Below are 57,671 nucleotides of genomic sequence, written 5' to 3' on the forward strand. Positions count from 1 at the left end.
AAGAGCGCACGCCAATCGGGCCATCCTGGGCGGAGGCAGAAAAAGCGGCAGCACAAAAAGTGAAGAGGAGGAGTAATTTTTTCATAAAACAGAACAAGTGAATCGAAGGGGTAAAAAGCGCTAGTTGGGTTGTAGACAGAACAGGTTAGAAGGCGTTAGCTTGGTTTTACACTTGCAGATTACGCGCTGGCGCAGCGGAGGTTGAAAAAATTTGTTGCCAAAGCAGGTAGCATCAATAGTTTGGGCGTGTATATTTGACTCTTTCCGGCCGCCGCCAGTTGGCTTTGGGGTATTAGCTCAGTTGGTTCAGAGCACTACCTCGACAAGGTAGGGGTCACTGGTTCGAGCCCAGTATGCCCCACTTAAAGCCGAGCCCCGCTACGTGTAGCGGGGCTTTTTTTGTGCTCAAGTGCTAACAAAGGTTACGGAATTGCATTGCTAAGTGGCAGGCTAGGCCGTCATGCCGAGCGGAGCATCTTGCGTGCTGATGCGATGGTAATAATCTTGCTACCGCGACCGTCATGCGGCGCGGCGCGCAGCATGACGGTCGAGTTTCATACTAATAACCTATTGCATGCTTTCAATTGCCTGGGCGCCGCTTTATGCCCACCCGCTGCCCGCTGGCCACCGTTTTCCCATGCTGAAGTACGAGCTGCTGCCTGAGCAACTTCTGCGCGAGGGCACAATCACGGAAGCCAACATATTCGCCCCCCAGCCGCCTGTCGCAGTCGAAATTCTGCGCACCCATACTGCTGATTATTATCGGCGTCTGCGGCTTGGGCAGCTTACGCGTCAGGAAGAGCGGGCCACGGGTTTTCCGTGGTCGGAGCAATTGATGGAGCGGGAAGTCACGATTTTGGGCGGCACAATTGAGTGCGCACGCCGCGCTTTGCAACACGGCGTAGCCGCGAACATAGCGGGCGGCACGCACCACGCCTTTGCCGACCGGGGAGAGGGTTTCTGCTTGCTCAATGACCAAGCCGCCGCCGCTAACTACTTGTTAGCTTACGAACTTGCTATTCAGAAAATCCTGATCGTGGACCTTGATGTGCACCAGGGCAACGGTACAGCGGCTATTTTCCAGCACGAGCCGCGGGTATTCACTTTCAGCATGCACGGGGCCCGCAACTACCCGCACCGTAAAGAGCAATCGGACTTTGACCTGCCCCTGGCCGACCAAACCGATGATGCTACGTACCTGAAACTGCTGGCCGATACGCTGCCGCGCTTACTGGATGAGGTGCAGCCCGACTTTGTGTTTTATCTAGCTGGCGTTGATGTGCTGGCTACCGATAAGCTCGGCCATCTGGGCCTCACCCGCGAAGGCTGCCGTCAGCGCGACCAATTTGTGCTCAATCTCTGCCACCGCCACCAACTACCGGTAGTGGTGTGCATGGGTGGCGGCTACTCCGAGCGCATCGCCGACATTGTAGAGGCCCACGCCAATACCTTTCGGCTAATGCAGGAAGTGTATTTCTAAATAACTACTTGCCACCGAAAGGCCCAGCGCCAATTCAGCTCGTAGCTCTCGATGTTGGCCTGCTGCAGAATGCGCTGCCAGTCGGCTTTGGTAAAGGCTCGCGCCACCGACAATGGCGCATCATTCCGCACTAGGTAGGAACCTCGAAACAACCGAGTCAGCCACTTGATGCTGTGGTAGGCTACCGGGTGCCGGTGCAGATCATTAATAATCACCGCTAAACCAGCTTGTTGGTGTAGTTGGCTGAGCAGACTAACCAATTCAGGATCGGTGAAATGATGACAGAACAAGCTGCAAGTAATCACGTCAAAATGCTGGGCGCGAAATTCCGGCGCGAAAATGTCCTGTTGCAGGAAGCTTATTTCCGGGTAAGCCTGACTTTTTTCGGTGGCGTAATCCAGCATAAACGGGTTAGCATCAATGCCAACCAGCTCCACGGGTATATGGTGGCGCTTGGCCCAGCGAGCGATGTAGCGCAGGGTGTCGCCGCCGCCGCTGCCCAGGTCGGCGAGGCGCAGCGGCCGATTGGGGGGCATTTTAGCGCGCAGCCGGGCCAGCGCATCCGTCACGACTCCGTAGCCACCCAAGCGGGTATTAATGATTTCCAACTCATCCAGATTTTGCCGCAACGCCTCAGAGGCCAGAGTCAGGTCGTCCATGAGTTCGGGCTCGGTGGCCCGCTGGCGGAGGTTCATGCGACTGGGGGCTTTTTTGATGAATGGATGCGGGTGAAGCAAACAGAAAGCTTTCCTCGAAATTAATTGTCGCCAAAAGCCACTTTCAACAGCATAGCCTCCAGCGTCAGGCCCGGCCCGAAGGCGAAGCTTAGCACCGGCGCTTCCTTATCCGCTGCCGTCAGCGACTGAAGCAACTCGTGCAGCACAAACAGCACCGTCGCCGACGACATATTGCCGTAGTCACGCAGCACCTGGTAAGCAAAGCGATTGTCGTGCGTTGTCAGCCCCAATTCCTGCTCGATGGTTTCCAGAATTTTGCGTCCGCCGGGATGAATAGCGAAGTGCTGAATGTCAGTTAGTTGAATCGGCAGGTTTTCGAGCAATCCATCCGTCAGCTCCCGAATGCCTTTCTGAATGAGGCGCGGCACGTACGAAGAAAGCGTCATCTCGAAGCCAAAGTCGTTGATGTGCCAGGCCATATCAGCGTGCCCGTTAGGCTCGATGCCACAATGAAAGGCCGCTAACTCCAAGCTAGCACCCGCCGCTGGCACGGCCCGCACCAGTGCCGCCGCCGATCCATCCCCAAACAAGGCGTTAGACACCAAGTGGTCTTCCTCTCGGTTTTTCTGAAAATGAATGGTACAGAGCTCCGTGCTTACGATGAGCACATTGGCGCCCGCATCGGCTTTGCAAAAAGCGTCGGCTAGTTTCAACGCGTTGAAGGCCGCGTAGCAACCCATAAAATTGACGCAGGTGCGCTGCACATTGGGCCGTAAGCCCAGCTTCTGGACCAACTCCAAATCTAGACCCGGGGCGTACATGCCCGTGCAACTCACGGTAATCAAGTGCGTGATGCTAGCCAGCGTCACTTCGGGTACCTGCTGCAGACAGTCCTGCGCCGCTCGCACCGACAAGGGCAGCGCGCATTCCCGATACACCGCCATGCGCTGCCCTACCGACGGAAACGGCTCTAAATCAGGAGTGTTGGGAAAGAATTCGAAATCGCCGTTGGAGCGGCTATAATCAGCTAAAACCGAGTATCGCTGGCCAATGCCCGTGACGCGGTACAGCGCGCGCAGCTTGCGTGCCTCGTTGTCGTCGAGTTGCAGGGCCTCGGCCATAAAGGTGGCAATTTGGGGCTGCGGAATAACATGGGTAGGGTTGGCTGTGCCGATGGCACACAGGTAGCTGCTCATTAAGCGAAGTATACGCAAATTACCGCCCCGGTGCCGGTGCAAGTTTTTGCCAGATTGAATGCTCTATTAAAGAGCTTGGGTATGCTTACGTAGGAGACGGAGAATCAGGTTTTTCAAGGTTGGCTCTACTTGATTTACGGTGGAAATATTCACCTCAAAATACCTCTCCGTGCGTTTGCCGCATGAGGGCGCGCACGGCTCGTGGCCAGTAGCGCAAGCCAACCACTGCCGCTTCGCTCAAAATAGGCCTGCCGAAAAGGCCCTGCACGGCCCGCCCCACCCGCAAACGCCCCCCAAAGTGCGCTTGCCACTCCCGTCGATACGTTGCTTCTAGCGCTGGCCTGGTAAGCTGCCCCGTCAGAAACGCATGAACGTGTGCACTGGCTATTTGGGCGCCGTGAATGGCCATGGCCATGCCGTTGCCGCAAAGTGGCGTAATCAGGCCCGCCGCGTCGCCGCACAGTAGAATATGGTTTTCCACGCAGTTTTTGGGGGCAAAGGATATTTCATTGATAACCTCCGGCTGCGGATACAGAAACTCCGCATCCCGTAAAATGCCCCCCAACTGCGGATTACGGGCCAGCACGTGCTCTTCCATTGCCGGAATAGTGCCGTGAGTCTTCAAGTTCTGACGCGTAGTGAGGTAGCAGAAGCAGTATTTATCGTCTTCAATAGCCGAGATGCCCGCGTAGCCATCGGCGAAGTTGTGCAAGGCAATCAGGTTGCGCGGAAAGTCGAGGCGTAAGTGGTATTTCACGCCCAGATAAGGCGAGCGTTGGGTGAAAAACGGCCGCTGTAACTGGCGGTCAAGGTTGGCTCGCTTGCCGTACGCGCCCAGCACAATGCGGGCCTGTAAAACCCGGCCATCGGCCAGGGTTACGTGGTGCTGGTCAGCCTCGAAGGTGACATCCGTTACGGTAGCGCCCTGATGAAACTCCACACCGCGCGCCTCGGCCTGCTGATACAGGAAATAATCCAGCGTGTAGCGGCTCACGCCAAACCCGCCCAGATCGAGCGGAACGGTAAGCGTGCGGCCCGCTGGCGAGCTGAGCAAAAACTGCGTGATGGTGGCTGGCTTTAGTATCGCTGGGTCTACGCCAAGCCGCCGCAGATAAGGCAGCACTTCATTAGATACATACTCGCCGCACACCTTGTGAAATGGGTAGCGCTTGCGCTCCACCACCGCCACGTGGTGCCCCGACCAACTAAGTCCAAAGCGGCCGTAAGCCCCCCCAACCCTCCACCGATAATGAGAACATCCAAATTTTTTTTGACTATAAAATGGTGAAAAACAGGGCCGAGACCTTTATTTATAGAAGATAAGTTATATTTTATGTATCTTGTTAAAATTGATGAGCTACCTTTGCAAACCAAATTGAGCGTCTACCGTTAAGAAAATTAACCGCCGCGCCAATCGCCTAACGGTCTGATATGATGAAAACTCTACGCTTATTATTGTGTTTTTGCGCCTTGGTGCTTGGGCCGCTGGGTACCAGCGCGCCGACTGCCAATGCGCAGCCCGCCAGTCCTACTACTGCTAGTCGCCCGACTGCTGATGAAAAAAACGTGTTGGTGTACCCCAACCCCAGCACCGGCATTGTTCATATTGATATCAACGGCTTTAATGGTCGTAAAACTGAGCTGCGTATTCTGAACGTCATCGGCTCCGTAATTTACCGCGAATCATTGACCGAATTGAATGGTCGCTTCACCAAAACGCTTGATCTGAGCAAGTTCGCCAGCGGTCTTTACTATGTAAAGCTCGAATCTGACAATGCCAGTGAAATGCGAAAGCTAGTCATTCGATGACCCAATAAATTTGTCGCTCATAAAAAAAGCAGCCTCGTCATATCAGAGGCTGCTTTTTTTATGAGCGACAAACAAAAAAACGGTCCTTATAAGGAAATAAGGACCGTTTTTACAACTTTGCAATCAAGCGTTGCCTAGCGATTTGGAATCCGAATCGGCTGGGGCTTGAGCATAGCCTTAAGGTTATCCAGAGTGTTGAGGGCGATGAGGGCAGTAGCTATCATCAACCCTACAAAAAGAAGGAAAGACATACGAGTGGGAGTTTAGGGCGAGAGAGGAATAAAACCGGGGTCGACACGCCAACGCAACAGGACCGGTTAGTAAATGTACTCTCTTGAACCACAGAACTGAGCATCAGGTTTCAGCATAATTATGTGCTTTTTGATCTTTTCCATTATCGAAGTCACTGGTAGTTGCTACCTAACCACTTGTTGCTTTGGCTACGCTTTGAGCAATTGCTCTACCACATAACTTGCGTCACGGCCGACACCGCCCATCAGGGCTGAGCCTCGGCTGTTGAGCCACGGCAAGCCGAGGAAGGCCAGGCCCGGTGTGGCGGTGAGGCCACGGTAATGTTTGGGGTAACCATCAGCATCAAAAATGGGGGCTTCAATCCAGCTAAAATCAGGTCCGTAGCCCGTGGCCCATACCACTGCTTCCAGCGCAGGCGTATTGGCGTGGCGACCGCGCAAAATGCCCCCCGGCTCTACGCCCAGCGCCCGCCCGATGAACAGAGCATTGGAAAAAGTGCGCAGTCGGGCCAGGTCGCCACTTACAACGGGTTCGGGCTGCTGTATCATCTGTCCGCCCACCAAGGAGTGCCGCGATGCCCGGAGCAATCTGGTAGCGGTGAGCATCGCCCACATCAGCATGTTGTTGGGCATAGCCGGGGTGCGTTCGTCGAAGGCAGCGTACACGGGGCGGCCGGTTGTGGCCAAATCAGCTGCAATCTGGAGGGCTGAGTTGCCACTGCCTACTATTGCCACTGGCCCGGTGCCGGCTATCTGCTGCGGGCGTTGGTAGTCGCTACTGTGGAGCTGAGCAACATTAGAAGCAAGCTGGGGGGCAAATTCGGGCCGGCGTGGGGCATTATAAGCTCCCGTGCATATCACTACCCGCTGCGCCTGATAACGCCCACCGGCCACAGTACTGATCGCGTAGCCGTTTGCGTTTGGCGTTACTTTGCTGACGCGCTGGGAAAGATGAATGGGGAAATGAAAGTGTTCCGCGTAGCTGGCCAGGTAAGCAGCCGCTTCGTCTTTGGTTGGGTAGCGAAATTTGCCCCCCGGCCACTCCAAGCCGGGCAAGCTGCTGGCCCAGGCTGGTGAGAACAAGCGCAATGCCTCAAAGCGAGAAGCCCAGACGTCACCCACGGCGGCTCGCTCATCCACAATCACGAACGATACGCCCCAGCGCTGTAGATAATATGCCGCCGCTAGTCCGGCTTGGCCTGCCCCGATAATAAGCGTGTCAACCGAAAAAACGTCAGGAGCAGCCATGGGGAAGTGTTGCGGAGAGTTGAAAAGCGTACCAAATGTATTTATTGTAGCGGGTCACAAATCGAAATGCCTTAAAGTGGAACTTACGCCTGCGCTTAATTTCTATGGGCAAGCCGTTACGTCCTCTAAAAAGCCCCCCAAAGCAATTCGAGATAGCACTTATATATAGTTCACACCTTCACACGTTTAGACCTACAACACCGGCAGCAATATGTTGGCTTCACAGGTTGCACCTTTGCTAGTGAATTAGCGTCCGTTTCTTGTTCTGGCCTACCCTCCCTATTTCCTATGAAGCACACTTTCTTTCGATGGCTGAGCATGAGCCTGCTCAGCATTTTTGCCCTTTCCTGCTCCGACGATTCCGTTGCACCTGCCGAAGTCCGCGACAATCCCCTGGCGATGGGCAATCCCAGCGGCGCGGTTACGGATCCCGCTTCCTACACCAATTACCTGCTGGAAAAGCCTCAGTATGCCCTTTCATATCACCGCGACAGGGGCACCCCCAACTGGGTAAGCTGGCACTTGAGTAAAGCATGGCTTGGGGAAGCCTCGCGTCAGGATAATTTTTTGGTCGACAACACGCTGCCCACCGGCTGGTTTCGGGCTACCAGCGCCAGCTACACTGGCTCAGGTTTCGACCGCGGCCACAACTGCCCCTCCGCCGACCGCACCGGTTCCGTAGCCGATAATTCAGCTACCTTCTTGATGACCAATATTATACCGCAGGCGCCTACCAACAACCAGCGCACGTGGGCCGACCTTGAAAACTACTGTCGTACCCTCGCAGATTCGGGCAATGAGCTATACATCATTTGTGGAAGCTACGGCAGGGGCGGCACTGGCTCCGATGGCGCAGCAAATACTATAGCGGAGGGTAAAATAACGGTCCCCAACCGCATATGGAAGGTAATTGTAGTGCTTCCGGCTGGCGGCAACGATGTGAGCCGCGTCACGGCTGACACGCGCGTTATTGCTGTCAATACTCCTAATACCAACAACCTGAACTCAGAATGGGGCGCGTATCGCACCTCCGTGGATGCCATTGAAAAAGCAACGGGCTACGACCTGCTGTCGGCTGTATCAACCTCAGTGCAAAGCGCAATAGAAACCCGGGTGGATGATGGTCCGGTAAACTAAAGCACTGCCTCTAGTAGCTACCAAGAGAAGTATACAATGCTGACTGTAGGAGTAAAGACGGAGCAAATAAATATTAAAATAATTATAAATAAATTAAGGCATTACTTTTGTATTCATTATTTCGAGTGAATATGGAAGGGAATAGAAAGTCGCGCTGCAACGCGGCTTTCTGCTTTTTATAGCCTTGCTATAATGCGCATATAGCGGGAAATTCAATAACTAATAGAATTGCTCAATCCAGCTGTAATCTAAATCCGGTTGGTAGGAGCATTTTGATTACCTGCACTCGCTCTTCCTGCGGCACTATAGAGTGTGTTATCCTTGTAGCAGTTATGCGCTTATCCTAACTACCAAGTCCCTGGGTTAGTAATGGGGGGCTTTTTCAGGCCTTTGGCAGCAGTTCGGCTGGCTATTCTTCACCATCAGGAGGTAAGCCTACTTCTCCGTCTTTTACTACAGGCTGGCTGTTCATGTAAGACCGAAAGGCCGACGCCACATCGCTGGCAATGGCATTGGCCTGAGCCGTTACACGCCGGTCGTTGCGCGTACGTGCATTGGCACGGTCCTGACCAAGTTGCTTTACGTACTCCTCCAGAAGCACCATAACGGTGGGCTCTTTTTCCTCCGGTACCACCCGAAAAGTGCCTACACTATAGCTATAGCCCTGCTCAGTTGCCCGAAACTGGAAGTTGAAGTGCAATACGCGCTCCTGATCAGGTCCCGAGGCTTTGGCCGCCGCCATCTTAATTTTACTCGTCCCAGTCAAGCTGATTTCCTTCGTTTCCGGATTGACCTGTATATCGGTTTTAGGCTTGTACGGAAATTTTTCCTGGGTCCACGATAGCGCGTGATTATAGAGAGTAACAGCGCTGCCATCTTCCACATGCACCTTCTCGCTGTACTCAATGGAAGTGGATGGGGCGGTGCTCTGAGCTTGAGTTGGTGAGGCAAACAGACTTAAGCTACCTGCCAGCAAAGCCACAATCATTTTTTTCATACGTAAAGAATAAAGCGAGGAAAGGCTCAGCAATCAGAGCGCAAATATAGGTCCTAACCTATTGTACATTGCTGAGAGTAGTAGCAATATGTAATGATGCATGTTCCGCGTTTTACACTGCGCAATTGGATGAATAACAGTTCAGGTCAGGGGTAAAAGCTCCGCATCTGACGCTTGATACTATATAAGTACTACAGCAGAACAGCTCCCCAATTTAATAAATTGTATTATAATAATAATGTGCCTGTTGCCGCTTTTCAATGTTTTATTGACGCACAGGAATAAAGAGCTACCTATAGCAGGCGCGTGGTACGGTTGAAAGTAAATGATGCGTTGATGTAAAAATTTATTTTTCAGGTAGTTGGCCGCTGTTGCAAACAAATTTGGCATATGTTTTACTAAGCATATAAATTAAGGTTGGTAACACTGCGGTGACATGAAATTAATTTATCTTCTCTTGGAGGTATGGAAAGTATTAGTACTTTTGCGTCGTGCTCCACTCTAAGACTAACATATAATGAAGCGCAGAACGCCCCATAGCGCCGTTCTGCGAGAAGACCGGAAGGTCTTTTCCCTCGTTGGTTTTTCTGTTTTTCCTATTTTTCCCCTGTTCACCGCTCCGGTTTCCGAAGCGGTTTTTTTATGTCCGGCTGAGTCGGCCTCCAGCAGGAATGTTTTGTGTTCAACCCTGCACTCATAGACACTTCAATCTTCAGGTCAACATGCAAGACAACCTCGCCTCTCAAGCCGCTGCCTTCGCTGCCACCTGCAACGTAACCCTACGCACGGAACCTAAGCGCATGGCCATCATCGAAGTATGGGATGCCATGTTCCGGGGTGTCCGTAAGTATGTGGAGGCGGAAGGGGGCATGGTCATGCACAATATGCCCCATATCGTGGGTGTAACCGATGCTTGCGAAAGCACCGACACGCTGTCGGCCTTCAACTTTCATAAAGAGCACGACGTGAAGCTACACTCCGGTGCTGGTGTCGGCATGGCCCGCGTGGCCCGGTTCATCATCGGCCAAAAAGACATACGCGACTGCGTTCCATTCCAGATCGACAGCGAAAACGTAATCTAGCTAGCTGACCAACAAAGCGCCCGGTGATGAACCGGGCGCTTTGCTTTTAGGGTTATTTTAGTTGAGGCTTCGATAAGAGCCAATAGTTTAAAGTAAAATAAATCATGCAGTTAGGCGCAGTTACACTTCAAAATCCTATCTGCCTGGCCGCGGCCTCTTGGCATCTGGACGGGCCGGGCTATGAGCGACTGGGGGCCATTTTTACCCGCACCGTGACCATGGAGCCCAAACCGGGGCTGTATGAGCAGGGCATCTGGCAAGTAGCCGATCAGACTCTGCTCAACGCCACCAATATGCGCACCGAAAACGCGGAGATTCTGGTGCACGAGCATCTGCCGAATCTGTTGCGCTACGGCGTGCCGGTGCTGGTAAGCATTACGGCGCCGGGTATTCCGGGCTTCCGCAAAATCGCCCGCTTCCTCAAGCGCGAGGCTGGGGGGCAAATTGCGGGCGTCGAGGTCTATATCACCTGCACCGATACCGCTAAAGGCGCCGAGATTACGCCCAAATTTGCGCGCGACGCTACCGAGGCGGTGCGCAATGAGCTGGGGCCCGAGGCCATTATCGTAGTGAAGCTGCCCCCGTGGCCCGACTTTATTCGCGGTCTGGCGCTGGGCGCGCAGGAAGGTGGCGCATCGGCCATAGCCGCGTGCAATACGCTTAAAGGCCTTCACTTACCCGATGACGCTACCACTGAGCCGCTTATCGGAGGGTTATCAGGCGAGGCGTTGCGGCCAGTGGCTTTGCGCTGCGTGTACGAATTGGCCCACGATGAGCGGATCACGCTGCCGATTTTTGGTACGGGGGGCATTTTTACCAGCAACCACGTTACCGATTACTTGCGCGTAGGTGCTAATGCTGTGCAAATTGCCAGCGGCGAGTGGCTGGACCCGGGCCTGACCGCCCGCCTGGCCGAAGAATGCGCAAACGACTCTCAAAGCGACGAGCAGGATATGTCCCGCTCCAATCTGGTCAGTCGCTGATAGTAAGCAAGCAACCTTTCCACCCACTGTAACAACCTAATAATAGGCCTCATGAACAAACTCACCACCCGCGTTCAGCAAGCCAATTCCTTACTCTGCGTCGGCCTCGACCCCACGGGTGACGACGCCTTCGTGGCCGCGCGCCTGCGCGAAGTCATCGCGCAGACCGCTGAGTTTGCTGCGGCCTTCAAACCGAATCTGGCTTTCTTTCTCTCCCGCGAAAACGGCGTAGCTCTCCTGCGCGAAACCGTGGCGCTGATTCCTAAGGATATTCCCGTCATCCTCGATGGCAAGTTTGGCGATATCGCCAACACTGCCGAGCACTACGCCCAATTCGCCTACGACCGCATTGGCGCCGACGCCGTGACGGTGAACCCCTACATGGGCGACGACGCCATTGTGCCCTTCGCTCGCCCCGATAAAATGGTGTTTGTGTTGGCTAAAACTTCCAACAAACCCACGCACTCCCTACAAGATGTTGCCCTAACGCGTGGTGGCTACGTGAGCGACTTGGCCGCTCGCGTATCATGCGAGCTAGACGAGCATCACCATAATATTGGCCTAGTAGTCGGCGCCACTGATGCCGCAGCCGTTGCCCGCGTGCGCGAAAGCTGCCCGACGCAGTGGTTCCTAGTGCCAGGCATCGGTGCCCAGGGCGGCGACTTAGCTGCCACGCTCCACGCCGGCTTGCGCGCCGATGGGCTTGGACTACTCATCAACACCTCCCGCGCCATCTGGCAAGCTGCCGATGCTGGTGCCGCCGCCCGTGAATTAATGCAACAAATAAATGACCTCCGTCCCGTTACCGCTCATGCCTGATTCTGCTGCTGAAATGACTTCTGAAACTCGTTTTGACGCCCCGCTTCTTGAGCAGCAACTGATGCAGGAAGATGCCTTGCTCAGGGGGCATTTCCGCCTTTCCTCGGGCTTGCACTCCGATACCTACGTGCAGTGTGCCCGCTTTCTGCGCCGCCCCGAGCTGGCTGCTCCGGCTATGGCCGAGCTAGCTCAGCGCATCCGCGAAGCCGGTTTGCAGCCCGATGTAGTCGTTGGTCCGGCTATGGGCGGCGTGGTGGTGAGCTACGAGCTGGGCCGGCAGTTGGGCGTGCCCGCCATCTTTACGGAGCGCGACGATACCGGCCAAATGACCTTGCGCCGCGGCTTCACCTTGCAGCCCGGCGAGCGAATTATTATCGCCGAGGATGTGGTGACTACGGGCAAGAGTACCAAAGAAGTAGCGCGGATTTTGGAAGGGCTGGGGGGCAAAATTTTGGGTGTCGCGAGTTTAATTGACCGCACGGGTGGCAAAGCAGAGCTTTCTTTTCCGACCTTTGCACTGCTGCCGGTCACGGCGGCTACCCACGCACCCGATGATTGCCCGCTGTGTCGGGCAGGTATTCCGGTAGTAAAACCTGGCAGTCGGCCGGAGAAAGCGTTTTCTTAAACCTACCTGCTGGCTTCGGCCCGCAGGCAAGGCATTTTCGGCGTCCCGATTGTCGGGGCGCTTTTCCGCGGCCGGTGGTCGGCCGTGGGAAGTCGAAAAATAGCAAACCTTACCTGTTCCTTTTGGAAAATCATCTTCATTCCATTCAGCTGCTCCTCAAGCCCGGCATTCACGACGGCGACGGACAGCGCGTAGCGGAAGCGGCGCAGCGCCACCTCGGCCTGCGCACGGGCCGGGTGCAAAGCACGGCCGTTTACACGGTGCGCTACCCGCTCACCGCCCAGCAACTTCGCGATTTCGCCGAGCAGTGCCTCCAGGACCCGGTATTACATGAGGTGGCCCTAAACGAGTTTCGCCGCGACCCCCAATTCCAGTCGTATATATTGGTGGCCAAAGGCCCCGGCGTAACTGACGACGAAGGTACCTCGGCCCAAAATGCGCTCGGCGACTTCCTCAACCAGCCCCTCGACACGCGCACTCAGCATATTTTCAGCAAGCGTTTGTATCTGCTAGAGGAAAATTTGCCCCCCGCCGACCTGCGCCGCCTAGCCGAAGAGCTGCTTGGTAACAAGCTCATCAACCGCTTCGAAGTAGGTCCCGCCGACCAGATCCGCGACTTCACGCCCCGCCCCGGCACCTCTGTCGATAACACCACCCACACCATCGACCTGAATGTGTCGGATGAGGCGTTGGTACAGTTATCCAAGGACAATCTTTACGCCCTGAATCTGGCCGAAATGCAGGCCGTGCGGGCGTACTATCAGTTGCCCGAAACCCAGCAAGAGCGCCAAGCAACCGGCTTACCCGCCGAGCCCACCGACTGTGAACTGGAAATCATCGCCCAAACTTGGTCGGAGCACTGCAAACACAAGGAATTCAGTGCCTTAATCAACTACCGCGACGCCGAAACGGGCGAGGATTACCAAGTTGATTCCCTGTTCAAAACTTATATCAAAGATGCCACCGCCGAGGTAGACCGCCAGTTGCGCGCCAACGGCAACGACTGGCTCATTAAGGTGTTCTCCGACAACGCCGGCGCTGTGCGCATCAACGACGAGTCGCTGTTTGTCTGGAAGGTGGAAACCCACAATTCACCCTCGGCTATTGACCCCTACGGCGGGGCCATTACTGGCATTTTGGGCAACAACCGCGACCCGCTGGCTACTGGCATTGGCGGGGCTCGTTTGTTGTTCAATACCAACGTCTTATGCTTCGGCAATCCTGATTACGATGGCCCGCTGCTGACCAACCAACTGCACCCGCGCCGCATCTTCGAAGGTGTGCGCAAAGGCATTGAGGACGGCGGGAATAAGTCGGGCGTACCAACGGTAAACGGCAGCATCATTTTCGACGACCGCTACGCCGGCAAGCCGTTGGTTTACTGCGGCACCGGCGCTGTGATGCCCATGCAACTCGCTGGCCTTGATTCCTGGGAAAAGAAGATAGACGACGGTGACCGTATCATTATGGCGGGCGGCCGCGTGGGCAAAGATGGTATTCACGGCGCCACCTTCAGCAGCATCGAGCTGGACGAATCGTCGCCTGCCACGGCCGTGCAGATTGGCTCGCCCATCACGCAGAAGCTGGCCATGGATTTCCTCATCCTCGCCACTCGCCGCGGCCTCATCAAGTGTAGCACCGACAACGGCGCCGGGGGGCTTTCTTCCTCCGTGGGCGAGCTGGCTGGCATCAGCGGCGGCGCCGTGGTGGACCTGGAAAAAGTGCCGTTGAAGTACCCTGGCTTGCGGCCTTGGGAGATTTTCGTGAGCGAATCACAGGAGCGGTTTACGCTGGTCGTGGAGCCCGGCAAGCTGGCTGAAGTGCTGGCTTTAGGTCAGGAAATGGAAGTGGAGCTAACTGACATCGGTTATTTTACCGCCGATGGATACCTGGATGTACGTTTCGCTAACTCCCCAGTGGCTCGGCTAAACATGCATTTCTTGCACGAAGGCGTACCGCGCAAACTCATGGAAGCCGAGTGGCAGAAGCCCGAGGCTCAGGAGCCAGTTTTACCCCCCAGCCTCGACTACACCGACGTCTTGCACCAACTGCTCGGCTCGCTCAATATCTGCTCCCGCGAGTCCGTCATTCGCCAGTACGACCACGAGGTGAAGGGTCGCACCATCATCAAGCCGCTGATGGGCGCCACCGGCCAAGCGCCGCAGGATGCCGCCGTAGTTCGCTTCAATTTTGAAAGCTGGGAAGGCGTAGCCGTGAGCAACGGCATCCTGCCCCGCTTTGGTGATTTGGACGCCTACCATATGTCGGCCGGCGCTTTTGACGAGGCCGTACGCCAGATCATCGCCGTGGGGGGCAAATTGCCCAACCTCACGCCCGGTGATAATATCTTCTGGTCGGTAAACGACAACTTCTGCGTTCCTGACTCCGATTTTCACCCCGTCACGAACCCCGACGGTAAGCAGAAGCTGGCTAAACTCGTGCACATGTGCCAGGCCCTGCGCGACGCCACCGCTGCCTACTGCATCCCGCTCACCAGCGGCAAGGACAGCATGAAAAACGACTTCAAGGCCGATGGCGTGAAGATTTCGGTGCCACCCACGGTCCTGTATTCGATGACAGCTAAAATCGAAGATGTGCGCCGCACCGTCACTAGCGACTTCAAGCAAGCCGGCGACGTGGTGTATCTGCTGGGCCGCACCTACGATGAGCTTGGCGGCTCCGAGTTTTACCAACTATATCAGGAGTTGGGCGCCAATGTGCCGCAAGTGCGCTTCGCGGAGGCCAAGGAGCTGTACACCCTCATGGGCCAAGCCAACGACCAGCAGCTCATCCAATCCTGCCACGACCTTTCCGACGGTGGCCTGGCCGTTGCGCTGGCCGAAGCAACCTTCGGGGACGGGCTGGGGGCCAAAATTGAGCTAAACGGCGAGTTGCCGCTGCCCGCCCAGCTCTTCTCCGAGTCGCACTCCCGCTTCGTAGCCACCGTGGCGCCAGAAGACGTGGTAGCATTTGAGCAGCTGCTCGGAGAAAAAGCCACCCGCTTGGGTGTGGTTACCAACGACAACTTCTTGCTGGTAAGTCACCAAGGCCAACTCGTGATAGAAGCCGACACGGAAGAGCTGCGCCAGACCTGGACCAACGGCCCAGTGAATCAAACAATCGGTTTTGGCGAACACGTAATGGGGGAGGGGAAATGAACGAGAACATGAATCAACCCGCTGCTGTCCAAGCGCTTATCCTGACGGGGTTCGGAATTAATTGCGAGGAGGAAATGGCCGCCGCCTACCGCCTAGCCGGCGCCGAAGCCACCATCGTACACCTCAATCAGGTGCTCCACGGCCAGGTCAGCATCCACGACTACGACATCGTGAACTTTCCGGGGGCTTTTCCTTCGGCGACGATCTGGGCTCGGGTGTGGTGTTGGCAAAAAAGCTGCGCTACCGCCAAACGCCCGGCGGCTTCACTTTGCTCGACGACTTGCGTGAATTTATCGCCCGCGGCAAGTTCGTGTTGGGTATCTGCAACGGCTTTCAAGTGTTGGTAAAGCTGGGCCTGCTGCCCAATCTGGGGGGCAATTTTCAGCCCGAGGTAACCCTGACGCACAACGCCTCCGGCCGTTACGAAGACCGCTGGGTGCGGCTAAAAGTAAACGCGAATAATCGCAGCCCTTTCCTCAAAGGCCTTGACTCCTTTGAAGTGCCCGTGCGCCACGGCGAAGGCCGCCTGCTCATCCCCGATGCAGCTACGCGCCAGCACATTCTCGACCAAAACCTGAACTGCCTAACCTACTGCGACGCCACCGGCTGCGAGGTAACGCAGTACCCCCACAACCCCAACGGCGCCGATCTAAACTGCGCCGGCCTGACCGATACCACTGGGCAGGTGTTTGGCTTGATGCCGCACCCGGAAGCTTTCTTGTCGCTCTATAATCATCCCGATTGGGCGCGCCGCAAGCGCGTGAATAAGGAGTTGAGCGAGGAAGGTGATGGTCTGAAGCTCTTCCAAAATATCGTGGAGCATGTGGCCTCGTTGCCGCAGCGCTCAGCTTCCGCACCTTCACTGCAATCAATAGAGACGCCCCTTCATTAAACCGCCCTTTCCACACCAAGACACAAACCGCTCACTGTCGTCAGGCTTCCTATTCGAAAAAGCCCCCCAGATGAAATAACTCGCAAAGCGACCTACTAACCCCGCAGATGAACACCCTCAACCACTTCGATACTCCCCAACTCGAGCTTCTTCACCGCGGCAAAGTCCGCGACTCGTACCGCGCCCCTTCCGGCGAGCGGCTCATCGTGGTTACCGACCGTCTGTCGGCGTTCGATTCGGTGTTGGAGACGCCCGTGGCCCACAAAGGCGCGGTGCTGAACGGGTTGGCGGCTTTCTGGTTTGAGAAAACCCAGCACATCATTCCTAACCACGTCATTGCCCTGCTCGACCCCAACGTGACGCTGGCTAAGGAAGCCGAACCGATTCGGGTGGAGATGGTGGTGCGCAACTACCTCACCGGTTCGATGCTGCGCGGCTATCAGAAAGGCCAGCGTACCTTCTCGGGCGTGACGGTGCCCGATGGCCTGACCAAGCACCAGAAATTTCCCGAGCCCATCGTGACGCCGACCACTAAGGAAGAGTCGGACCGCGAAATCACGCCGGAGAATCTGGTGTCGGAAGGCTGGGTATCGGCTGAGCTGTACGAGCGGATGCGGGTGAAGGCGTTGGAGCTGTTCAATTTTGCCTCTCAGTGGATGGCTGAGCGCGGCATCATCCTAGTAGATACCAAGTATGAGTTTGGCTTGCTGAATGGCGAGCTGATTCTGATTGACGAAATCCACACGCCCGATTCGTCGCGCTTCTGGAGCGCCGAGGATTACGCCCGCAACCCCGAAACGGCGGAGCAGATGGACAAGGAGTACGTGCGTCAGTGGCTCATCGCCAACAAAGTAGATGGCCAATACCCCCGCGCCCTCACCCCCGAAGTTTCCGCCGAAGCTACCCGTCGCTACCTCGATATCTACGAGCGCATCACCGGCAGCCCGCTACCCACTGGCAACGAAACCACTCCCGGCGGCGACGTGCAAGCCCGCCTCGTGGGCAACTTAGTGCGCGCTGGCATCATGAAAGAAGCTTAGGAACCTGCTATGCTTGCGCAAGCAACTCCTCAAGGAAATCAATAATAGTAAAGTCACCGACACTGAGTCGCGGTATAGTCAAACCAATGGAAGCCTCTGATTCTAAACAACTCGTTCAAGCTTACATCGAAGCATACAACCGCTTCGATGTAGACGGGATGGTGCGCCATCTGCACGAGGAGGTGGAGTTCAGAAACATTGCCAACGGCGAGGTTAATTTGACTACAACTGGCAAAGAAAGTTTCCGCCAGCAAGCAGAGAAGGCCAAGCAGTATTTCTCCCAGCGGGAACAGCGCGTCACGGATTGGCAGATAGCTGATAACCGCGTAGAAGTGCTGATTGACTATACCGCAGTGGCCGCCATGGAATTCCCCAATGGTTTGAAGCAGGGCGACACATTGCAACTAAAGGGTAAGTCAGTGTTTCAGTTTGCCGGCGGTCAGATTACTTCCATTGACGATATCAGCTAATCGATATGAACAATTGGAAAAATACGTTGCGTATTGAGGATGGTGAACTGATGGCAGATATAGAAATTAGTTTGCTTCAAAAGCATAATACTATACCTCTCCGTTTTGCAGATGCAGATGAGTTGACACTTGAAGCAGAAGCAGCTATAGAAGCTTTATTGCGGCGACTACCAAGTTTAGAGAATACTATTGAAGAAGCCGCCTACCAATTTTATACTGAACTTTCAGAGTATCGTCTCAAGCACAATTATCAGGTAGATATGCCTTTCGCGTCTGATAATAAGGCTTTATTACCCTTCTATCATCTTCTGAAAATTTTCTTGCCAGATGAAATAGAGGAAGGGCGATTCGGCCTTGCATTTTCTTGTGATTGGGAAGAGGAACACGGATTCGGGCTGCAATTTCGTGATTGGCAAATAGTTGAAGTTGGTGGATACGCTCAGGCATTTGAATTTGACTAGCGCAGCTTATTTCTCCATACCTACATCAAACAATACCAACCTTGAGCACCAACTCCAAACATATCGTTCTCCTCGGCGGCGGGGCCCGTGAACACGCCATGGCGTGGAAGCTGACCCTCGACGGTGCTACCGTGCACGTGCTGCCCGGTAACGGCGGCATCCCGAATAGCCTCCCCGAAATTAGCCCCCTAGACTTCCCGGCGGTAGAAAATTTCTGCCGAGAACACGACATCAAGCTTATCGTAGTAGGTCCTGAAGCTCCGCTGGCCGCTGGCGTTACAGACTACTTTGCCAAGACGGATATTCGGGTGTTTGGGCCAACGCGGCAGGGAGCATTGTTGGAAAGCTCCAAGGTGTGGAGCAAGAAATTCATGCGCCGCCACGGCGTAGCAACGGGCATGTCCTGGACCTTTCGTAGCGACGAAATGCAAGCTGCCCGCGCCAAAGCGGCTGAGCTGGGGGGCAATTTGGTGATCAAATACGACGGCCTAGCCGCTGGCAAAGGGGTGTACGTGTGCAGCTCCGTGGACGAGGCCAATGAGGCCCTGACCGAGCTACAAGACCAGCACCCCGAGTGGTTTTCGTTTCTGTTGGAAGAAAAGCTGAGCGGCCCCGAAATCAGTATCATCGGCATCACCGATGGCAACCGCATTCGGCTGCTGTCACCCTCCCAGGATCATAAGCAGCTGCTGGCCGGCGACAAAGGCCCGAACACCGGCGGCATGGGTGCTTATTGCCCCGTACCCTTCGCCGATGACAACGTGCTGGCCGCCATCCGCCGCGACATCGTGGACCCCACCATGCGCGGCCTGCAAGCCGAACCATTTGACTTCAAAGGCTTTATCTACTTCGGCATCATGCTCACTCCGCAAGGTCCGAAGCTGCTGGAATACAATGCCCGCCTCGGCGACCCCGAAGCGCAGGTATTGTTGCCGGCGCTGAGAAGCAGCTTGCTAGAACTGATAGAAGCCACGCTCAACGGCAACTTGGCTCAAACGACGGTATGGCAGCGCAACGGCACTTTTATCGGTGTGGTGTTAGCCTCTGGCGGTTATCCAGCCGTAAGTTTCCCAACCGGCTTTCTTATCAGCGGCCTAGAAAACGAAGCCAATTTTGCCCCCCAGACCTTGGTTTTCCACGGCGCGACTCGCCGTCAAGCTGATGGGCAGCTCACCACAAGCGGCGGCCGGGTTCTGACGGTGGTTTCGCGGGGTAATGACCTGGAAGATGCTGTGCAGCAAGTGTATGCCGAGTGCAAAAAGGTTACCTTTGAGGGTGTTTACTACCGCTCCGATATCGGCCAACGCCCCATGCCGGAACTGACGGCTGCTAAGTTTTAGTCCTATCTAAGATGAGCCAGACTCCTTCTCCCAGCGAAAATCGGCCTACGCCCTTCCTTCCCGAAGGAACGCGCTCTGAGCAGACGCGAGGACTAGAGAGGGAAGGGGAGCAGCCCAGCGCTCCGCGCAAGCAGCGCTTGGCCATTTTGCTGTCCGGTCGAGGTTCCAATATGGTGGCGCTGGTCGATTCTGTACAAATGGGCGCCCTGCGCGAACTTGCAGAGGTGGCCGTGGTGTTCAGCAACAATCCTGACGCGCCGGGCTTAGCTACGGCCGCTGCCCTGGGCTGTCAAACGGCTAGCTTGGCCCCCGCCGGCCGCAAACGAGCCGATTATGATGCGGCGGTGGTGCAAATACTGCGAGAGTATGAGCTTGATTATCTGGTATTAGCCGGCTATATGCGCATTCTCTCCCCGGTGCTAGTGCGAGCTTACGCCGGGCGCATTCTGAATATTCACCCCGCTGATACGCATCAGCACCAAGGCCTGCACGCCTACGAGTGGGCCTTTGAAAACAAGCTTCCCGAAACAAAAATCACCGTCCACCTCGTGGATGAAGGCCTCGACACCGGCCCCGTGTTAGCCCAGCGCCCCGTTGATCTGCGGGGGGCAAATACGCTGTCTGAAGTCGAGCGTCGCGGCCTGCTCGTAGAGCACGAGCTGTACGCTGATACGCTGGTGCGCTTGTTCCGAGGCCAGATTTCCCCTTCCACCCCCGCCAGCTGCCCGGCCGCCCCGCCTGACAACCGGCAACTGACAACAGAGAATTGATATGTGCGGAATAGTTGGTTTTTACGGTCCTGAGCCAGTAGCCGCGGACATTGTAGTTGGCTTAACGGCCCTGCAACACCGCGGCCAGGATGCGGCCGGTATTGTCACCTTCGACGATAATTTCCACCTCTGCAAAGGCAACGGGCTCGTCAATGACGTGTTCAAGCCCAAGCATATAAAGAAGCTCAAAGGCAACATTGGCATCGGCCATGTGCGCTACACTACCCAAGGCTCCAATGATTCGGAGCTGGCCCAGCCTTTTACCACCAGCTACCCCTTCGGCCTGGGCATGGTACACAACGGCAACGTGATCAACTTCCGCGAAGTAGCTCAGCGCCTGCATGATAAGTACCACGTGCTGCCCAAAACCAGCAACGACCTGGAGCTCATCATGTATACCTTCGCCTCGGAGCTGCGCATCAAAGACCTCGACCACCTCTCGGTAATCGACATCTTCGATGCCGTTGAGACCACGCAGGAACTGGTAAAAGGGGCTTACGCGACCATCACCGTTATTGCCGGCCACGGCCTACTGGCCTTCAACGACCCGCTGGGAATCCGTCCGCTGGTGCTCGGCTGCCGCCAAACGCCCGACGGGCCAGTATACGCCTTCGCCTCGGAGAGCACCTGCTTTGATTACCTGGGCTTTGACTTCGTGAAAAACGTAGGACCTGGTCAGGCCATCTTCATTGATAAAGACCTCAAAGTCCACTACAAGAACCCCTACAATGTGCCCAAAGCGTTCTGCGTATTTGAGCACATTTACTTTGCCCGCGAAGACTCCGTTATTCATGGCCGCCTAGTAGCGCGTGAGCGTGTTCGGTTGGGTAAAATACTGGCCCGCAAGGTGAAAGCTGCCGGAATTGAACCTGATATGGTAATTGACGTGCCATCGTCGGGCTACTTCGCGGCTTCTGGTTTGGCCGAAGCCATCGGCGTGCCCTACCGGCGCGGACTGGTGAAAAACAACCACATGGGTCGCAGCTTCATTGTCAGCAGTCAGGCCGGCCGTGAGGATGTGGTCAAGAAAAAGCTCAACCCTATTCGCGAGTTTGTGGAGGGCAAAAAAGTAGCTGTGGTCGACGACAGTATCGTGCGCGGCACTACCTCGCGGCGCATCGTGCGCATCCTGCGCGATGCCGGTGCGTTGGAAGTATACTTCATCTCTTCCGCGCCGCCCATCGTGAGCCCCTGCATCTACGGCATCGATATGGCCATGAGCACCGAGCTGATTGCCGCCAACTACACGGAGGAAGAAATCTGCCGCTACATCGAGGCTGATAAGGTTATCTATCAGGACTTGAGTGACTTACAAGATTTATTTGCCGAAGAGCGCGGCCACGGCGGTTGCTTCGCCTGCTTCTCCGGCCGCTACCCCACCGGCGACGTCACCAAGTACCTGCGCCACATCCAAGAGGAGCGCGAAAGCCACCGCGACAAAAAAGACCGTCACCAAGTAGTGTCATCAGTAAGTGCCAAGGCTCCCGAGCCAACGGAACACTAGAACGTCAAACTCCCCTCCTCAGATGAGGAGGGGAGTTTGCTTACAACTCCAACGATTACCTCACGCTTCATGTCCACTGCTTCCTCCAAACCTGCCGGCTACGACATCGACCTCGGCAACGCCTGCTCCCGCAACGCCTATGCCTGGGCTAAGAAAACCTTCCCCAACCGCGCCGGCCAGCCCGGCGAGCCGGCGCAGGATCTGGACGGTGGCTTTTCCAACGAAATTTGCTTTGGGCAGGAGCGCCTGGGCATCAGCTCCGACGGTATCGGTACCAAAATAGAAGTGGCCGAGCGGGTGGGGCGGTTTGATACCTTGGGCTACGACCTGATTGCCATGGTGGCCGACGACCTGATTGCCGGCGGCTTCGTGCCCAGCAATCTGTCGAACATCATCGACGTGAATACCCTGGATTACGACGTAATCGACGAGCTGATGCGGGGCTTGCACGATGCGGCCAACTTCAGCCGCATTGCCGTGACGGGGGGCGAAATTGCCGAGCTGGGCAACCGGATTGGCGGCTGGCCCGGCGCCCGCATGAACTTCAATTGGTGCTCTACGGCCGTAGGCGCCTTGCATCCGTCGCTAAAAAGCCCCCTAAGCGGCGCCACCGCCCAGGCTGGCCACGCAGTAGTATCACTTCGCTCCCCCAGCTTCCGCTCCAACGGCTTTTCCCTGGCGCGTCGTACGTTGCAAGGTCTCTACGGCGACAACTGGCACACGGCGCCTTACACGGGCTCTGACGCTGCAGAGCTAGGCAACACGTGGGGGAAGTACTACTGGCTCCGTCCCTGATCTACGCGCCCGCCGTAGCCCGCCTCCTCGACGCTGGCCTAGTTCTGCACGGCATTGCCCACATCACCGGCGGCGGCATTGCCGATAACTTCCAGCGCGTACTCAAAAACAACGGTGTCGGTGCCGAACTGGATAACCTGTTCGAACCCCTGCCCGCCATGCAGAATCTCACCAAACTAGCCGGCATCTCGCCCGCCGACGCTTACCTCTACTGGAACATGGGCAACGGTATGCTACTCGTCACCGAAGAAGCTCAAGCCGCCGCCGTTGTAAGCCAGCTGCAAGCCGATGGCTACCAGGCCCAAGTGGCAGGCCGCATCACTGCCGAGCCGGGTATCAAGCTGAAAGTGGAGGCTGGTGAACTGACGTATTAGGTAGCGTCCTTGCTTAATTATTCACCAAAAAGCCCCCGACGAGAGTTGGGGGGCTTTTTCATATAACGACAATCAAACATTGTTTAAGCCGTACGTCATGCAGAGCGGAGCGAAGCATCTCGCTCGCTTCGTTGCAATACTAATCCGACGTCAGTCCGCGAGATGCTTCACTTCGCTCGGCATGACCGCCTATCATATTTATATGAATCTGATTTATATTAATCTGAAAAGCTCAAGCTACAAAAAAGCTCCCCAGAACCATCCTGGGGGCTTTTTCAGTGCTGATAACGGCTGCTACAGCTTATAAAGCAATTTTACTCCTTCCTTAAGGGAAGTGGGTTTTCGACCAAGTGCCATTTCCAAATCGGAGCTTACTTCGGCTTCTTGCCCGTGCTTGATGTCGGCCATAAAGCCGGCGGTTCGTTGGATGGCAAGCTCCGGCACCCCGCGCTCCTGCATGCTGGTGGCAAAGGCGCCTTGCTCGATGGGCGTGTAGGTTACTGGCTTCCCGGCGGCGGCGGCCAGGGCGGCGGCTACGTCGGCGAAGGAGTACGCCTCGCTGCCAGTGAAGTGGTAGGTACGGTTGTCGCAAGTGCTTCCGAGCAATACGTTGGCAATGGCCTCGCCCATTTCGCTGCGCAAGGCGTAGGCTACCCGGCCCTGGCCCGCGGGCAGGCGAATGCCGGTTTCGAACACGCGCGGCCCGGTGAACAGCGGCAAAGTATCCATATACAGGATATTGCGGAAGAAAATATAGTTCAAGCCGCTCGCCTGGATGTAGTCTTCCGTCTGGAAGTGCCGTACCATCAGCTGGTTGGCCAAGGTGCTGGGATTTTTCAGCGCGCGACTCGTGTAGGCCAAGCAGCGCACGCTGGCCCGCTTGGCGGCATCTACCACGTTGTAGTGCTGCTGGAGCGCATCGTCTTCGCCGCCACCGGAGATAAGCAGCACTTTTTCAACGCCTTGCATGGCTTTGTCCAGCGAGGCTACATCCGTGTAATTGCCTACACGGATACTTACGCCCTGCGCTTGCAGGTCGGTGGCTTTTTGCTCGTTGCGCACCAGGGCGGCCAACTGAGTGGCGGCGGTTTTATGCAGGAGAGTGTGCAGTACAGCCGTGCCGAGCTGCCCGGTAGCGCCAGTTATCAGGATCATATAAAGTTGTTGTAGTTGACGAATAGGTTCGGGCACCCGCCACTTGGTCAAACAGATGGCAAGCGGCTGGGGTCCGAAATTCATCCTACAAAACTCGGCGCTACCGCCAGCAGAAGAAATGGCCAGATGGCGGTAAGGTGTAGCCAAAAGGCGGCAAACGGGGTCAGCCTGCCTGCCGGTATGCCGTGGGGGAAAGCCCAGTGCTTTTTTTGAAAAATCGGCTGAAGGCAAACTGGTCGGTGAAGTGCAGGCTGGCCGCGACCTGCTGAATACTCAGCGCCGGGTTTTGCAGCAAGGTCTTGGCTTCCAGCACCGCGGCGGCGGTTATCCAGTCGCCCGCGGTGCGGCCGGTTGCGTCTTTGACCAGCTCCGTGAGGTGCTTGGGTGTGATACACAGCTGGCTGGCGTAAAAGGCGACGCCCCGCGCCGTGGCGCTATGCGTCTGCACGAGCTGCTTGAAGGCCGTTGCCAGCAATTGGCTGCGAGGTTTGCCCGTCGGGAGGGGCGCGGGCTGCTGCTCGTAGAGGGCGCCAATCTCAAAGAGCAGGCTGTTGATGATGTTCTTCAGGATGTTATCTCGCTCAGCAGTAGAGGAATAATACTTCTGTTGCAAAAAGCGCAGGGAAACCGCTAAGCTAGCCGCCTCCGCCGCCGACAACGAAAGCACGTAGGTTGTGGGCGCCACCAAAAAGCGGAGCTTCCCCGTCGCCGCATTGTTGGCCGTGATAAACTCTTTAGTGAAAAAGACGGACAGCGTTTCGTAATCAGCGGGGATGTGCAGCCACTGCTTAATCACATCCGGCGTAGCCAGCACCAAGCAGTTGGGGGTTACAGTGTACGTTTCTAAGTTCGCTTTTAGCTCAGCCGTTCCCCGTAAGCACAGGCTGATTTTGTAATAGTCGCCGCGGTAGGGGCGGTCCAGGGGAATCTGGGGCTTAACGGATGCATAATCCGGGAAATACACCTCCGTAGGCGCGTCGTTATAGCTGGCAAAAGCCTGAAGCTGATAGGTAGGAATACGTTCGCTCATCGGGAAGGATATAGCTCAGTGTAAACGAATTGTATTAGGTAAGCTACCTTTTCATCTGAAGTTGGCGTCGGCTCACTTTATCTGCTAAAAAAGCCCCCAGAACACTTCCGGGGGCTTTTTTAGGTAGAGTTGGATGCAATAGGAAGCTTACGCTGCCTGCCGAGGCTCAATATCAAAGCCGGCTTGGGCTACGGCTTTCATCACCTGCTCGGGAATGACGTTTTCGCCCTCCACAGTCAGAATTTTGTCCGGGTTATTCGTGTCCACGCTCCACTTTTTCACAGTAGGTTCTGCATCCAGAAAAGGCGTGACGGCGCGCAGGCAGTTGGCGCAGTTGATCGAGGTTTTGAATTGTAGGGTAGGCATAGGAGCAAAGGTTGAGCCGCGGCAGCAACTGAGCAGCTTCAGCGGCGGATGATACTAAGATAACAGTGCATGTGCTACAAAAGTATCAACGTGAATAAAGCCGGGAGGTATAGACTTTGGCTGATGAAGTGTAAAGTTTTGGGATTATTTTCACTGCTCTATAGCTCCGTAAAATCAAATGAAGAAGTATTACTGTGACGACCAGTTTCAAACTTATCCGCCACAATATTGGCATATAGTGCTAAACTGGATTTTGCCGAAGGCAAACTATGTAGAAGTGAGCCGATCCTTTATTAACACGGAGCTACCGGCTGTGCTAGCAGCAGCACAAGTTGCTCTGCCAAATATTGCTACGCGAGTATACACCGCAACGCACCGTTTTCTTATTACCCAAGAAGTAGTAGAGTATATAACCAGTAAGTCATACGAGGACTTTGATTATGGGCATGGCGAATTTGAGGATCCGGCCTTCTTTCAAGACGATATTCTTCTGCTTGGTACTATAAGTCACGAAGATTACGTGGTGATGCTACTGGATGAAGTAGAACGGCAACAAATCGAGACATTAGGGTTTAACTTTTGGTGTGAATGGACATCTGAATGAACAGGTCCCATCTACGCTGGCCGCACCGCCCGCTTCTCCAGAATCACTTGTATGCGGAAGGTGCTCAGAATCTGCCGAATACACATAAGGGCTAAGTTAGCCAAGCCAACCTAACCCTTATAGTTGAATCTCAGACCGACATATACGGCCAGTCAGATCTAATTCCAGCCGCCACCCAAGGCTCTATAAACATTCACCTTGGCATTCAACTGCTGCATTCTGGTTTCGATGAGGTCAAACTTTGATTCTAGTGCCTCCCGCTGGGTAAAGAGTACTTCGGAGTAGTCGGCTCTTGCTGAGCGGAAGAGGCTATTGGAAATATTACTTGACTCATTGAGAGCCTGTACTTGCTTTGCTTTCTCATCGTATCCCTTCTCCAAGTTACTGATGTTGGAGAGCTGGTTGGCTACTTCAATGTAGGCATTGAGCAAAGTCCGTTCGTAATTGTAGACGGCCTGGGTCTGCTGGGCGTTAGCATTGGAATACGCGGCCTTTATCCCGTTTCTGTTGATCAGCGGCGCAGCAACGTCACCAGCCAGCGAGAATAGCATGGATTCGGGGGTGCTTACCAACAAGCCAGGCCGGAACGCCGCCACACCGATGGCTCCGGAGATACCCAGTGAAGGGTAAAAGTTGGCCCTGGCCACCTGCACATCCAGCTTGGCCGCCACCAGATTCTGTTCGGCCTGCCGGACATCGGGCCGGTTGCTCAGCAACTGGGAAGGAAGCCCCACCCGAATGGCTTGCGGTACGGCGTCGTTGAAAGCCTCATCGTTGCGGGAAATAGGCCGTGGGTACCGACCCGCCAGAAAGTTGAGCCGATTCTCCGCTTCGGTGATGCGCTGCTGGAGAGCATACTGAATGCTGCGGGTGTTGTGCACCTGGGCTTCAAAGCGGCGCACAGCCAATTCGGTCACCCGCGCGGCTTCTTTTTGCAGGCGTACGATCTCCAGAGCATTGCTTTGAATCTCAATATTCTGCTTCACGATGGCCAATTGATTATCAAGCGCCAGCAGTTCGTAATACGAGGTGGCAATTTCCGCAATCAGGTTTGTCACCATGAAGTTTCGCCCCTCCACGGAAGCCAGGTATCGGCTCACGGCCGCTTTCTTCGCGTTGCGCAACTTGTGCCAGATATCCACTTCCCAGGTAGCAAAAGCGCCCACTTGAAAATCTGTTAGTGGATCGGGTGTCCGCCTTTCCGGCTTGATATCGACGCTTTCCTCCGTTGCCCCCTGAAGCGTGTACCGCCCCACTTTATCGACCCCAGCCTTGGCACCTAAGCCCACAAAGGGCAAATACTCCCCTTGTCGGGCGCGAATTTCATTGCGGGAAATCTCAATCTCCTGCAACGTGATGTTTAGCTCCTGATTGTTTTGCAGGGCCGTGTCAATCAGCGCTTTTAAGCTTGGGTCGGTAAAGAAATCCTGCCACCGGACTTTGGCCGTGCTGGTGCTGTCCTGCACGGAATTGTTGTAGCTGGCCGGAACCTGACGGCTTTCATTCTTGACTACTAGCTCCGGCGTTTTACAAGCGGCAATAGTAAGCGCCAAGCCGGCGGCGCTCAAGCATTGATAAAGGCGTCTCTTAAGCATAAGGCTCTGTTTCTTCAATTAATACGCGAGGCTCAATACCCTCCAGCACCGGGTATTCGTTTTCGTCCCGAATCAGCTTGTTCTTGCCGGCCAGCGTGCCGAAGAAGTAATACAAGCCGGGGATGATAATTACCCCGAACACAGTACCGAACAGCATACCGCCCAGTGCCGAGCTGCCGATGGTGCGGTTACCAATGGCGCCAGCACCCGTGGCCACTACCAGCGGAATAAGGCCTGCTATAAAGGCAAAGGAAGTCATCAGAATGGGGCGGAAACGAACCCGCGCTCCTTCAATAGCCGCGTCGCGCACCGACATGCCTTCCTCGTGTTTCGAGGCCGCAAATTCCACAATCAGTACGGCGTTCTTCCCCAGCAAACCCACCAACATGACGAGGCCCACCTGCGCATAAATGTCGTTGGCCAGGCCAAAGATTTTAATAAACAAGAACGATCCGAACACCCCCGCGACGAGGGAGAATATTACCGCCAGCGGCAGCAGGAAGCTCTCATATTGTGCGGCGAGCACTAGGTACACGAACACCAGCACCACCATGAAAATAACGGTGGACTCGTTGCCTCGGCTCACTTCATCTTTCGACAGGCCACCCCAGTCGATGCCGTAGCCGTGGGGCAGGTCTTGCGCCACTTCCTGTACAGCTTTGATGGCCTCACCGCTGCTGTAGCCCGGCGCCGCGCCGCCCCGAATGGAGCCGGTAGTGTACATATTGTAGCGGTTGATTTCGTTGGCACCCTGGGTCTTCACGATTTTCATGAAGGCCGAGAACGGCACCATCTCGCCCTTATCGTTTTTGGCCCACATGTTCAGGATGTCTTCGGGCAGCTTGCGGTATTCCGGGGATGCCTGCACGAATACCTTGAAGAAACGCTGGTACTTGATGAAGCCTAGCTCGTAAGTAGAGCCCACCATAATGCTCAGCGTATTCATGGCGTTGCCGATGCTCACGCCTTTCTGCATAGCCAGCTCATTGTCAATCTTGAGCTCGTACTGCGGATAGTTGGCCGAGAAGAAGGTGAACAAACCTGCTAGCTCTTTGCGCTTTTTCAGCTTGGCCATGAACTCGTTGTTCACTTTCTCTAGCTCCTTGTAGTCGCCGGAGTTGGTTTTGTCGAGTAATTGGAGCTGGAAGCCGCCCGCCGCGCCGTAGCCCGGTACTGCCGGTGGCTCGAAGAATTCGATGGTCGCGCCGGGAATTTCGTGGGCTTTTTCTTCCAGGTTTTCGATGATTTCGGCAATGGACTCCTTACGCTCCGACCACGGCTTCAAGTCAATCAAGCAAGTGCCAGCGTTAGAGCCGCGGCCTTCAGTCAGTACTTCATAGCCCGCCAAGGTTGAAATGTTGGCAATACCCGGTACATCTTTGGCCAGACCCGCGAGGCGCTGCGATACCGCGTTGGTTTGCTCCAGCGTGGTGCCGGGTGGCGTCTGCACAATGGCGTAAATCAGGCCTTGGTCCTCACTCGGAATAAAGCCGGCGGGCAGCTTGGCCGTGATGGCCCAGATACCCAAGCCGAAGGCAATAAGCATAGCGAAAGTGATAATCCGGTTGGCCACAATCCGTTCCAGTAGGCCGGTATAGGCATTGGTAAGCTTCTCAAACCCACGGTTGAACCAGTCGAAAAAGCGCTGTATAGGCGTTTTTTTCTTGGGCTGACCGTGGTGGTTTTTCAGAATCATAGCGCAGAGTACCGGCGTCAGCGTGAGCGCAACCACCCCCGAAATCACGATGGCCGTAGCCATGGTAATGGAGAACTGCCGGTAGAAAATGCCCACCGGGCCGCTCATGAACGAGACGGGAATGAACACAGCCGTCATCATGATGGTGATGGCGATGATGGCCCCGCTGATTTCGCCCACCACCTTGCGCACCGCATTATAGGGCGAGAGATGCTCCTCTTCCATCTTGGCGTGCACAGCCTCAATCACCACAATAGCGTTGTCGACCACGATGCCAATCGAGAGCACCAGTGCAAACAGGGTAATCATGTTGATGGTCAGCCCAAATGCTTGCATGGCCGCGAATGAGCCCACCAACGACACTGGTACAGCCAGCGCCGGAATCAGCGTGGAGCGCCAGTCGCCGAGGAAGAGGAACACTACCAAGGCTACCAAAATGAAAGCGTCGCGCAGGGTGTGAATTACGTTTTCAATAGACGCGTCGAGGAAGTTCGACACATCATAGGTGATTTTGTAATCCATGCCGGGCGGGAAGCTGGTTTTCTTCAGCTCCTCCAGCTTGGCCTTCACTTCTTTAATTACGTCCGAGGCGTTCGAGCCGTAGGTTTGCTTCAGCACGATGGCCGCCGATGGGTACTGGTTCAGGTTGGAGTAGATATCGTAGTACTCCGAGCCCAATTCCACGTTGGCTACGTCGCGCAGGTGCAGGCTTTCGCCGTTGGCGTTAGCCTTCAGAATGACGTTTTTGTATTGCTCCACGTCATTGAAGCGGCCTTGGTAGCTGAGTACGTACTCCAGCGACTGCGCCTGCTTGCCGTCGGAGCGGCCAATGCGGCCGGGCGAGCCGATAACGCTCTGCTCGTCCAGCGCTTTCATCACGTCGTCGACCGAGATATTGTACGCACGCATCCGGTCGGGCTTGAGCCACACGCGCATGGCATACTGTCGGCTACCCAGAATGCTGGCCCGACCAATACCACTCAGGCGCTGCAACTCGGGTATCATGTTTACCCCAGCGAAGTTGAACAGGTACTTCATGTCGGTGTTCTTGTCCTTGCTGTACAAGTTCACATACATCAGCATGTTCGGCACCACACGGTTTACCACCACGCCCTCACGCTGCACCAGCAGCGGCAGGCGGTTGAGCACCTGTGCAATGCGGGTATTCACGTTCACCACGGCCTGGTCGGGGTTGGTGCCCAGGTTGAAGACAATCTGGATGTTGGCTTCGCCCGCGCTCACGGCGTCGGAGGTCATGTATTTCATGCCCGGTACGCCGTTCACGGCTTGCTCCAGCGGAATCAGCACCGATTCGGTGAGCACCTTGGCGCTGGCGCCGGGGTACGACGCGCTGACCATGACCAGCGGGGGCGAAATTTCGGGGAACTGCGACGTGGGCAGCTGCATGATGGCCAGCCCGCCCATGAGCAGGATGACAATCGAAATAACGATGGCAAAGACGGGCCGGCGAATGAATTTACTAAACATAGTCTGGCTATTCTGATAGAGGAAACCTTACTCGCTGTACACTTTCAGGTGCGCGATTACGGCTTTTGGGTCTTTGTAGTCGAAGTGGATCTTGTCACCATCCTTCACTTTCCGCAGACCTTCCAGCAGAATCTTGTCGTTGGCTGCTAAGCCGCCTTTGATGACGTACAGGTCCGGCATCTCCGATCCGATGGTGACCTCCCGCTGGTGCACCACGTTCTTTTTATCGACCACGAAGACGTATTTCTTTTCCAGATTCTCGAATGTGGCTTTCTGCGGAATCAGCAGGGCATCATTAAGCGGCACCGTCATCAGGACGCTGCCGGTTTCACCGTTGCGCAGGAGCCCCTCGGGGTTAGGAAAAGTGGCCCGGAAGGCGATGTTGCCGGTTTCGTTATTGAAGTCGGCTTCAATAGTCTGCACCAGGCCGGGCTGCTGAAACACCTCGTTGTTGGCCATCCGCAGCTTTACTTTTGCGGCCTTGTCACTGGCCTTGGTCTGCTGCTTATAATTCAGGTACTCCGCCTCGGGTACGTTGTAGTAAACCCACATTTTGCTGTTGTCAGACAAGGTGGTCAGCAAATCTCCCTCATCAACTAAGCTGCCCAGCCGGCCCTGAAAGTGGTCCATGTAGCCACTAAAGGGAGCCCTGATAGTCGTGAATTGCAGATGCGTTTGGGCTAAGGCTACTTCCGCTTTGGCCTTGTCGAATTTGGCCTGAGCCAGCGCCAGCTCGTTTTTTGAGACAATATTGGTATCAGCCAATTTCTTGGTGTTCTGATATTCCAGCCCCACGTAGTTGGCTTCCGCCTGCGACTTTTTCAGTTCTGCCTGATAAACCAGGGGCATAATCTGAAACATGAGCTGCCCTTCTTTCACGAATTGGCCCTCGTCTACATAAATCTTTTGCAGGTAGCCCTTTTCTAAAGCCCGCAGCTCGATGTGCTGTACGGAGTGAATCTGGGCCACATACTCTTTGGTGATTGTTGTGTCTTTAGCCAACGGGCTGGTAACCAAAAGCTTGATGCGCTCTTCTTTCACTTCCTTTGCTTCCGAGCAGCTTGCACAGTAGTACAAGGCACACCAACTCATGAGCATCACTATTCTTTTCATATGTATGTTGAGTAACCTGGGGGCATTTATGTACTCCTAGCCACGAGTGGTCAAGAGAAATAGGCTGAGTAGAGGGCTTGACCCCGGCGGGGCATTGGGAGCCTGCGCCGACTGATGGATCAGCCTAGCTACCCATTGATTGGCCCATTGATATTCCGGCAAGTAGTGGGGCCAGACGACGTAACTCCTTGAGTGGTTGGAGCGGCCTAGCGTGTATTCGCTCATGCTTCGCGGTCGACTTTACTTTTGAAGCAGGAAGTCGGCGAAAATGCCAGATTGAAGAGGTTGGGGGGCAAAATCGCGGAAAAATGCAGGCGCTGCATAGCTTGTGTTTTGTATTGAAGACACAAAGAAACCGGGGCAACATGAAGCTAAGGTGAACGAATGGCTAGGCCCTCGCCTGATTCCGTCCTGCTGGGGGGCTTTTTATGGTGTGCCTACTACAACGTAGCTAGTCGAAAGCTTCGTTGGCCTAGGTGAATGAGCTTTCACCCAGAAAATGGGCAACAGGAATACCTATACAAGCAGAAAGCCGCCTGTGGAACAGGCGGCTTTCTGCTTGTATGATTGCGGTAGTAAGGCTATGCTGGCCGCACCGCTCGCTTTTCCAGAATCAGCTGCATGCGGAAGTTGTTCAGACTTTCCTCCAGTCCCACGGGGTACACATGCGGATTGAGGAAGCGCCGGATGCTGAGGTCGAGGGCGCCCACTTCGCGCTGGGCTTTAGCGCGGCTTTCCTCCAGCGTGGGTAGCTCCGCTACGAGTTTGCCAGCTCGGAACACCGGCTCCAGCAACTCCCGAAACTGCGTGGAGCGAATAGGGCGGCGGCGCGTGGGGTCGAGTGGGTCCACAATAGTGAGCTCATTGGGGAGAGGCTCGGCTGTATTGTAGAGCATATCGGCACGAGGTTGGCCTTTTTCCGTTTCGTAGCGGCGCACTTGCAAGATGCCGGGGATGCTGGTTTTGGCGAGCTGCTCAGACAGCTTGATGGTATAATCCCAGTCGCTGTCGGCCGATGGGCGCAGAGCAGCCAGCTTATAGACGCCCCCCAGCGCCGGCTGGTCGTGGGCCGTGACGAGCTTGGTGCCGATACCCCAGGTGTCGATGCGGGCGCCTTGCTGCTTGAGGCTGGTGATAAGGTGCTCGTCGAGGTCGTTGCTGGCGACAATTCGCGTTTTCTGGAATCCAGCCTCATTAAGCAAAGCGCGGGCTTCGCGGCTGAGATAAGCCAAGTCGCCGGAATCGAGGCGAATGCCCCCCAACTCGTGACCGTTGGCGCGCATCTGCCGGGCCACGCTGATGGCGTGGCGTACACCTTCCAAAGTGTCGTAGGTATCGACCAAGAAAACGGAGTCGTCGGGGAAAGCGTCGCCGTAAGCAGCAAAGGCCGCTTCCTCTTCCCCAAATGCCTGCACCCAGCTGTGGGCGTGGGTGCCACGCACCGGAATACCGAAGCGCTGGCCAGCCATCAGGTTTGATGTGCCATCAACGCCACCTAAGTAAGCGGCCCTGCTGGCGCTCAGGCCACCATCGAAGCCCTGAGCCCGGCGTAAACCAAACTCAAATACCTGGTCGGAGCCGGCGGCCTCCCGAATGCGGGCGGCTTTGGTGGCAATCAGGGTTTGGAAGTTAACCAAGGTAAGTAAGGCCGTTTCCAGTAGCTGGGCTTGCAGCAGGGGGCCTTTTATGCGCAGCAAAGGCTCATTAGCAAATACCGCCGTGCCCTCGGCAATGGCGTCGATGTCGCAGGTGAGGCGCAGCGTACGCAGATATTCCAGAAAATCTGGCTCAAACATAGCCGTGTCGCGGGTGCCGCGCAGACTACCTAGATATGCCAGGTCATCTTCGGAGAAATGAAAATTTTTGACCCAATCCACGGCGTAAGCCAGACCCGCGGCTACGGCATAACCCCCATTGAAGGGCGGCTTGCGAAAGTACAAGTGAAAAACGGCTTCCTGATTCTGCTTACCTTGCTTCCAATAACCATAGGCCATGGTAAGCTGGTAGAGGTCGGTGAGCAGGCTAAGCGAGGGGCCGTACAGGCCGGAGAGGGGCGCGGAGTTCATGGGCTCAAAATACGAGGAACCCCGCAGTGAGTTGTGAACGGCAGATGGACGAACTGTGAAGGCAAAAAAGCCCCCCAGGGAGTTTCTGCATCAGAACTCGCTGGGGGGCTTTTTTGCTTAATATCAAACGGAGGAAATGCCACCTATACGGCATCTGACCGGATGCTAGGACAGTGCAACGCCCCAGCCGGCCGTGGTAGTGGAAGGTGGCGGGCTGGTAGCCTGATGAGCCGCATGACAGTACAATTCTGCGTCGAGCAACGTGGGAACGATGGGGGGGCAAGCCTCTTCCGGAGTCGTTTTTAAGCTATCCTGTACCTCATCGGTCAGGTGGCAGAGTACAAGCTGGGTATTGCGCCGACGTAGGCGCTGGCAATAGCTGGTCAGCAACGCCAGCGCCCGACCGGAAATGTGGCGCAACGAACTGCAATCGACCCAAATGCTGGGCTTACCGCTACGCGCGGCTTGTTGTAAGGCTCTGGCTAATCCGTATTCTTCGGAATGTGTATGGTCTTCGGCCAAGATAAGCAAATAGCTTTCTGGCAGGATTTCGCGATAAATCTCCATCAGGAGTGGATAACTTCAGTCGTTTTCAGGCCGTGCAACGAAGCGCACAGAGGGCAGGGGCAGCAGGAAGAGGCCGCGCAAGGCAGCAACGGGGAGCCAAGGGGGCCAGACCATGGAGTAGGGCACCACTTACTTACCTAATCTGGTCCGCCAACCTGGGTCGAGGCAGTGCCGATAAAATGCTGCCCGAAGCGGAAAAAGAAAGAGCTATCTGGCCAAAGAGCCATGATACAAAAGACACACCGTCAACGAAGACAGATGCGTATCCTTGCAAATTTAGTAATACGTATTACTAGTAAGCTCAGGCAATATACTGATTTTCAGTGTAGTTGCCTATACCAAGTTCTAAGTATTTATAACGTCCGTATCTATACTTAGCTCTGCGCGCGTCCATAAAAAAAGGAGAAGCGACATGGCGGCGCTTCTCCTTTTTTTATGGTCTTTCCTGTTATGCCGAGGTCAGATCCTGATTCGCTGGGCCAATGAGGAGTTTGCCCAGCGCATCGAACCGGGAGCCATGGCAGGGGCAGTCCCAACTGCTTTCCAGGCCGTTCCAGTGCACTACGCAACCCAGATGCGGGCAGATGGCCGAACACTCGTGGGTCTGGCCTTTAGGGTCGCGGTACACGGCTAGTTTCGTGAGGCCGCGCCGCATTACAGCCCCGGAGCCGGGCTCAATTTCGTCGATGCTCGATACGTCGCCCCCGGTGAGTAGCTCGGTGTACTCGGTGGCCACATTCAGGTTTTCCTTTACAAACTCATACGCTGAGGCCGGGCGCAGGGTCACGCGGCCGGGGTCGTAGAGGTCGGCCCACGGATTGGCGCGGCCCTGAATAAGATCGGTAATAATAATGCCCCCCAGCGTGCTGTGAGTCATGCCGTGGCCCGAGTCGCCGGTGATGATGTACACGTTATCTTGGTCCAGTGGATTGCGGCCGGCGTAGCCCAGGCTGTCGCTGGGTTCCTGCACCTGTCCCGACCAAGCGTAGTCGATTTGCTGTATCATCGGAAACCGCTCGCGCGTCCAGTCTTCGAGGCGCTGCAAGCTTAACTCAGGGTCGCCCTGGCCTACTTTATGGTCTTCGCCGCCCACAATGAGCAGGTCGTAGCGGGGCGTGCCGCCGCGTGGACCTTCAGCTATTTCCTGCAAGCGAATGTAGTGGTATGGGTCGGGCGTATCCCAGTACAGCGCCTTCGTTACAGAGCCTTTCGGAATGCGGGCTGCAATAGTGTAGGTGCGGTACGACGACTGCTTAGTATGTATCACTACGCGGTCGTTGACGGGCGTATTGGTAGCCATCACGACGGCTTTGGCGCGCACTGTATGGCCGTTGGCAGTGGTCACGCTAGCCTCCGATCCGCCCTGCACCTCTGCCACGTGGGTGTTGGTAAAAATTTGCCCCCTGCCGCCTTTAAACCGGCCAATTGCTTCGGCTAGGCCATACAAGTATTTCAGAATATGAAACTGGCCCTGGTTCGGAAATAGGAGGCACTCGCCGGTGCGGAAGCCCTGAGTAGGAGAGTCAGAAAGGCGCTCGACGCCGGTGAGACCTGCGCGGTGAGCGGCTTTCAGCTCTTTGTCCAACTCCTTGGGGTTGCCATCTTCGGGCAGAAACAGGTAGCCGTTGAGGCGGCTGAAGTCGCAGTCAATCTTCTCCTCCTGTATAATCTGCTCGATTCGGTCGATGGCAGCGCTGTGGCTTTCGGCGGCCAGCTGGGCACCTTTCTCCCCAAACAAATGCTCCAACCGCGTGTAGCGGTCGTCGAGCGCGTTGGAAAGGTGGGCCGTGGTGCGGCCCGATTCGCCGCTGGCCAGCTTTCCGCTTTCCAGCACGATTACTTTTTTGCCTTCACGCAGCAACAAATACGCCGTCGTAAGGCCCGCAATGCCCGCACCGACTACCACAACATCGGCAGTCATATCCTGGGTGAGAGAAGGGAAATCGGGGGCAGGGCCAAGGATGCCAAACCACGAAGATTGGGTAGCAGCGGAAGTTTGTTTCATAGCAGATAGTAGGGGTAGAGTTCGGGTTCAGGTTTTACGCCAGGCCGATAGGCCAAGTTTAATTATCACTTCCTGCAGCGCAAGAAGCCATGCAGGGGCGGTTATAAATGCAGCTCCGGTGGAATCGGCATCTGATATGTTTCCCCTTCCCCCAGAAAGTGCAGCCGCAAGTCGCGGATGGTAAAAGGCGTCTCGGGCTGAATTTCGTGAATGTTGTTGCCCGTACACTCAACCCCATCCAGAATGGTAACCAAGCCGCTGCCAATTACTTCCAACTGGTAGCCATCGCGCACTAATACGGCAGTGTCTTCTTCAAGCCCCAGCCCCATACAGGTAGGGTTGGTAGCAATTATCTGCGCCATACGCACGATGCGGCCCCGCGCAATGAAGTGCGTATCGATAGCTACATCGTGCATAAACTGTAGCCCGGTAGTAATGGATATTTCGCCTTTGCGAAAACCCGCATCGTTGAGGCCCTGATAAATCATGGGGGTGGAAAGAGCCGACGCGCCGGCACTGGTGCCCCCGATGAGAATCTCCTCGTAGGTATAGCGTTCTTTTAGCCGCAGTAGCATTTTGGTGCCTCCCAGCAGGGCCGTCAGGCGCAGCTGGTCGCCGCCCGTAAAGTAGAAGCCGGCAGCTTCATCTATCAACTTGAGCGTGGCTTCGCTGTTGGCCTCTTCCCGCTCCCGTATATCCAGCATTTGAACCCGAGTAATACCTAAATCGGTAAATATTCTCAGATAGTCTTCGGCAGCTTCCTTGGGTTCGGAAGAGGCAATGGGTAACACAAGCACCAGCGGATCATTGCCTTTTAGCTCGTCACAGAAGCGTCGGAGGATGGATTCAGGGGCAAAGTTCAAGTTTTCGTCCTGATTAGACCCTCTTTCGGGCCCTTTCCCCTTGTTTTCGTGTCCGCCGACGACAAGCAACTTACCCTTTGGTGTAGGGCAAGTGTGCCTATGGGAATTTAGATGATCTCGTTGGGACGGAAGGGCTTTCTTTTTAGTAGGCATCACAGGTGGGATTGTGGGAAATTCTTTGTGCCGATAGAGCGCATCCTGCATGCGTAAATCCAGCTCTTTGAGTTGCGCGCCTTCCCGACCTTGCCCGAGGTCCCATACAAACGTGATTGGGGGGCTTTTTTCGCTGATTATCTGGTTACTATCTGCTATTCAATTAGTTATAGAAGTAACTAGTGTTCGCCGCCCGAAAAGGTAGCTGAACTGTGGTTAGTGTTTGCCGATTGAAAAATACGTACTACTCCCACCTAAAATAGGTATGTATTCGGTAGCCCTACCAAGCATATTCCCGTTTATTGACTACTACTAAAAAAGCCCCCCAACGCATGCCAACGTGCGCGGCGGGTGTAGTATCCACTCTCGCTCTCGCAGACTCTACTTATCTAGAGGCCTTTCTGCGCTATGAAACAACCAAAACTACCTTTAAAACAGGAACGGCCGCCCCAAATGGGGCGGCCGTTCCTGTTTTAAAGTGCTCGTAGTGGGTTATTCAATCAGGCCTTCACTCACGGCGAACTTGATGAGGGCGGCCGTGTTTTTGGCCTGGGTTTTCTCGATGATGTTCTGGCGGTGGGTCTCGATCGTGCGCTTGCTGGTGAAGAGCTTGTCGGCAATCTCGGCGTTAGTCAGCCCTTCGGCAATGAGGGTGAGCACCTCCAACTCCCGCTTCGATAGGTCGTTGGCTTTGCGGGTTGTGGCCTCTGGCAGCGGACCGTTCACGCTTACCTGCTGAAGTAAGTTCAGACCTATTTCGGTGCACAAGTACTGTCGGCCTGACGCAACCGTGCGAATAGCATGAATGATTTCGGCTACGTCGGCATTTTTGAGCACATACCCCGAAGCGCCTGCATTCAGCATCCGTACTACGTAGTTGGGGTGGTCGAGCATAGAGAGAACGAGCACCTTCACGTCCGGGAAATCGCGGCGCAGGTGCGGCATGGCCTCAAACCCATCCATCACGGGCATATTTACATCCATAAGCACCACGTCGCAGGGAGTCGTGGCCAACTTATCCAGCAGTTCCTGGCCATTGCCGGCCTCTGCCGTAATTTCCAACCCAGCATCCTCGGTAAGCAGCGCACGAATACCATCACGAATGATAGCGTGGTCGTCGGCCAGAATTAATCGAATCATAATACAGGGATTAGTTGGCAAGCAAGCTTCACTAGCTTTTAAGGACAACGCCAACTACAGTTAAATCGGTTCTTTGAAAAAGGAATGGGCTTGATGAGCAACGAGTTATATGCATATTTTCCGTTTTACAACAGCGGCAAATGCAAATAGCTCGGCGGGCGTGAAGCGCTACGGAAATGGGGTTTGGAGCTTTTCTTACCTCAGGTACTAGCTTACTCCCTATTCGGTTTCAGCGTTGTCTCGGCCAATGGGTTTTTAGCCGTGTAAAAGCGCATTGGCTTCTTAAATGTTTGCGCATGCTGCTGAATTGCTGGCTTATAAGTCCTAAAAAAGCCCCCCATCTGCGAGCAAGCTTCAGTCGGCCGCGCCCGGTGCGGATACCAAGCGAGTAGAAAAGAGAAAGACCTGACAACTACTACGGGTTCATTACAAGCCAGAAGCTGCGCTTAACTGTTTCGCCCGCAGTAAATACAGGTTTTAGCCACTGAAGTTGACTGCGCAAACCGGTGCCTTTATCTTGTGAAAATTCGTGGCAAAAAACCAGGGGTCAAGCCAAAACAACTGCGACCTATTTCGGTTACCATCTGCATTCCCATTATCCTATTTCCTTTTCATGATCCGCATCATTTTAATAGATGATCACGCTATTATCCGCGACGGCATCCGCTCACTACTCCGCGAAGAACCTGACTTAGAGGTAGTAGGGGAGGCTTGTAGCGGCCAAGAACTGCTAAATACTCTGGCTACAACCTCCTGCGACGTAGTGGTGCTTGACCTGAACATGCCCGGCACCGATGGCTTTGCTACAATTCCGCTGCTCCGTGAGCACTACCCAGCGGTGCATATTCTGGTGCTGTCGATGCTGGATAATGAGCGCTACGTTGCTCAGGCCATCGAACTGGGAGCTTCGGGCTATGCCCTCAAAAGCAGCGGCCGCGCTGAGCTGGTGTATGCTATCAAGACGGTCGCGTCTGGGCGGCAGTACTTGTGCAGCGTTATTGGGCTGGCCCTGCTGCGTAAGATGCACTCCCTGGAGTCGGCGGGGGGCGCGAGCGCCCGTGCAGCCAGTGGCTTATCGAAGCGGGAGTTGGAGGTGCTCACCCTCATTGCCGAGGGCCTGACCAACGCCGAGATTGCCGACAAGCTCTTCACCAGCAAGCGCACGATCGAGACCCACCGCCAGAACATCATCGAGAAAACCCAGGCCAAAAACACGGCCGCCCTCATCAAGTTCGCCGTGAGCCAGGGCATGCTAGCCGATTAAAAAAGCCCCCCAACCGTCGGGATTCACATAAAACGAAAAAAGACCTTTCCGCTCGAAAGGTCTTTTTTCGTTGATGCTATTCTGAAAGATTATGGCAGTGTAATTAGTAATCTGCTTAAAGCTTATCCTGCCGAATCAGGCGCCGATACAAGTGCAGCAGGCGCTGTTGCGGTAGGCCCAGCCAGTAAAGCAGCGTTATGAGCGAAAACACAGCCTGTAGCCGAAAAACACCGTTGTGCAAATATTTGCGGGCGGAAGTGGTAACCGTGCCGGACAACACCCGAAACGAGCCATACCGCCGTAGCCGCCGCACGATTTCCTGATCTTCCAGCATAATCATGTCGGCACGGTAGCCTCCAGCCTGCTCAAATACAGCGCGCCGCACAAACAAGCTCTGGTCGCCGAAGCGCACCGCGTCGATATCAAAGCGCGTAAACCAGCCGCTTAGCCGCAAAAACCAGTGCGAATGGTCGAAGGCCAATCGGTAGCAGCCGCTACGGTAGCTGGCCGGCCCCAGTGCATGCCGAATATCGGATAGGAAGGTAGGTGGCGGGTAGGTGTCGGCGTGCAGGAAATAAAGGATTTGCCCCCCAGCCGCGCCCGCCCCAAAGTTGAGCTGGGCGGCGCGCCCTTTCTGCGGACAAAGCACCACGCGCGCCCCCGCTTTCCGCGCCAGCGCAGCCGTATCATCGGTGCTGTGCCCATCCGCCACGATAATTTCTACGCCCAAATCCTGCCTGCACACCTCGCCCAGATAGCTAAGCAGCTCCCCAATACCGTCCGCTTCGTTGAAAGTGGGGATAATGACGCTGACGGTATCGGGAGCAGCTGAACCGTGAATCATGGCGAACTATACGCAGGTTATATAGAGTAGCGTACGCTGGAAGAACGGTAGCGTTGAAATTTATCCCTGCATTATTGCATTAAAGAAAAAACCCACTTTCCAAGGCAGAAAGTGGGTTTTTGGTGGCCCCGGCGAGAATCGAACTCACATCTAAAGTTTAGGAAACCCTTATTCTATCCGTTGAACTACGGGGCCAGATGCGCGTGTGGGGCAAAGGTAGCCCCAAACCAGTGGCTCGGCCAAACCCGGTGCTGGGGTGCCTGCGTATAGGCGGCAGGGGCGACGAGCGTTGCCTCGTTCGTTTTAAGGTTTTTGGTTGTTGTATGGGCTTACTGGAGGATTTGCACGCGTCGCGACGGGCAGCAGGTAGCGGGCGAAAATTGCCCCCCGGTGCCGATAGTGATGGGATGCAGCCGGCCCTGCTGTTTATTCCGGATATCAGCGGCTTTACGCGCTTTATTGAAGCCTCAGATAATCCTCAGGCCCCCTTTCTGATTGCCGACCTGCTTGAAATCCTTATCGAGGCGAATACACTGGATATGGAGGTGTCGGAGATTCAGGGCGATGCTATTCTGTTTTATCGGCTGGGGCCGCCGCCGCCGGTGCAGGAGCTGGTAGCGCAATGCCGCCGCATCTTCCTCGATTTTCAGAACTACCTCCGCCTAGTGGAGCGCGACAACTCCTCGGCACTGGGCGCGGCGCTGCGGACCCACGATCTGACCCTGAAAATAGTCGTGCACTACGGCCGGGTGAACGTGGCGCACATTCGGGAGTTTACCAAGCTGATGGGTCGCGACGTGATTGTGGTGCATCGCCTGCTCAAAAATAACATCATGGGTGGCGAGTACTTGCTGCTGTCGGAGGGCTACCTGAAAACGCAGAGCCTCACCGACCTGACGCGCAGCTTTTCCTGGACGCGCCTGCTGGGGGGCAAAACCACGTATGAGTACCTCGGCGACATCAATTACCGCTACGCCCACCTCACGCCCCTGCGCCTGTTGCTCAATGGGCACCACACGCCCGACGGGGCGCCGAGCGGCCGGGGCAACTCGCTGAAAGTGCGCCACACGGTGCGGGTGCCCGCAGCGTACGCGTTCCGATTGGTGCGCAACCTGCGCTTACGCTACAAGTGGCTGGAAGGCGCCACCGCCGTGCATTACGACCTCAGCAAAGCCGACCGCTTGGGCGTGAGCTACAAAGTAGATGTCAACAAAGGGCAGATTGATTTCCAAACGGTGCAAAGCTTTCAGGGCGAGGAGCGTATTGAGTACGTGGAGAAGATTTCGCACTTCCGACTTTTCCCCAATTCCCTGCTATTCTTCTTTATCGAAGCCGTCGACGAGCGTTCCTGCCTCATTACCCTCGATTTTCGCTATGGCTACGTGGCCAGCCCCAGCTCTCTTATTCGCTATGGACAGCGGCAGCGCGTACACCGCTTCTGGGCCCGCTCGCTTCGCAATCTGGTTGCTTTAGGAGAGCGCATGGCCAACAAGGTGTCGAAATGACGTGCAGCATCTCATTTATTAATAAAAAAGCCCCCAGATTGCGTCTGGGGGCTTTTTTATTGATGGATAACGCGTCGGGTCTAGGCTTTATATAAGAGCACAATACCGAACGACAACGCCGTCAGAATCAGGCCCACCATAAAGATGGTGTAGCTGATGCGCAGCAGCCGATACTTCCGACTCAGCACCTCACCCAGATAGTAGATATCGGTGATCATGTTGGTGTACATCAGGTCTTTATCGCGCATCAGCTCGTTCATGCCGCCCTGAAACGCATCGAGACTGAGCTTAGTGAAGTTGCCGAAGAACAGGATGTTGATGCGGCGATTAGTAGCAATGGCCGGACTTTTCTTGAGCCATTTAAAGGTCGTTACATCGGGTTGGGCCGAGAGAATAGCCGACACCACCGAACCCAGCGCCGTGGCTACCAGAAGGCCCATGGGCACCGTCAGGATAGGATTGCGAGTGAATGCCGGCCCGATAGAGGAGGTTTTGGCTCCCAGATAGGTAATCAGGATAGACAGGATAACCGCGTTCAGACTAATCATCATATTGGCCTTGTTATCAGCCATCTGTGACAGCGAAACGTGGTTGTCATACGTTGTCCGAAACATGGTTTCTACGCCGCGCTTGCCCTCCGCAAAGTTGCCCTGAACTTCCTCTTTCTTCTTTTTTTCCTTTTTCTCCGCCTTCTTCAGTCGTTCCTTCTGCTCCTTAATATTCTGCTTGTACTGCTCGCCGTAGCGCTCTTTGGCCGCTGGCGACCGAAACTTGGACGCCACCAGGAAGTCAAGCTGAATTTCGGCCCATTCGGTGTTCGAATAGCTGCGACCCAACATGGTTTCCCACTCAGCGCGCATGAGCTCGCCGGAAGCGCAAAAATCTTCCCGGCCCATGCTGCACAAATCCGCGTCTACCAAAATTTGCTGCATCTCCGTTTCGCGGGGCTCGTCGCGGTGGGTGGCTCTGATTAAGTCCTGCACGACCGCAATCCGATCGGCGGGGTAGCCCTTCGCCTGCAGCCATTGTCCGGCCCGCTCCATGCTGCGGTACTCGTGGCCGTCGTACGTATCCAGGTAGCCCGTATCGTGAAACCAAGCGGCCAACTCAAGTGCTTCCTGGTCGTGGGGCTCCAACCCGGAGGCCTCTCCCAACGCCCGGACCTCCTTCACCGTGAGGGCGGTATGTTTGAAGGAATGATAAACGAGCTGCTTAGGCAACTTTTCCTCGAAAAGTGTCGTGATATAAGCCTTAGCCTGCCGCAGAATTTCGGCTTTAGCCTTTTTAATAACAGGGGTTGTCTCCATGAGGGAAATTGAGATGCCGGGCTGACGGGAAGTACCCAAAGCTCCTAATTGGCTTAAAACGCGAATTGGTTCCTGAGGTTTTTTGCAATAGCTCAACCGCACGGCGTCTGCCTGCGTAGGGCAGGCCATTGCAATGCTTGTTGATGAGCCAATTTGGTAGTCAGTGGCTTGAATTTTAAGTTTACCAATTTTTAATTAAACTTTTAGTAGGTTTTTTTAACTTCGGTACACCTCCAGATACAGGCTGCTTTTGTTTTTAAAATCTTTACAATAGCTGTTTATACTTCCTTATGAGAAGGTTTACTCTGTCTTGTTATCTGCTGCTCATGAGCTCTTTTAGCTTACCCATGGCCATGGCACAGACAACCCAAGCTCCCCATCCCGAACGTCCCAACTACAACCATGGAGGGGAGAACTGGAAAACAAGAACGCCCCCCGACAGCAGCACGCTGCGCTACTCTGTGTTTTTGATCGGCGACGTTGGTGCTCCCGAGCTAAAAGCGCCCGGTGAGCCCTCGCTCAACTTTATGCGCCGTCAGATGCTGGCTACTGGCTCGAAAAGCACGGCCATTTTCCTCGGCGACAACATTTATGAGTACGGCCTGCCCGAAGAAGGCGCCTACGACCGCAAAGTTTCGGAGCAGCGCATCACCGCTCAACTCGATATTTTGCGCGATTACGAGGGCGAAAAATATATGGTTCCGGGCAATCATGACTGGAAACAGGGAAACAAGGGTAGCTTGGAGCAAGTAAACCGGCAGCAGCGCTTCGTGGAAGAATACATGATGCGCGACTCAACGGCCTTTTCCTACACCGGCGACTTTTTTATTCCGCGCGATGGCTGCCCTGGTCCATTTGAGGTGCGCCTCCAGGATGATCTTGTAATGGTTGCCATTAACTCGCAGTGGTTTTTGCAGACTGCCGAGCGCCCATACGGCTCCAATAGCGGCTGCGGTGTGGCCAACGAAACAGACTTTTATACGCAGCTCGAAGACATAATCCAGCGCCACAAAGACAAGAACGTGATGGTGATTGCCCACCATCCGCTGTTTTCGGATGGCATCCACGGGGGCTTTTTCACCCTCGCCGACCATATTTTCCCGCTGTCTATCGTCTACAAATACGCGTTTGTACCGTTTCCCATTATTGGCTCCGTTTATCCCTTTGCCCGCAAGTATGGCGGCATAAGCCAGGATATTCCGCACCCTTTATATCAGGCCTACAAAAAGGGGCTGATGGATATCTTTCAAAAGTATCCGAACGTGGTGTACGCCAATGGGCACGAGCACAACCTGCAATACTTTAAGGTAGACGCCACGCACTTTATCACGAGTGGCTCGGGCTGCAAAACCCAGCACGTACGCACGGGCCGCGATGCCGGCGCCATGTTCTCCGATAAAGAGAAAGGCTTTTCCCGGGTTAATTACTACGCCAACGGCGAGGTCTGGACGGAGTTTTGGGTGCCCAATGGCAATGGCGAAACTGGCCGGTTGGTGTTTCGTAACCCCATGTACGCCAAGCAGTCAGCGCAGGCGCTGGCGCAGGCCCAAACTGATTCTACTAACGCCTCCAATGCACTCGGCCCGCGCCGCGACTTCCGCGACAGCACCGTAACGATGGCTGTCAATCCGCGTTACGCCAAACGTAGCCGGTTTTTCCGCACCTTTTTCGGCGACCATTACCGCGCTGAGTGGGCCACGCCTGTTCGCTTCCCCGTGCTTGACCTGGCCACCGAAAAAGGCGGTCTGACGCCTTATCAGATTGGGGGTGGTAAGCAAACAGCTTCGCTGAAAGTGCGCAACGAGGAAGGCCGAAACTACACGCTGCGGGGCATCAACAAAGATCCGTCGGCGGTATTGCCAGAGTCGTTGCGTGATGGCGCTGCGAAGGATATTTTGCAGGACCAGATTTCGGCCCAGCATCCTTACGCCTCTTTTGTACTGCCGCCGCTGGCCTCGGCGGCGGGTATTCTGCACACCAACCCGGAGTTGCGCTATATTCCGCAAGATCCGCTGCTTGGTCAGTACTACGAGCGGTTTTCGAACACGCCAGCAGCCTTGGAGGAAGACCCTAAGGACGACCAAAGCAACGTGGCTTCATTGGGGAATGCGACTAACCTAGTGGGCAGCGACCGGGTGCTGGAGCGCCTGATTGAGGACAACGACAACAAGGTAAAAGAGAAAGCCTTCGCCCGCTCCCGCCTCTTCGATATGTGGATCGGTGACTGGGACCGCCACGAAGACCAATGGCGCTGGGCCGAAAAGAAGGATGAAGAAGGCGACCGAACCTTTACTGCCGTACCCGAGGACCGCGACGTAGCTTTCTTTAAAGGTGACGGCATCTTGCCTTACCTGATCAGTCGGGGCTGGGGCATTCGCAACTTCCAGAACTTTGGCTACGACTACGCTGACTATAAGGGCCTTAACCTGACTGCTTTGGCAAATGACCGGGTGTTTCTGGCCTCAGTAACGAGAGAAGATTGGGTGAAGCACGCAGAGGAACTGAAAGCTTCTCTTACCGATGAGGTGATTGAAAAAGCATTCCGAGAGCGGTGGCCAGAACAAATCTATAAGCTGCACGGCCCCGAAATCATTGCCAAGCTGAAAAGCCGCCGGGAGCTACTGCCTGAACTTGCCGCCAATTACTACGAGGTAGTTTCCAAGATCACGGAGGTGAAGGGCAGCAGCAAGAACGAGAAGTTTGTGGTGGACCGCTTGCCCGACGACAAAACCCGCGTGACGGTACAGAAAATCAATAAGGACGGCGAGTTTACTAAAATCCTTTACGACCGTACTTTCGATAACAAAGTCACGCAGGAAGTGCGCCTGTACGGCTTTGCCGGCAACGACATCTACCAGATCAACGGCGATGTGCGGGATGGATTGAAGCTGCGCATTATTGCCGGCACCGACCGCGACTCGATTGTAGATAAATCGAACGTGCGCGGCATCGAGCACCAAACGCACATCTACGACGCCGATACGGGCAACGTCATCATTACGGGCCGCGACACGCGCCTGCGCTTGGAGCCCGGTATTGATGTAAGCCGCTACGATAACCCGAACCGCGCCGACCGTAAAGACTACCGCCTCGATTACCTGGGGCCCGCGCTGTACTTCGGTTACAACGTAGACGACCGGCTGTTTTTCGGCGGCGGTATTACCTACCGCAACTATGCTTTCCGCAAAGAGCCTTTCGCTTCGGATCAATCGTTGGTAGCCAACTATTCGCCTTCGCAGAAAGCCTACAATGTGCGCTACCGGGGCCAGTTTACGGATATGTTTGGCAAGTACGACTTGAACGTAACCGGCCAGCTTTACGGTCCGCAGTTGCTGTACAACTACTTCGGCCTAGGCAACGATACCAAAAACGAAGCTCCCGGTGAGGGTGGCCGCGTCCGAAACCGCGACATTAATGAAACCTACCGCATCCGTTTCTCGCGCTTTTACTTCTCGCCGGTGCTGGAAAAGGATGTGTTTAGCTTCCTCAAAATCGGATTTGGCCCCCAGTATGATCAGTTCCACGTAGAGCGCGACCCCATTGGCAGCCAGATTGCCGCGGGCCTCGACGAAGATAACAACGGTGTAAGCGGCGCGGCCGTGGGCATCCGTTCTTCCGACTTTGGCGTGAACCGCTACGCTGGGGGGCGTTTTTACTTGAATATTGATGCCGCGAGCTCGCCCAAAAATCCGCGCATTGGTCTGCGTTGGTACAACTCGGCGGAGTATAATTTCCAGATGAACGGGGAGAAGCTCAACTTTGGGCGTTTGGCTTCGGAGTTCCGGTTTTATCTCACTCCCAACTTTCCTTTCCAAGTTACCTGGGCCGGCCGCATCGGGGGCGCCCGCAACCTCGGCGACTACCGCTTTTATCAGGCCAATACACTGGGCGGCACTACCAACCTGCGCGGCTACCGCCGCACGCGTTTTGCGGGCCGCAGCACTGTGTATGCCAACGCCGAAGTGCGCCTTCAGCTCTTCACGTTCAACGCTTATCTTTTCCCCGCCAAGATTGGGGTGATGGGGCTCGCCGATGCTGCGCGGGTGTATAGCCAATACGACGAGCGAACTGGCTTGGGCGCTTTCCATTCCGGCGTAGGTGGCGGCGTATGGGCCGATATTCTGAAGCAGTTTGTCGTTAATGCTACCTACTCGGTGGGCGAGGAGAACCTGGTTTTTGTGGGCTTCGACTTCCTGTTTTAAAAGGAGTTTTACTCGCAAAAAATGGTCAGGTGGCAGTGGTTGATAATAGCCCGCCACTTGACCATTTTTTTTGGGCTTAATGGCCTACTGGGTCGGCCATTTTTTGTAAAAAGACGTTAAGCCCAAAACTGAGCACTGGTAGGTTTTGGCGGAAGATTTTCTCGTTTTAATATGACATCTATTTCTGCCTTTTTGCGCCGTGGGGGGCAAATTTTAGGGCTAACAGCTTTCCTCTTACCTGGTATTTGCGCGGAGGCGCAGGTGAAGCCTCCCCGTACGCCTGTATACCCGCGCCCCGCGCCGCCCGCCACCGATTCGCTTGCGCAGGATCAGGTGGGTGAAGACAAGGAATTCGCTAATCCCTCCGTGCTGGGGCAGGGTCCCAGCAAGGGCCTTATCTTTCACTATGAGCGCACTGCCGCTTTTGATATCACCTCCAAGTCGAGGAGTGAAGATTTTGAGGACCGGAAGGGTACGGTGAGCAATAACGACCGCTTTATCGTGAAAGGCTACATTCCAGTCTGGAATCGGCCGCACCTCAAAATGGTGGTGGGCGTAAACTATGAGCGGGAAGAGTTTGAGTTCAAAGACCGCCCCACCGGCTACACGCTCTACGACGAGCTGGAGGAGAAAGGACTTAAAACGCTGGGCACCCAGCTGGTGGTGCTGCGGCCCCTTAATGAGGATAACTTCGTGCTGGGCCGGGTGAAAGGCGAGCTAAACGGCGATTATACTTCCTCGGCGCTCCAGCTCAAGGATTACCTGCGCATGTCGTACGAGCTGGTGTACGGCTGGAAGAAGTCGCCCACGTTTTCGTGGGGCATTGGCGCGCAGCTGGGCTACACCTTTGGTCGGCGCAGCATCTACCCAGCCATCCTGTATAATCGCACCTGGAGCGACCATTGGGGCGTAGAGGCCTTGTTCCCGGCGCGCGTGCTGGTGCGGCACAACGCTTCGGCTAAGTCGCTGCTCTTCGCCGGCTACGAGGTAAACGGCCTGAGCTACATTCTCAAGTTTCGAGAAACCCTGCCCATCGACCCGACCCTCACTACCGTGGAGCTGCGGGAGACAGAAGTGAAAATGCGGGGGCGCTGGGAGCGCGAAATTTATGATTTCCTGTGGTTTGGGGCCGAAGGCGGCTACCGCTACAACAATTCCTTCGACGTATTCGACCGCCGCAACGGCCGCACCAAGGTTATCGACAACAAGCTGGCCGGCACTCCTTATTTCAGCTTGGAACTATTCATTGTGCCGCCCCGTCGCTTTCTGAAGAAATAAGCATTAACGAGGACAACAAAAAAGCCCCCAGACTTACTCTGGGGGGCTTTTTTTTATAGAACAATGAATAGTGTTGGCCACAGCCACAGCTAAGCTGCTGGCTTCTTGCGGGGGGCTTTTTTGCCTGCCGGTTTAGCCGGAGCTTTCTCGGCGGGCCGGGCTTTGCTGAGCTTTTTCAGGTATTCGTAGGTGGCTAGCTGAGCGCGCACTTGGGGGGCTTTTTTATCGTCCTGCCCGATGAAATTGTTATGAAAATCCCGGGACTTTACGTTGTCTTGGCGCTGAAGGTCGAGTAGGTGGCGCACCTCGGCGCGAATCTTAGGATCAAGAATTGGAAAGCCGACCTCTACCCGTCGGTCTAGGTTGCGAGCCATCCAGTCAGACGACGCTACAAATACTTTCTCGTCGCCATTATTCCCGAACACATACACGCGGGCGTGCTCCAAGTAGCGGTCCACGAGGCCGCGCTGCTCGATGTTTTCGCTTTGGCCGGGCACCTGCGGAATAAGGCACGAAATGCCCCGCACCAACAGCTCCACGCGTACGCCGGCCGCGCTGGCCTCGTAGAGCTTATGAATCATGCGCTCATCCTGCAAAGCGTTTACCTTCAGAATGATATAAGCATCCTTGCCCGCTTTGGCCAGCTCTATCTCCTGGTCTACCAGCTCGTTGAGGCGGTCGCGCAGCTCGAAGGGCGCCACTAGCAGATACTCAAATCCGTCTTTGGCCTGCCGGTCGAGGAAGTAGTCGAACACGCGGCTTACTTCCTTGGTCAGGCGCTCATCGGCCGTGAACAGGCCGTGGTCGGCGTAAATCTGGCTGGTTACTTCGTTGAAGTTGCCCGTGCTTAGGTAGGCGTAGCGTTTGGGTTTGCCGTCCTCGGTGCGCGTCACCAAAGCCAGCTTACTGTGAACTTTGAGGTCAGGAATACCGAAAATGACGTTGGCGCCGGCCTTTTGCAGCTTCTCGGCCCAATACATATTCGATTCTTCGTCGAAGCGGGCCTTCAATTCTACTACTACAGTCACCTGCTTGCCCTGCTTGGCGGCCTTCACCAAGGCTTTGGCCACCTCACTTTTGGCCGATACTCGATACAGAGTCACGCCAATACTGGTAACATCCGGATCGAGGGCAGCTTCTGTGAGGAAGCGGGTAACGTAATCGAAGGACTGGTAGGGGAGGTGAAGCAGGTGGTCGCGCTCGGCAATGGCGGCCAGCATGCTGCCTGTGCCGCGCGGCAACGTCGGATGAGGCAGCGGCGGTTGGGGCGGATATGTAAGATCGGGGCGGCCAACGTCGGGGAAGCCAAAAAAGTCGCGGAAGTTGTGGTAGCGGCTTCCTGCCACCAACTCACCTTTGCCAATACCAGTTTTCTGCATTACGGCCCGCAACACTTCCTGGGGCATGGCCGGGTCGTAGAGTAGGCGCGCCGGATAGCCCGTTTCGCGCTTTTGCAGACTGCTCTTAATCTTGGCCATCAGGTTGCCGGATACTTCTTCCTGAATATCCAGTTCCGCATCGCGCGAAATCTTGATGGCATGCACCTGTACTCGCTTGTACTGCGGAAACAGCTCGGTGGCACAGCACCGAATCACGTCGTCCAGAAACAGCACGTAGCGCTCGTCGCCCTCCGCTGGTAGCTGCACAAAACGCCCCCCATGCCGCTTGGTGGGGAGTTCCATCACCAGGATTCGCTCGTCGGGCTGATGCTTTTTCTCCTTCACTGGCTCAGTCAGCAGGAAGGTGAGGTACACGCTTTGGTCCTTAAGAAATAGGTGGTGCAGATTATCATCGAGGCTGACGGGGGAGAGCAGGTCGCGCACGTTGTCGCGGAAATAATCGCAGACCCACTCCAGCTGCGTCTCGCTCAGATCGTGGTCGGAGAGCAGATGAATATGCTGGCGATGCAACTCCGGCAGGATGCTGCCCCGAAATGTGTCGCCAAAGGCTTCCTGCTGCTTATTTACCTCGGCCAGCAGATTTTTGAGCTGTTCCGCGGGGTCTTCGCCTAGCTTGGCGCGGGTTTTTTTCTTGAGCTTTACCAGGCGGCGCAGCGTGGCCACTCGCACTTTGAAATATTCGTCGAGGTTCGACGAAAAGATGGCCATAAACTTCAGCCGCTCCAGCAACGGTACATCCGGACTCTGTGCCTCCTGCAGCACACGGGCATTGAATGCCAGCCAGCTCAACTCCCGGTTCAGCAAAGTGGGGTGGGTCTTGGGGGGCATTTCCATGTGTTTTAAAAGGTAGTTAGATGATGATTCCAGCCAAATAATACATCGGCCAACTGCCTTATACGGCCAGCAGCCTGAATATGAGGTTCTCGGGTGGTATTTCCTGACGAGGTAAGGCTATTCCTTGTGCCGCGGATGATCGTAGAAGTAGTACTCGGCATTGGTGCGGTCAACGTGGGCCCAATGGTTGGTATCGAAGCGCAAACACAGGATAGCGGCCGTAGTCATCTCCGGTATTTGGCTGGGAGAGAGCAAGTTGGCGAAGTCGGTGATGGTGTTGTTGTGGCCCACCAGCAACACAGAGTTGGCTTCATTGGGCAGTTCATGCACCACCCGCATCAGGTCGTTCACGTCAGCCTGGTATATTTTCTCCACTACTTGAATTTGGTCGTGCGGATACTTCAATACGCTGGCCACCAGCGCTGCCGTGCTCAGGGCGCGCACCGCCGGAGAGCTAACCAGCAGGTCGAGCTGCACATTGCGCTTCTCCAACGCCTCGCCCATCGCTGGCGCATCTGTACGCCCCCGACCATTCAGGGGCCGCTCCCGGTCGCTCAGGTCGTCAAAGCTCCAACTGGACTTTGCATGGCGCATCAGATATAAGGTTTTCATAAATAAGAGGGTGGAATGAGGATTCGATACTACAAACGTTACGGGAGTTTTAGCTAAATGCCAACCTATGCCCACGAAGTTAAACGATTCGGACAGCGGGAAAATAGACGAGCATAGAGGTGAAAAGTCCCAAACAACAAGTCAAAATACGGCTGGTCGGGTCTAGGATGCTGCAAATGACAAGCCGTGATTTTTGGGAGCAAAAAAGCCCCCCAGATTCATTCTGGGGGCTTTTTAAGTACTTGCTTAATGATTTATTCTTCCGGCACAGGTTGCTGATTGGGGTAGCGCTGGTAGTGCAGCTTAGCCACATGCCGAGCCAGCAGGCTCCGCAGCTCATCAATATTGGTGCGCTCCTGCGCCGAAATGAAGATAACTGGGTCGTGCATTTTGGCCATGTAGGTGGCCTTCAACTGCTCCAACGAAGGTCGCTCGGGAGCATCTTCGTCGGCATTCATCCCTTCAAACTGCTGCTCCGAAGTGTTGGCCGTGTCAGTGCTGTACTGATCAATCTTGTTGAAGACCAGCAGCATCGGCTTGTCGGCGGCGTTGATGTCCTTGAGCGTATCGTTCACCACCGCAATCTGCTCCTCAAATGACGGATGCGAAATATCGACTACATGCACCAGCAAGTCGGCCTCGCGAATCTCATCCAGCGTCGATTTAAAGCTTTCAATCAAGCGCGTGGGCAGCTTGCGGATAAATCCTACCGTGTCGGAAAGCAGAAACGGCATGTTTTCCAGCACCACCTTCCGCACCGTTGAGTCGACGGTAGCGAACAGCTTGTTTTCGGCAAACACATCGGAGCGCGAGAGCATATTCATAATGGTGCTTTTGCCCACGTTGGTATAGCCCACTAGCGCCACGCGCACTACACCCGTCCGCGACTTGCGCTGGGTATTGCTTTGCTTGTCGAAGGTCTCCAGCTTTTCCTTCAGAAAGTCGATCCGGTCGCGCACCACGCGACGGTCGGTTTCAATCTCGGTCTCACCCGGTCCACGCTGCGACACGCCACCGCCCCGTTGCTTGTCCAAGTGAGTCCAAAGACCCGTCAGACGTGGTAGTAAGTATTGGTACTGAGCTAGTTCAACCTGCGTGCGCGCCGTGGCCGACTTCGCCCGCCGGGCAAAAATGTCGATGATCAGCAGGGAGCGGTCCACGATTTTTACCTTCAGTTCTGCCTCCAAGTTGCGCAGCTGCGACGGCGACAACTCATCATCGAAGATGACCATGCTTGCCTTCGTATGATTCACGTAGGCCTTGATTTCGGCTAGCTTGCCCTCGCCCACAAACGTGCGGGTGTCGGGCTTTTCGAGACGCTGCACAAAGCGCTTGGTAACCTGTGCCCCAGCCGTTTCGGCCAGAAAAGCGAGTTCATCAAGGTACTCCTGCGTGGTCGTGTCGGGCTGGCGTTTGTCGGGCACAGCTACCAAAACGGCTGTTTCGGCCACTACAGCTGTATTATAAGTGCCCGTTACGGGGTCGCGAGTGGGCTGGCTGCTGTCGGCGCTATCGGTGGTATTGTGCCGGTTGCTGGTGGTCGGGTTCCAGCTATGTGAGTTTGTCTTTTTTGCCATATCAGTAAGAGTAAGTTTTTAGCCGCTACAACGGCCGCTACGAGGCGTCGTTGAGTGGGTAGCAGCTAGTGCAAAGTGAGGGAATACGCGGCTACCTGCTCAATTTCCTGTTCGGTGAGTTGGTCTTTGAACGCCGGCATTTTGCCCATGCCCTTGGTAACGATGTACACGCGCCCATTGCTATTTAGGTTGCTTTTGGTCAGGTCGCGGGCGCCATTATTTCCCAGCTTTCCATCGGGGCCGTGGCACACCACGCAGCGCTCCGCAAAAATCGCCTGACCTGCGGCCAAGGCATCCGTTTCTAAAGCGCCCAAAATTGCGGCCGGCGCGGCCGGATCAGGCGCGGGCAGCGGTGTGGGCGCCGACTGCACCGGATCGGCTGATTGGCAGGCCGCTACACTCACTAAAAAGCCCCCCAGCACCCACTGGCGCATTACATAAGCAGTTGATACTTTCATTTCTGGACCTATAACACACAAACGTCGCGCAAAGTACCATCGGTAATGTGCTTGGTTGCAATCTTTTCGCGTAAGGCCTTCTACCTTTGCGCCAAATTTTGCCTGCCTGATGCGCGTTGCTATTGTTATTAATACCTCCTGGAATATCTGGAATTTTCGCCGCAGCCTGGTGAAAGCCCTACAGGCGGCCGGCCACGAAGTGCTGGCCGTGGCGCCCCCCGATGAATACTCCGCCCGCCTCGAAACCGAATTAGGCTGCCGCTTCGTGCCCATCCGCATGGAAAACAAAGGCACTAATCCGGTGAAAGATGCCCAGCTGACGCGGCGCTTCTATAAGCTCTACCGCCGCGAACGGCCCGATGTAGTGCTGCACTACACCATCAAGCCCAATATCTACGGCACCTTGGCCGCCAAAATGGCCGGTATTCCGAGCGTGAATAATGTGTCGGGTCTGGGTACGGTGTTCATTATCCGTAACATGGTGAGCCGAGTGGCGCTGGGCCTGTATCGGTTTGCGTTTCGGTTTCCGCAGCGGGTATTTTTCCAGAACAACGATGACCGCCAGCTTTTTCTGCAGCACGGCCTTGTACAGTCTCATATAACGGATCTGCTGCCTGGCTCCGGCGTAGATACCAAGCGCTTTCAACCTGCTGCAGAATTCGTTCGACAGCAGCCCTTTACGTTTCTGATGGTAGCCCGAGTGCTGTACGAGAAAGGTGTGGAAGAGTATTTTGAGGCTGCCCGTTTGGTGCGCGCCGCAGTGCCCGGCACCCGCGTACAGCTGCTGGGCGGCGTGGATGAGTCGGGAAATATTGGAGTGAAGCGCACGGTACTGGATGAATGGCTCCGCGCTGGCCACATTGAGTATCTGGGCACTTCCGATAATGTGGCCGAACACTTGGCGCAGGCCGATGCAGTAGTGCTGCCCTCATACCGCGAAGGCACCCCCAAAACTTTGTTGGAAGCTGCGGCCATGGCGAAGCCCATCGTCACGACCGACGTGCCGGGCTGCCGTGAAACCGTAGAAAATGGCGTGAATGGCCTGCTCTGCCAAGTGCGCGACGCCGCAGACTTGGCCGCCAAAATGCTTCAGATTCTACGCCTCAGCGACAGTGAATTAGCCACTATGGGTCGCGCCAGCCGCCAGCTCGCTGAGCAGAAGTTTGATGAACAGCTGGTGTTGAATAAGTATCTGGGCGTAGTGAACGAACTAGACAAAAAGCGTACGTAAGCTGTACCGTGCGGCCACCTTGCTGCCCCGTATACTTTAGACTTAGAATTGTTTTTACTAGAACAAATGGAAATTAAGGAGCACGCAATCAGCGGAGTTTTTGAATTTACGCCGCGCGTATTTACCGATGCCCGGGGGGCTTTTTTTGAGTCATTCAGCGCTCGGCAGTTGGCTACGGTTGGCATCACAGATGAGTGGGTGCAGGATAATCAGTCGTCCTCGGCGCGCGGGGTGTTACGGGGCCTGCATTTTCAGAAACCACCTTACGCCCAAGCCAAGCTAGTGCGCGTAGCTGCCGGTCGCGCGCTTGATATCATCGTGGATATCCGACCTGGTTCGGCTACTTACGGCCAGCACCTTAGCGTGGAGCTAGATGCACAGCGCTGCAATGTGCTGTACGTGCCCATCGGCTTTGCCCACGGCTTTGTGGCGCTCGAAGACGACACGCTGTTTCTGTATAAGTGCTCTAACTACTACCACCCCGGCTCCGAGGGCGGCCTGCATTGGAACGACCCCACGCTTAACATCGACTGGCAGGTAACCAACCCTAATGTATCGGATAAAGATCTGATACTGCCGTTTTTCAAGGATTTCGCGAGTCCTTTTTAGGAAGCATCACTACACAGAATAAAAGCCGCTCACGCCGATAGTTCTGGCGTGAGCGGCTTTTCGGGTTTCCGGGGAAAGCGCTACAGCAGCTCCACCAGCGTTTCCAGCCCCATGCCGCGGGAGCCTTTCACTAAGATCTGCTGACCAGCCGGGGGGCTTTTTTGCAGCCAGGCGGCGGCTTCAGCTTTGGTGGGGAAGTAATGCGCTGCGCCATATGTTGCGGCAGCGACGCTCATATCCGCGCCGCAGAGCACTACTGTATCGAATGGTAAATCGGCTAGCAAATGGCCTAGCGCTGCATGTTCGCGTTGGCTCTCGTCGCCCAGTTCGAACATATCACCCAGAATCACCATTTTTTGCCCCCCGCCGGGCCGGGCCGCGAAGCTACCTAGCGCCGCCGCCATCGACGAGGGGTTGGCGTTGTAGGCGTCCAGGATAATCTCGTTGCGGGTGGTGCGCACCAACTGCGAGCGGTTGTTGGTGGGCGCGTAGCTAGCCAGCGCCTCGGCTATGTCGGCGGCGGATACGCCAAAAAAGCCCCCCACTGCGGCGGCGGCGGCCAAATTGGGAAAGTTATAGCCGCCCGTGATTTGCGCTCGTACCGTAGTGCCATCAAACAGCCGAATAACTAATTGCGGATCGGTGCTTAGCAGCTCGGCCGGATACGTGTCGGTGGGGCCAGGGTAGGTGACTATGTGGCTGATGTTGGCCGCCAACGCTGGCAGCTTAGGGTCGGCGGTGTTTAGAAAGGCTGTACCGCCGGTAGCGGCCAGAAACCCAAACAGCTCGCCTTTGCCTTTGGCTACGCCTTCCTCGCCCCCGAACCCCTCCAGATGCGCTTTACCAATGTTGGTAATCAGGCCGTGGCTTGGCTCGGCTAGCTCGCTCAACATTGCAATTTCGCCTTGGTGATTGGCTCCCATTTCCACGATGGCCAACTCATGCTCATCGGGCCGAATGCTGAGTAGCGTAAGCGGCACCCCAATGTGATTGTTGAGGTTGCCTCGGGTGTATTGTACCCGATAACGCTTGCTCAATACGCTGTTAATGAGTTCTTTGGTCGTAGTCTTGCCATTGGAGCCCGTGATAGCAAGCACCGGAAGGCGAAGCTGCCGCCGGTGGTGCTGGGCCAGTTGCTGAAGCGCCTCCAGCGGGTCGGCGGCGTAGGTGTAGCGGTCAGGGTCGGTAGCGACCAAATCGGCATCATCCACGACGGCATAGCGGGCGCCTTTGGCCAAGGCCTGGGGGGCAAAATCGCGGCCTCGGAAGGTGGGGCCATTCAAGGCAAAAAACAGGGTGCCCTCCTGAGCCTGCCGCGAGTCGGTGCTGACGGCCGCGCACTGCTGAAACCGGGTGTAAAGGGCCGCTATATTTTTCATGAATGTTGGTCGAAACTTAGGGACGAAATCTGGGTTCTTACTCGTTACTTGTACTGTATGCTGCTACCTACTCGCTCCCGCTGGTTACTTGTGCTATTCTTAATGCTCCCAGCGCTCGGAGCGTGGGCCCAATCGGGGGTACCGTTTGGATTTGAGCAGCGGGCGGTGGCAAAAGTAACGCACGGCTCCCAGACGCTGGCTAACCCGTGGGTTGGGGGGCTA

Annotated in this window: 48 protein-coding genes, 2 tRNA genes and 1 pseudogene (2 of these 51 only partly in view); 26 read left to right on the forward strand and 25 right to left on the reverse strand. The window is 55.3% G+C overall.

Annotation, left to right across the window (positions count from 1 at the left end):
• A protein-coding gene (locus EPD59_RS02805) for a porin family protein (protein WP_133271463.1) crosses the window boundary here: on the reverse strand, positions 1 to 85 show its 5' portion. It extends 596 nt beyond the left edge of the window; the window shows 85 of its 681 coding nt (coding positions 1–85); it begins with the start codon at positions 83 to 85; its stop codon lies beyond the left edge, outside the window.
• A gap of 201 nt (positions 86 to 286) precedes the next feature.
• On the opposite strand from EPD59_RS02805, the gene EPD59_RS02810 reads away from it, so the two are divergent.
• Positions 287 to 361, forward strand: a tRNA-Val gene (locus EPD59_RS02810).
• Positions 362 to 574: 213 nt separating this feature from the next.
• Positions 575 to 1,480: a histone deacetylase family protein gene (locus EPD59_RS02815; protein WP_133271464.1), complete on the forward strand. Its 906-nt coding sequence runs from the start codon at positions 575 to 577 to the stop codon at positions 1,478 to 1,480.
• Here EPD59_RS02815 and EPD59_RS02820 read toward each other — a convergent pair.
• The 3 genes from EPD59_RS02820 to EPD59_RS02830 all read right to left on the reverse strand — a co-directional run bounded on the left by EPD59_RS02820 (position 1,477) and on the right by EPD59_RS02830 (position 4,542).
• Positions 1,477 to 2,175, reverse strand: a complete 699-nt coding sequence (locus tag EPD59_RS02820) for a methyltransferase domain-containing protein (protein ID WP_240731590.1) — start codon at positions 2,173 to 2,175, stop codon at positions 1,477 to 1,479. The genes EPD59_RS02815 and EPD59_RS02820 overlap by 4 nt on opposite strands.
• A gap of 62 nt (positions 2,176 to 2,237) precedes the next feature.
• A complete protein-coding gene (locus EPD59_RS02825; protein ID WP_133271465.1) occupies positions 2,238 to 3,353 on the reverse strand; it encodes a type III polyketide synthase in 1,116 nt (371 codons plus the stop codon).
• A gap of 154 nt (positions 3,354 to 3,507) precedes the next feature.
• Positions 3,508 to 4,542: an NAD(P)/FAD-dependent oxidoreductase gene (locus tag EPD59_RS02830; protein ID WP_240731591.1), complete on the reverse strand. Its 1,035-nt coding sequence runs from the start codon at positions 4,540 to 4,542 to the stop codon at positions 3,508 to 3,510.
• A 242-nt stretch (positions 4,543 to 4,784) separates the two neighbouring features.
• On the opposite strand from EPD59_RS02830, the gene EPD59_RS02835 reads away from it, so the two are divergent.
• Positions 4,785 to 5,162, forward strand: a complete 378-nt coding sequence (locus EPD59_RS02835) for a T9SS type A sorting domain-containing protein (protein ID WP_133271466.1) — start codon at positions 4,785 to 4,787, stop codon at positions 5,160 to 5,162.
• Between the two features lie 440 nt (positions 5,163 to 5,602).
• Here the strand turns inward: EPD59_RS02835 and EPD59_RS02840 are convergent, their stop codons facing one another.
• Complete coding sequence (locus EPD59_RS02840; RefSeq protein ID WP_133271467.1) at positions 5,603 to 6,661, reverse strand: flavin-containing monooxygenase; 1,059 nt, start codon at positions 6,659 to 6,661, stop codon at positions 5,603 to 5,605.
• Positions 6,662 to 6,949: 288 nt separating this feature from the next.
• On the opposite strand from EPD59_RS02840, the gene EPD59_RS02845 reads away from it, so the two are divergent.
• Entirely contained in the window at positions 6,950 to 7,798 is an 849-nt protein-coding gene (locus tag EPD59_RS02845) for a DNA/RNA non-specific endonuclease (protein ID WP_133271468.1), read from the forward strand.
• Positions 7,799 to 8,207: 409 nt separating this feature from the next.
• Here the strand turns inward: EPD59_RS02845 and EPD59_RS02850 are convergent, their stop codons facing one another.
• Positions 8,208 to 8,795: a DUF4468 domain-containing protein gene (locus EPD59_RS02850; protein WP_133271469.1), complete on the reverse strand. Its 588-nt coding sequence runs from the start codon at positions 8,793 to 8,795 to the stop codon at positions 8,208 to 8,210.
• A 722-nt stretch (positions 8,796 to 9,517) separates the two neighbouring features.
• On the opposite strand from EPD59_RS02850, the gene EPD59_RS02855 reads away from it, so the two are divergent.
• The 14 genes and pseudogenes from EPD59_RS02855 (at position 9,518) to EPD59_RS21735 (ending at position 23,108) form a co-directional block, all read left to right on the forward strand.
• Positions 9,518 to 9,877 carry a hypothetical protein gene (locus EPD59_RS02855; RefSeq protein ID WP_133271470.1) on the forward strand — a complete coding sequence of 120 codons (360 nt, stop codon included), beginning with the start codon at positions 9,518 to 9,520 and terminating at the stop codon, positions 9,875 to 9,877.
• Positions 9,878 to 9,981: 104 nt separating this feature from the next.
• Positions 9,982 to 10,860: a dihydroorotate dehydrogenase gene (locus EPD59_RS02860; protein ID WP_133271471.1), complete on the forward strand. Its 879-nt coding sequence runs from the start codon at positions 9,982 to 9,984 to the stop codon at positions 10,858 to 10,860.
• A gap of 51 nt (positions 10,861 to 10,911) precedes the next feature.
• Positions 10,912 to 11,679, forward strand: a complete 768-nt coding sequence (gene pyrF, locus EPD59_RS02865) for an orotidine-5'-phosphate decarboxylase (RefSeq protein ID WP_133271472.1) — start codon at positions 10,912 to 10,914, stop codon at positions 11,677 to 11,679.
• Positions 11,680 to 11,692: 13 nt separating this feature from the next.
• Positions 11,693 to 12,304: an orotate phosphoribosyltransferase gene (gene pyrE / locus EPD59_RS02870; protein WP_133271473.1), complete on the forward strand. Its 612-nt coding sequence runs from the start codon at positions 11,693 to 11,695 to the stop codon at positions 12,302 to 12,304.
• A gap of 122 nt (positions 12,305 to 12,426) precedes the next feature.
• Positions 12,427 to 15,462 carry a phosphoribosylformylglycinamidine synthase subunit PurL gene (locus EPD59_RS02875; RefSeq protein WP_133271474.1) on the forward strand — a complete coding sequence of 1,012 codons (3,036 nt, stop codon included), beginning with the start codon at positions 12,427 to 12,429 and terminating at the stop codon, positions 15,460 to 15,462.
• A 74-nt stretch (positions 15,463 to 15,536) separates the two neighbouring features.
• Positions 15,537 to 16,354 (forward strand): annotated as a pseudogene (locus EPD59_RS02880) (phosphoribosylformylglycinamidine synthase subunit PurQ).
• A 107-nt stretch (positions 16,355 to 16,461) separates the two neighbouring features.
• Positions 16,462 to 17,394: a phosphoribosylaminoimidazolesuccinocarboxamide synthase gene (locus EPD59_RS02885; protein WP_133271475.1), complete on the forward strand. Its 933-nt coding sequence runs from the start codon at positions 16,462 to 16,464 to the stop codon at positions 17,392 to 17,394.
• Positions 17,395 to 17,480: 86 nt separating this feature from the next.
• A complete protein-coding gene (locus EPD59_RS02890; RefSeq protein ID WP_133271476.1) occupies positions 17,481 to 17,864 on the forward strand; it encodes a nuclear transport factor 2 family protein in 384 nt (127 codons plus the stop codon).
• A 5-nt stretch (positions 17,865 to 17,869) separates the two neighbouring features.
• Positions 17,870 to 18,325 (forward strand): DUF6985 domain-containing protein, encoded by a 456-nt coding sequence (locus tag EPD59_RS02895; protein WP_133271477.1) that lies wholly within the window; start codon positions 17,870 to 17,872, stop codon positions 18,323 to 18,325.
• Between the two features lie 41 nt (positions 18,326 to 18,366).
• Positions 18,367 to 19,665 (forward strand): phosphoribosylamine--glycine ligase, encoded by a 1,299-nt coding sequence (gene purD, locus EPD59_RS02900; RefSeq protein WP_205703473.1) that lies wholly within the window; start codon positions 18,367 to 18,369, stop codon positions 19,663 to 19,665.
• Between the two features lie 11 nt (positions 19,666 to 19,676).
• Complete coding sequence (gene purN, locus EPD59_RS02905; protein WP_133271478.1) at positions 19,677 to 20,435, forward strand: phosphoribosylglycinamide formyltransferase; 759 nt, start codon at positions 19,677 to 19,679, stop codon at positions 20,433 to 20,435.
• Between the two features lies 1 nt (position 20,436).
• Positions 20,437 to 21,939: an amidophosphoribosyltransferase gene (gene purF, locus EPD59_RS02910; protein ID WP_133271479.1), complete on the forward strand. Its 1,503-nt coding sequence runs from the start codon at positions 20,437 to 20,439 to the stop codon at positions 21,937 to 21,939.
• Positions 21,940 to 22,008: 69 nt separating this feature from the next.
• Complete coding sequence (locus EPD59_RS02915) at positions 22,009 to 22,734, forward strand: AIR synthase related protein (protein ID WP_205703474.1); 726 nt, start codon at positions 22,009 to 22,011, stop codon at positions 22,732 to 22,734.
• A complete protein-coding gene (locus EPD59_RS21735; protein ID WP_205703475.1) occupies positions 22,704 to 23,108 on the forward strand; it encodes an AIR synthase-related protein in 405 nt (134 codons plus the stop codon). Before EPD59_RS02915 ends, EPD59_RS21735 begins: the two co-directional genes overlap by 31 nt.
• A 294-nt stretch (positions 23,109 to 23,402) precedes the next feature.
• Here the strand turns inward: EPD59_RS21735 and EPD59_RS02920 are convergent, their stop codons facing one another.
• From EPD59_RS02920 to EPD59_RS02930, 3 genes are all read right to left on the reverse strand, one after another.
• On the reverse strand, positions 23,403 to 24,263 hold the full coding sequence (locus tag EPD59_RS02920) for an SDR family oxidoreductase (protein WP_133271480.1): 861 nt from the start codon (positions 24,261 to 24,263) through the stop codon (positions 23,403 to 23,405).
• A gap of 163 nt (positions 24,264 to 24,426) precedes the next feature.
• Positions 24,427 to 25,293 (reverse strand): AraC family transcriptional regulator, encoded by an 867-nt coding sequence (locus EPD59_RS02925; RefSeq protein ID WP_133271481.1) that lies wholly within the window; start codon positions 25,291 to 25,293, stop codon positions 24,427 to 24,429.
• A 147-nt stretch (positions 25,294 to 25,440) separates the two neighbouring features.
• Positions 25,441 to 25,659, reverse strand: coding sequence for a heavy-metal-associated domain-containing protein (locus EPD59_RS02930; protein WP_133271482.1), 219 nt, complete (start codon positions 25,657 to 25,659; stop codon positions 25,441 to 25,443).
• 178 nt (positions 25,660 to 25,837) lie between these two features.
• Here EPD59_RS02930 and EPD59_RS02935 point away from each other — a divergent pair, with 178 nt between their 5' ends.
• Positions 25,838 to 26,263: a hypothetical protein gene (locus EPD59_RS02935; RefSeq protein ID WP_133271483.1), complete on the forward strand. Its 426-nt coding sequence runs from the start codon at positions 25,838 to 25,840 to the stop codon at positions 26,261 to 26,263.
• 158 nt (positions 26,264 to 26,421) lie between these two features.
• Here the strand turns inward: EPD59_RS02935 and EPD59_RS02940 are convergent, their stop codons facing one another.
• From EPD59_RS02940 to EPD59_RS02975, 8 genes are all read right to left on the reverse strand, one after another.
• On the reverse strand, positions 26,422 to 27,858 hold the full coding sequence (locus EPD59_RS02940; protein WP_133271484.1) for a TolC family protein: 1,437 nt from the start codon (positions 27,856 to 27,858) through the stop codon (positions 26,422 to 26,424).
• Positions 27,851 to 31,042 (reverse strand): efflux RND transporter permease subunit, encoded by a 3,192-nt coding sequence (locus EPD59_RS02945; RefSeq protein WP_133271485.1) that lies wholly within the window; start codon positions 31,040 to 31,042, stop codon positions 27,851 to 27,853. Before EPD59_RS02945 ends, EPD59_RS02940 begins: the two co-directional genes overlap by 8 nt.
• A 27-nt stretch (positions 31,043 to 31,069) precedes the next feature.
• Positions 31,070 to 32,155, reverse strand: coding sequence for an efflux RND transporter periplasmic adaptor subunit (locus tag EPD59_RS02950; protein WP_133271486.1), 1,086 nt, complete (start codon positions 32,153 to 32,155; stop codon positions 31,070 to 31,072).
• Positions 32,156 to 32,736: 581 nt separating this feature from the next.
• Entirely contained in the window at positions 32,737 to 34,221 is a 1,485-nt protein-coding gene (locus tag EPD59_RS02955) for a nicotinate phosphoribosyltransferase (protein ID WP_133271487.1), read from the reverse strand.
• 165 nt (positions 34,222 to 34,386) lie between these two features.
• A complete protein-coding gene (locus EPD59_RS02960) occupies positions 34,387 to 34,788 on the reverse strand; it encodes an STAS domain-containing protein (protein ID WP_133271488.1) in 402 nt (133 codons plus the stop codon).
• A gap of 448 nt (positions 34,789 to 35,236) precedes the next feature.
• Positions 35,237 to 36,793, reverse strand: coding sequence for an FAD-dependent oxidoreductase (locus EPD59_RS02965; RefSeq protein WP_133271489.1), 1,557 nt, complete (start codon positions 36,791 to 36,793; stop codon positions 35,237 to 35,239).
• Positions 36,794 to 36,894: 101 nt separating this feature from the next.
• The gene (locus tag EPD59_RS02970; RefSeq protein WP_240731592.1) at positions 36,895 to 37,656 is read right to left on the reverse strand and encodes a cyanophycinase; all 762 of its coding nucleotides are present in this window, start codon (positions 37,654 to 37,656) and stop codon (positions 36,895 to 36,897) included.
• A gap of 645 nt (positions 37,657 to 38,301) precedes the next feature.
• A complete protein-coding gene (locus EPD59_RS02975; RefSeq protein WP_133271491.1) occupies positions 38,302 to 38,949 on the reverse strand; it encodes a response regulator transcription factor in 648 nt (215 codons plus the stop codon).
• Between the two features lie 613 nt (positions 38,950 to 39,562).
• Here EPD59_RS02975 and EPD59_RS02980 point away from each other — a divergent pair.
• Positions 39,563 to 40,213 (forward strand): response regulator, encoded by a 651-nt coding sequence (locus tag EPD59_RS02980; protein WP_133271492.1) that lies wholly within the window; start codon positions 39,563 to 39,565, stop codon positions 40,211 to 40,213.
• Between the two features lie 115 nt (positions 40,214 to 40,328).
• Here EPD59_RS02980 and EPD59_RS02985 read toward each other — a convergent pair whose 3' ends face one another.
• Together EPD59_RS02985 and EPD59_RS02990 are read right to left on the reverse strand one after the other, a co-directional pair.
• Positions 40,329 to 41,057: a TIGR04283 family arsenosugar biosynthesis glycosyltransferase gene (locus EPD59_RS02985; RefSeq protein WP_133271493.1), complete on the reverse strand. Its 729-nt coding sequence runs from the start codon at positions 41,055 to 41,057 to the stop codon at positions 40,329 to 40,331.
• A gap of 120 nt (positions 41,058 to 41,177) precedes the next feature.
• A tRNA-Arg gene (locus EPD59_RS02990) sits at positions 41,178 to 41,252 on the reverse strand.
• A gap of 128 nt (positions 41,253 to 41,380) precedes the next feature.
• On the opposite strand from EPD59_RS02990, the gene EPD59_RS02995 reads away from it, so the two are divergent.
• The gene (locus tag EPD59_RS02995) at positions 41,381 to 42,562 is read left to right on the forward strand and encodes a DUF2652 domain-containing protein (RefSeq protein ID WP_165963457.1); all 1,182 of its coding nucleotides are present in this window, start codon (positions 41,381 to 41,383) and stop codon (positions 42,560 to 42,562) included.
• A gap of 80 nt (positions 42,563 to 42,642) precedes the next feature.
• Here the strand turns inward: EPD59_RS02995 and EPD59_RS03000 are convergent, their stop codons facing one another.
• Positions 42,643 to 43,869 carry a Pycsar system effector family protein gene (locus tag EPD59_RS03000; RefSeq protein ID WP_133271495.1) on the reverse strand — a complete coding sequence of 409 codons (1,227 nt, stop codon included), beginning with the start codon at positions 43,867 to 43,869 and terminating at the stop codon, positions 42,643 to 42,645.
• A 353-nt stretch (positions 43,870 to 44,222) separates the two neighbouring features.
• On the opposite strand from EPD59_RS03000, the gene EPD59_RS03005 reads away from it, so the two are divergent.
• On the forward strand, positions 44,223 to 48,071 hold the full coding sequence (locus EPD59_RS03005; protein ID WP_240731593.1) for a hypothetical protein: 3,849 nt from the start codon (positions 44,223 to 44,225) through the stop codon (positions 48,069 to 48,071).
• 171 nt (positions 48,072 to 48,242) lie between these two features.
• Positions 48,243 to 49,349 (forward strand): DUF6268 family outer membrane beta-barrel protein, encoded by a 1,107-nt coding sequence (locus EPD59_RS03010; RefSeq protein ID WP_133271497.1) that lies wholly within the window; start codon positions 48,243 to 48,245, stop codon positions 49,347 to 49,349.
• A gap of 89 nt (positions 49,350 to 49,438) precedes the next feature.
• Here EPD59_RS03010 and ppk1 read toward each other — a convergent pair whose 3' ends face one another.
• The 4 genes from ppk1 to EPD59_RS03030 all read right to left on the reverse strand — a co-directional run bounded on the left by ppk1 (position 49,439) and on the right by EPD59_RS03030 (position 54,230).
• A complete protein-coding gene (gene ppk1, locus EPD59_RS03015) occupies positions 49,439 to 51,583 on the reverse strand; it encodes a polyphosphate kinase 1 (RefSeq protein WP_240731594.1) in 2,145 nt (714 codons plus the stop codon).
• A gap of 117 nt (positions 51,584 to 51,700) precedes the next feature.
• On the reverse strand, positions 51,701 to 52,195 hold the full coding sequence (locus tag EPD59_RS03020; RefSeq protein WP_133271498.1) for a SixA phosphatase family protein: 495 nt from the start codon (positions 52,193 to 52,195) through the stop codon (positions 51,701 to 51,703).
• A 254-nt stretch (positions 52,196 to 52,449) separates the two neighbouring features.
• On the reverse strand, positions 52,450 to 53,772 hold the full coding sequence (hflX, locus tag EPD59_RS03025; protein ID WP_133271499.1) for a GTPase HflX: 1,323 nt from the start codon (positions 53,770 to 53,772) through the stop codon (positions 52,450 to 52,452).
• A 65-nt stretch (positions 53,773 to 53,837) separates the two neighbouring features.
• Complete coding sequence (locus EPD59_RS03030) at positions 53,838 to 54,230, reverse strand: c-type cytochrome (protein ID WP_133271500.1); 393 nt, start codon at positions 54,228 to 54,230, stop codon at positions 53,838 to 53,840.
• 109 nt (positions 54,231 to 54,339) lie between these two features.
• Here EPD59_RS03030 and EPD59_RS03035 point away from each other — a divergent pair, with 109 nt between their 5' ends.
• Both EPD59_RS03035 and rfbC read left to right on the forward strand, forming a co-directional pair.
• Entirely contained in the window at positions 54,340 to 55,461 is a 1,122-nt protein-coding gene (locus tag EPD59_RS03035; RefSeq protein ID WP_133271501.1) for a glycosyltransferase family 4 protein, read from the forward strand.
• Between the two features lie 66 nt (positions 55,462 to 55,527).
• A complete protein-coding gene (rfbC, locus tag EPD59_RS03040; RefSeq protein ID WP_133271502.1) occupies positions 55,528 to 56,070 on the forward strand; it encodes a dTDP-4-dehydrorhamnose 3,5-epimerase in 543 nt (180 codons plus the stop codon).
• 80 nt (positions 56,071 to 56,150) lie between these two features.
• On the opposite strand, the gene EPD59_RS03045 is transcribed toward rfbC, so the two are convergent.
• Complete coding sequence (locus EPD59_RS03045; protein ID WP_133271503.1) at positions 56,151 to 57,449, reverse strand: UDP-N-acetylmuramoyl-tripeptide--D-alanyl-D-alanine ligase; 1,299 nt, start codon at positions 57,447 to 57,449, stop codon at positions 56,151 to 56,153.
• Between the two features lie 57 nt (positions 57,450 to 57,506).
• On the opposite strand from EPD59_RS03045, the gene EPD59_RS03050 reads away from it, so the two are divergent.
• A protein-coding gene (locus EPD59_RS03050; RefSeq protein ID WP_133271504.1) for an FG-GAP repeat domain-containing protein crosses the window boundary here: on the forward strand, positions 57,507 to 57,671 show its beginning. The gene runs 618 nt beyond the window's last position; only the first 165 of its 783 coding nucleotides appear in the window; the start codon lies at positions 57,507 to 57,509; the stop codon falls past the right edge of the window.

Source organism: Hymenobacter radiodurans, from assembly GCF_004355185.1.
In the GTDB taxonomy this organism is placed as follows: Bacteria; Bacteroidota; Bacteroidia; order Cytophagales; family Hymenobacteraceae; genus Hymenobacter; species Hymenobacter radiodurans.

Coding starts and splice junctions, on each gene's coding strand:
- EPD59_RS02980 (WP_133271492.1), top strand. CDS start 39,563: ATGATCCGCATCATTTTAATAGATGATCACGCTATTATCCGCGACGGC.
- EPD59_RS03045 (WP_133271503.1), bottom strand. CDS start 57,449: ATGAAAAATATAGCGGCCCTTTACACCCGGTTTCAGCAGTGCGCGGCC.
- EPD59_RS03010 (WP_133271497.1), top strand. CDS start 48,243: ATGACATCTATTTCTGCCTTTTTGCGCCGTGGGGGGCAAATTTTAGGG.
- EPD59_RS03035 (WP_133271501.1), top strand. CDS start 54,340: ATGCGCGTTGCTATTGTTATTAATACCTCCTGGAATATCTGGAATTTT.
- pyrF (WP_133271472.1), top strand. CDS start 10,912: ATGAACAAACTCACCACCCGCGTTCAGCAAGCCAATTCCTTACTCTGC.
- purF (WP_133271479.1), top strand. CDS start 20,437: ATGTGCGGAATAGTTGGTTTTTACGGTCCTGAGCCAGTAGCCGCGGAC.
- EPD59_RS02855 (WP_133271470.1), top strand. CDS start 9,518: ATGCAAGACAACCTCGCCTCTCAAGCCGCTGCCTTCGCTGCCACCTGC.
- EPD59_RS02845 (WP_133271468.1), top strand. CDS start 6,950: ATGAAGCACACTTTCTTTCGATGGCTGAGCATGAGCCTGCTCAGCATT.
- EPD59_RS03020 (WP_133271498.1), bottom strand. CDS start 52,195: ATGAAAACCTTATATCTGATGCGCCATGCAAAGTCCAGTTGGAGCTTT.
- EPD59_RS02850 (WP_133271469.1), bottom strand. CDS start 8,795: ATGAAAAAAATGATTGTGGCTTTGCTGGCAGGTAGCTTAAGTCTGTTT.
- EPD59_RS02840 (WP_133271467.1), bottom strand. CDS start 6,661: ATGGCTGCTCCTGACGTTTTTTCGGTTGACACGCTTATTATCGGGGCA.
- EPD59_RS03030 (WP_133271500.1), bottom strand. CDS start 54,230: ATGAAAGTATCAACTGCTTATGTAATGCGCCAGTGGGTGCTGGGGGGC.
- EPD59_RS03000 (WP_133271495.1), bottom strand. CDS start 43,869: ATGGAGACAACCCCTGTTATTAAAAAGGCTAAAGCCGAAATTCTGCGG.
- rfbC (WP_133271502.1), top strand. CDS start 55,528: ATGGAAATTAAGGAGCACGCAATCAGCGGAGTTTTTGAATTTACGCCG.
- EPD59_RS02975 (WP_133271491.1), bottom strand. CDS start 38,949: ATGATTCGATTAATTCTGGCCGACGACCACGCTATCATTCGTGATGGT.
- EPD59_RS02985 (WP_133271493.1), bottom strand. CDS start 41,057: ATGATTCACGGTTCAGCTGCTCCCGATACCGTCAGCGTCATTATCCCC.
- pyrE (WP_133271473.1), top strand. CDS start 11,693: ATGACTTCTGAAACTCGTTTTGACGCCCCGCTTCTTGAGCAGCAACTG.
- EPD59_RS02995 (WP_165963457.1), top strand. CDS start 41,381: ATGGGCTTACTGGAGGATTTGCACGCGTCGCGACGGGCAGCAGGTAGC.
- EPD59_RS02885 (WP_133271475.1), top strand. CDS start 16,462: ATGAACACCCTCAACCACTTCGATACTCCCCAACTCGAGCTTCTTCAC.
- EPD59_RS02860 (WP_133271471.1), top strand. CDS start 9,982: ATGCAGTTAGGCGCAGTTACACTTCAAAATCCTATCTGCCTGGCCGCG.
- EPD59_RS03005 (WP_240731593.1), top strand. CDS start 44,223: ATGGCACAGACAACCCAAGCTCCCCATCCCGAACGTCCCAACTACAAC.
- hflX (WP_133271499.1), bottom strand. CDS start 53,772: ATGGCAAAAAAGACAAACTCACATAGCTGGAACCCGACCACCAGCAAC.
- EPD59_RS02935 (WP_133271483.1), top strand. CDS start 25,838: ATGAAGAAGTATTACTGTGACGACCAGTTTCAAACTTATCCGCCACAA.
- EPD59_RS02825 (WP_133271465.1), bottom strand. CDS start 3,353: ATGAGCAGCTACCTGTGTGCCATCGGCACAGCCAACCCTACCCATGTT.
- purN (WP_133271478.1), top strand. CDS start 19,677: ATGAGCCAGACTCCTTCTCCCAGCGAAAATCGGCCTACGCCCTTCCTT.
- EPD59_RS02960 (WP_133271488.1), bottom strand. CDS start 34,788: ATGGAGATTTATCGCGAAATCCTGCCAGAAAGCTATTTGCTTATCTTG.
- EPD59_RS02955 (WP_133271487.1), bottom strand. CDS start 34,221: ATGAACTCCGCGCCCCTCTCCGGCCTGTACGGCCCCTCGCTTAGCCTG.
- EPD59_RS02945 (WP_133271485.1), bottom strand. CDS start 31,042: ATGTTTAGTAAATTCATTCGCCGGCCCGTCTTTGCCATCGTTATTTCG.
- EPD59_RS02915 (WP_205703474.1), top strand. CDS start 22,009: ATGTCCACTGCTTCCTCCAAACCTGCCGGCTACGACATCGACCTCGGC.
- EPD59_RS02950 (WP_133271486.1), bottom strand. CDS start 32,155: ATGAAAAGAATAGTGATGCTCATGAGTTGGTGTGCCTTGTACTACTGT.
- EPD59_RS02820 (WP_240731590.1), bottom strand. CDS start 2,175: ATGAACCTCCGCCAGCGGGCCACCGAGCCCGAACTCATGGACGACCTG.
- EPD59_RS02890 (WP_133271476.1), top strand. CDS start 17,481: ATGGAAGCCTCTGATTCTAAACAACTCGTTCAAGCTTACATCGAAGCA.
- EPD59_RS02925 (WP_133271481.1), bottom strand. CDS start 25,293: ATGAGCGAACGTATTCCTACCTATCAGCTTCAGGCTTTTGCCAGCTAT.
- EPD59_RS02920 (WP_133271480.1), bottom strand. CDS start 24,263: ATGATCCTGATAACTGGCGCTACCGGGCAGCTCGGCACGGCTGTACTG.
- EPD59_RS02895 (WP_133271477.1), top strand. CDS start 17,870: ATGAACAATTGGAAAAATACGTTGCGTATTGAGGATGGTGAACTGATG.
- EPD59_RS02815 (WP_133271464.1), top strand. CDS start 575: ATGCTTTCAATTGCCTGGGCGCCGCTTTATGCCCACCCGCTGCCCGCT.
- EPD59_RS02930 (WP_133271482.1), bottom strand. CDS start 25,659: ATGCCTACCCTACAATTCAAAACCTCGATCAACTGCGCCAACTGCCTG.
- EPD59_RS02835 (WP_133271466.1), top strand. CDS start 4,785: ATGATGAAAACTCTACGCTTATTATTGTGTTTTTGCGCCTTGGTGCTT.
- ppk1 (WP_240731594.1), bottom strand. CDS start 51,583: ATGGAAATGCCCCCCAAGACCCACCCCACTTTGCTGAACCGGGAGTTG.
- EPD59_RS02965 (WP_133271489.1), bottom strand. CDS start 36,793: ATGAAACAAACTTCCGCTGCTACCCAATCTTCGTGGTTTGGCATCCTT.
- EPD59_RS02940 (WP_133271484.1), bottom strand. CDS start 27,858: ATGCTTAAGAGACGCCTTTATCAATGCTTGAGCGCCGCCGGCTTGGCG.